The 57,671-nt window shown below is 39.1% G+C and carries 53 protein-coding genes (2 of these 53 cut by a window edge); 23 read left to right on the top strand and 30 right to left on the bottom strand.

Features of this window, described 5'->3' with window-relative positions; genetic code table 11:
- Window positions 1–1,373 carry the 3' portion of an alkaline phosphatase family protein gene (locus tag ACRD69_RS14445; RefSeq protein WP_430815811.1) on the top strand. The gene continues 241 nt to the left of window position 1, outside the view, so only the last 1,373 of its 1,614 coding nucleotides appear in the window; its start codon lies off the left edge, out of view; the stop codon is at window positions 1,371–1,373.
- Between the two features lie 13 nt (window positions 1,374–1,386).
- Here ACRD69_RS14445 and ACRD69_RS14440 read toward each other — a convergent pair whose 3' ends face one another.
- The 6 genes from ACRD69_RS14440 to mutY form a co-directional block, all read right to left on the bottom strand.
- A complete protein-coding gene (locus ACRD69_RS14440; protein WP_430815810.1) occupies window positions 1,387–2,124 on the bottom strand; it encodes a phosphoglycerol geranylgeranyltransferase in 738 nt (245 codons plus the stop codon).
- Between the two features lie 11 nt (window positions 2,125–2,135).
- The gene (locus ACRD69_RS14435; RefSeq protein ID WP_430815809.1) at window positions 2,136–2,735 is read right to left on the bottom strand and encodes a 4'-phosphopantetheinyl transferase superfamily protein; all 600 of its coding nucleotides are present in this window, start codon (window positions 2,733–2,735) and stop codon (window positions 2,136–2,138) included.
- A 29-nt stretch (window positions 2,736–2,764) separates the two neighbouring features.
- The gene (gldD, locus tag ACRD69_RS14430) at window positions 2,765–3,343 is read right to left on the bottom strand and encodes a gliding motility lipoprotein GldD (RefSeq protein WP_430815808.1); all 579 of its coding nucleotides are present in this window, start codon (window positions 3,341–3,343) and stop codon (window positions 2,765–2,767) included.
- Between the two features lie 3 nt (window positions 3,344–3,346).
- Window positions 3,347–4,624 carry a gliding motility-associated protein GldE gene (gene gldE, locus ACRD69_RS14425; RefSeq protein ID WP_489685670.1) on the bottom strand — a complete coding sequence of 426 codons (1,278 nt, stop codon included), beginning with the start codon at window positions 4,622–4,624 and terminating at the stop codon, window positions 3,347–3,349.
- 68 nt (window positions 4,625–4,692) lie between these two features.
- Complete coding sequence (locus ACRD69_RS14420; protein WP_430815807.1) at window positions 4,693–5,166, bottom strand: single-stranded DNA-binding protein; 474 nt, start codon at window positions 5,164–5,166, stop codon at window positions 4,693–4,695.
- Window positions 5,167–5,231: 65 nt separating this feature from the next.
- The gene (gene mutY / locus ACRD69_RS14415) at window positions 5,232–6,266 is read right to left on the bottom strand and encodes an A/G-specific adenine glycosylase (protein ID WP_430815806.1); all 1,035 of its coding nucleotides are present in this window, start codon (window positions 6,264–6,266) and stop codon (window positions 5,232–5,234) included.
- A 122-nt stretch (window positions 6,267–6,388) separates the two neighbouring features.
- Between mutY and ACRD69_RS14410 the strand changes: the two genes are divergently transcribed.
- From ACRD69_RS14410 to ACRD69_RS14380, 7 genes are all read left to right on the top strand, one after another.
- Complete coding sequence (locus tag ACRD69_RS14410) at window positions 6,389–6,673, top strand: HU family DNA-binding protein (protein WP_200465400.1); 285 nt, start codon at window positions 6,389–6,391, stop codon at window positions 6,671–6,673.
- A 222-nt stretch (window positions 6,674–6,895) separates the two neighbouring features.
- Window positions 6,896–8,446, top strand: a complete 1,551-nt coding sequence (locus ACRD69_RS14405) for an Rne/Rng family ribonuclease (RefSeq protein WP_430815805.1) — start codon at window positions 6,896–6,898, stop codon at window positions 8,444–8,446.
- A gap of 409 nt (window positions 8,447–8,855) precedes the next feature.
- Window positions 8,856–10,799 (top strand): protein-disulfide reductase DsbD family protein, encoded by a 1,944-nt coding sequence (locus ACRD69_RS14400; protein WP_430815804.1) that lies wholly within the window; start codon window positions 8,856–8,858, stop codon window positions 10,797–10,799.
- 181 nt (window positions 10,800–10,980) lie between these two features.
- The gene (locus ACRD69_RS14395; RefSeq protein WP_430815803.1) at window positions 10,981–12,306 is read left to right on the top strand and encodes an OmpA family protein; all 1,326 of its coding nucleotides are present in this window, start codon (window positions 10,981–10,983) and stop codon (window positions 12,304–12,306) included.
- A 39-nt stretch (window positions 12,307–12,345) separates the two neighbouring features.
- The gene (locus tag ACRD69_RS14390; RefSeq protein ID WP_430815802.1) at window positions 12,346–13,629 is read left to right on the top strand and encodes an OmpA family protein; all 1,284 of its coding nucleotides are present in this window, start codon (window positions 12,346–12,348) and stop codon (window positions 13,627–13,629) included.
- Window positions 13,630–13,781: 152 nt separating this feature from the next.
- The gene (locus ACRD69_RS14385) at window positions 13,782–13,964 is read left to right on the top strand and encodes a hypothetical protein (protein ID WP_430815801.1); all 183 of its coding nucleotides are present in this window, start codon (window positions 13,782–13,784) and stop codon (window positions 13,962–13,964) included.
- Between the two features lie 15 nt (window positions 13,965–13,979).
- Window positions 13,980–14,336: a DCC1-like thiol-disulfide oxidoreductase family protein gene (locus tag ACRD69_RS14380; RefSeq protein WP_430815800.1), complete on the top strand. Its 357-nt coding sequence runs from the start codon at window positions 13,980–13,982 to the stop codon at window positions 14,334–14,336.
- Here the strand turns inward: ACRD69_RS14380 and ACRD69_RS14375 are convergent.
- From ACRD69_RS14375 to yihA, 6 genes are all read right to left on the bottom strand, one after another.
- Window positions 14,333–14,875, bottom strand: coding sequence for a DUF4924 family protein (locus tag ACRD69_RS14375; protein WP_430815799.1), 543 nt, complete (start codon window positions 14,873–14,875; stop codon window positions 14,333–14,335). The genes ACRD69_RS14380 and ACRD69_RS14375 overlap by 4 nt on opposite strands.
- 10 nt (window positions 14,876–14,885) lie before the next feature.
- Window positions 14,886–15,278, bottom strand: coding sequence for an RNA-binding S4 domain-containing protein (locus tag ACRD69_RS14370; RefSeq protein ID WP_430815798.1), 393 nt, complete (start codon window positions 15,276–15,278; stop codon window positions 14,886–14,888).
- A 6-nt stretch (window positions 15,279–15,284) separates the two neighbouring features.
- Entirely contained in the window at window positions 15,285–15,848 is a 564-nt protein-coding gene (gene pth / locus ACRD69_RS14365; protein ID WP_430815797.1) for an aminoacyl-tRNA hydrolase, read from the bottom strand.
- A gap of 147 nt (window positions 15,849–15,995) precedes the next feature.
- A complete protein-coding gene (locus ACRD69_RS14360; protein ID WP_430815796.1) occupies window positions 15,996–16,571 on the bottom strand; it encodes a 50S ribosomal protein L25/general stress protein Ctc in 576 nt (191 codons plus the stop codon).
- 93 nt (window positions 16,572–16,664) lie between these two features.
- Window positions 16,665–17,603, bottom strand: a complete 939-nt coding sequence (locus tag ACRD69_RS14355; RefSeq protein ID WP_430815795.1) for a ribose-phosphate pyrophosphokinase — start codon at window positions 17,601–17,603, stop codon at window positions 16,665–16,667.
- A 140-nt stretch (window positions 17,604–17,743) separates the two neighbouring features.
- Entirely contained in the window at window positions 17,744–18,340 is a 597-nt protein-coding gene (gene yihA / locus ACRD69_RS14350; protein WP_430815794.1) for a ribosome biogenesis GTP-binding protein YihA/YsxC, read from the bottom strand.
- 282 nt (window positions 18,341–18,622) lie between these two features.
- On the opposite strand from yihA, the gene ACRD69_RS14345 reads away from it, so the two are divergent.
- Together ACRD69_RS14345 and lysA are read left to right on the top strand one after the other, a co-directional pair.
- The gene (locus tag ACRD69_RS14345; protein ID WP_430815793.1) at window positions 18,623–19,936 is read left to right on the top strand and encodes an aspartate kinase; all 1,314 of its coding nucleotides are present in this window, start codon (window positions 18,623–18,625) and stop codon (window positions 19,934–19,936) included.
- A gap of 7 nt (window positions 19,937–19,943) precedes the next feature.
- A complete protein-coding gene (lysA, locus tag ACRD69_RS14340) occupies window positions 19,944–21,098 on the top strand; it encodes a diaminopimelate decarboxylase (RefSeq protein WP_430815792.1) in 1,155 nt (384 codons plus the stop codon).
- Window positions 21,099–21,204: 106 nt separating this feature from the next.
- Here the strand turns inward: lysA and ACRD69_RS14335 are convergent, their stop codons facing one another.
- Genes ACRD69_RS14335 through ACRD69_RS14325 form a run of 3 tightly spaced genes read right to left on the bottom strand, consistent with a single transcriptional unit; the run spans window position 21,205 to window position 23,333 of the window.
- Window positions 21,205–22,170 (bottom strand): isoaspartyl peptidase/L-asparaginase family protein, encoded by a 966-nt coding sequence (locus tag ACRD69_RS14335; protein ID WP_430815791.1) that lies wholly within the window; start codon window positions 22,168–22,170, stop codon window positions 21,205–21,207.
- Between the two features lie 28 nt (window positions 22,171–22,198).
- Complete coding sequence (locus tag ACRD69_RS14330) at window positions 22,199–22,417, bottom strand: helix-turn-helix domain-containing protein (protein WP_430815790.1); 219 nt, start codon at window positions 22,415–22,417, stop codon at window positions 22,199–22,201.
- 1 nt (window position 22,418) lies between these two features.
- Window positions 22,419–23,333: a DUF2975 domain-containing protein gene (locus ACRD69_RS14325; protein ID WP_430815789.1), complete on the bottom strand. Its 915-nt coding sequence runs from the start codon at window positions 23,331–23,333 to the stop codon at window positions 22,419–22,421.
- Window positions 23,334–23,448: 115 nt separating this feature from the next.
- On the opposite strand from ACRD69_RS14325, the gene ACRD69_RS14320 reads away from it, so the two are divergent.
- The 3 genes from ACRD69_RS14320 to ACRD69_RS14310 are packed head-to-tail and all read left to right on the top strand — an operon-like array spanning window position 23,449 to window position 26,839.
- Window positions 23,449–24,189, top strand: a complete 741-nt coding sequence (locus ACRD69_RS14320) for a TylF/MycF/NovP-related O-methyltransferase (protein WP_430815788.1) — start codon at window positions 23,449–23,451, stop codon at window positions 24,187–24,189.
- 5 nt (window positions 24,190–24,194) lie between these two features.
- Window positions 24,195–26,474, top strand: coding sequence for a patatin-like phospholipase family protein (locus tag ACRD69_RS14315; protein WP_430815787.1), 2,280 nt, complete (start codon window positions 24,195–24,197; stop codon window positions 26,472–26,474).
- A gap of 23 nt (window positions 26,475–26,497) precedes the next feature.
- Window positions 26,498–26,839 carry a TfoX/Sxy family protein gene (locus ACRD69_RS14310; RefSeq protein ID WP_430815786.1) on the top strand — a complete coding sequence of 114 codons (342 nt, stop codon included), beginning with the start codon at window positions 26,498–26,500 and terminating at the stop codon, window positions 26,837–26,839.
- A gap of 71 nt (window positions 26,840–26,910) precedes the next feature.
- On the opposite strand, the gene ACRD69_RS14305 is transcribed toward ACRD69_RS14310, so the two are convergent.
- The 4 genes from ACRD69_RS14305 to ACRD69_RS14290 all read right to left on the bottom strand — a co-directional run bounded on the left by ACRD69_RS14305 (window position 26,911) and on the right by ACRD69_RS14290 (window position 30,074).
- Window positions 26,911–27,666 (bottom strand): trypsin-like peptidase domain-containing protein, encoded by a 756-nt coding sequence (locus ACRD69_RS14305; protein WP_430815785.1) that lies wholly within the window; start codon window positions 27,664–27,666, stop codon window positions 26,911–26,913.
- A 120-nt stretch (window positions 27,667–27,786) separates the two neighbouring features.
- The gene (locus tag ACRD69_RS14300) at window positions 27,787–28,773 is read right to left on the bottom strand and encodes an NAD(P)-dependent alcohol dehydrogenase (RefSeq protein WP_430815784.1); all 987 of its coding nucleotides are present in this window, start codon (window positions 28,771–28,773) and stop codon (window positions 27,787–27,789) included.
- A 131-nt stretch (window positions 28,774–28,904) separates the two neighbouring features.
- Window positions 28,905–29,648, bottom strand: coding sequence for a CPBP family intramembrane glutamic endopeptidase (locus ACRD69_RS14295; RefSeq protein WP_430815783.1), 744 nt, complete (start codon window positions 29,646–29,648; stop codon window positions 28,905–28,907).
- A gap of 66 nt (window positions 29,649–29,714) precedes the next feature.
- Complete coding sequence (locus tag ACRD69_RS14290) at window positions 29,715–30,074, bottom strand: cupin domain-containing protein (protein WP_430815782.1); 360 nt, start codon at window positions 30,072–30,074, stop codon at window positions 29,715–29,717.
- Between the two features lie 256 nt (window positions 30,075–30,330).
- Between ACRD69_RS14290 and ACRD69_RS14285 the strand changes: the two genes are divergently transcribed.
- A complete protein-coding gene (locus tag ACRD69_RS14285; protein ID WP_430815781.1) occupies window positions 30,331–31,122 on the top strand; it encodes an SDR family oxidoreductase in 792 nt (263 codons plus the stop codon).
- Window positions 31,123–31,211: 89 nt separating this feature from the next.
- Here the strand turns inward: ACRD69_RS14285 and cls are convergent, their stop codons facing one another.
- Both cls and ribD read right to left on the bottom strand, forming a co-directional pair.
- Window positions 31,212–32,675, bottom strand: coding sequence for a cardiolipin synthase (gene cls, locus ACRD69_RS14280; RefSeq protein ID WP_430815780.1), 1,464 nt, complete (start codon window positions 32,673–32,675; stop codon window positions 31,212–31,214).
- A gap of 146 nt (window positions 32,676–32,821) precedes the next feature.
- On the bottom strand, window positions 32,822–33,880 hold the full coding sequence (ribD, locus tag ACRD69_RS14275) for a bifunctional diaminohydroxyphosphoribosylaminopyrimidine deaminase/5-amino-6-(5-phosphoribosylamino)uracil reductase RibD (protein ID WP_430815779.1): 1,059 nt from the start codon (window positions 33,878–33,880) through the stop codon (window positions 32,822–32,824).
- Between the two features lie 36 nt (window positions 33,881–33,916).
- On the opposite strand from ribD, the gene prmC reads away from it, so the two are divergent.
- Window positions 33,917–34,768, top strand: a complete 852-nt coding sequence (gene prmC, locus ACRD69_RS14270; protein WP_430815778.1) for a peptide chain release factor N(5)-glutamine methyltransferase — start codon at window positions 33,917–33,919, stop codon at window positions 34,766–34,768.
- A 78-nt stretch (window positions 34,769–34,846) separates the two neighbouring features.
- Here the strand turns inward: prmC and ACRD69_RS14265 are convergent, their stop codons facing one another.
- A complete protein-coding gene (locus ACRD69_RS14265) occupies window positions 34,847–35,437 on the bottom strand; it encodes an acyl carrier protein phosphodiesterase (protein ID WP_430815777.1) in 591 nt (196 codons plus the stop codon).
- 166 nt (window positions 35,438–35,603) lie between these two features.
- On the opposite strand from ACRD69_RS14265, the gene ACRD69_RS14260 reads away from it, so the two are divergent.
- Window positions 35,604–36,950 (top strand): cyclic 2,3-diphosphoglycerate synthase, encoded by a 1,347-nt coding sequence (locus tag ACRD69_RS14260; protein ID WP_430815776.1) that lies wholly within the window; start codon window positions 35,604–35,606, stop codon window positions 36,948–36,950.
- Window positions 36,951–37,027: 77 nt separating this feature from the next.
- Here ACRD69_RS14260 and ACRD69_RS14255 read toward each other — a convergent pair whose 3' ends face one another.
- Window positions 37,028–38,164 (bottom strand): 4-phosphoerythronate dehydrogenase, encoded by a 1,137-nt coding sequence (locus ACRD69_RS14255; protein ID WP_430815775.1) that lies wholly within the window; start codon window positions 38,162–38,164, stop codon window positions 37,028–37,030.
- Window positions 38,165–38,542: 378 nt separating this feature from the next.
- Between ACRD69_RS14255 and ACRD69_RS14250 the strand changes: the two genes are divergently transcribed.
- Window positions 38,543–40,567 carry a transketolase family protein gene (locus ACRD69_RS14250; RefSeq protein WP_430815774.1) on the top strand — a complete coding sequence of 675 codons (2,025 nt, stop codon included), beginning with the start codon at window positions 38,543–38,545 and terminating at the stop codon, window positions 40,565–40,567.
- Between the two features lie 84 nt (window positions 40,568–40,651).
- Here the strand turns inward: ACRD69_RS14250 and ACRD69_RS14245 are convergent, their stop codons facing one another.
- On the bottom strand, window positions 40,652–41,782 hold the full coding sequence (locus tag ACRD69_RS14245) for a DUF6051 family protein (protein WP_430815773.1): 1,131 nt from the start codon (window positions 41,780–41,782) through the stop codon (window positions 40,652–40,654).
- 242 nt (window positions 41,783–42,024) lie between these two features.
- On the opposite strand from ACRD69_RS14245, the gene ACRD69_RS14240 reads away from it, so the two are divergent.
- The 4 genes from ACRD69_RS14240 to ACRD69_RS14225 all read left to right on the top strand — a co-directional run bounded on the left by ACRD69_RS14240 (window position 42,025) and on the right by ACRD69_RS14225 (window position 45,400).
- Window positions 42,025–42,873 carry a LytR/AlgR family response regulator transcription factor gene (locus ACRD69_RS14240; RefSeq protein WP_430815772.1) on the top strand — a complete coding sequence of 283 codons (849 nt, stop codon included), beginning with the start codon at window positions 42,025–42,027 and terminating at the stop codon, window positions 42,871–42,873.
- A gap of 112 nt (window positions 42,874–42,985) precedes the next feature.
- Window positions 42,986–43,855 carry a metal ABC transporter solute-binding protein, Zn/Mn family gene (locus ACRD69_RS14235; RefSeq protein WP_430815771.1) on the top strand — a complete coding sequence of 290 codons (870 nt, stop codon included), beginning with the start codon at window positions 42,986–42,988 and terminating at the stop codon, window positions 43,853–43,855.
- A 5-nt stretch (window positions 43,856–43,860) separates the two neighbouring features.
- On the top strand, window positions 43,861–44,601 hold the full coding sequence (locus ACRD69_RS14230; protein WP_430815770.1) for a metal ABC transporter ATP-binding protein: 741 nt from the start codon (window positions 43,861–43,863) through the stop codon (window positions 44,599–44,601).
- On the top strand, window positions 44,594–45,400 hold the full coding sequence (locus ACRD69_RS14225; protein ID WP_430815769.1) for a metal ABC transporter permease: 807 nt from the start codon (window positions 44,594–44,596) through the stop codon (window positions 45,398–45,400). The genes ACRD69_RS14230 and ACRD69_RS14225 overlap by 8 nt, the downstream gene beginning before the upstream one ends.
- Here the strand turns inward: ACRD69_RS14225 and ACRD69_RS14220 are convergent.
- Window positions 45,397–46,068, bottom strand: coding sequence for a hypothetical protein (locus ACRD69_RS14220; protein ID WP_430815768.1), 672 nt, complete (start codon window positions 46,066–46,068; stop codon window positions 45,397–45,399). The genes ACRD69_RS14225 and ACRD69_RS14220 overlap by 4 nt on opposite strands.
- A 160-nt stretch (window positions 46,069–46,228) precedes the next feature.
- Between ACRD69_RS14220 and ACRD69_RS14215 the strand changes: the two genes are divergently transcribed.
- The gene (locus ACRD69_RS14215; protein ID WP_430815767.1) at window positions 46,229–47,041 is read left to right on the top strand and encodes an SPFH domain-containing protein; all 813 of its coding nucleotides are present in this window, start codon (window positions 46,229–46,231) and stop codon (window positions 47,039–47,041) included.
- Window positions 47,042–47,044: 3 nt separating this feature from the next.
- Window positions 47,045–47,227 (top strand): type II toxin-antitoxin system antitoxin, encoded by a 183-nt coding sequence (locus ACRD69_RS14210; protein WP_430815766.1) that lies wholly within the window; start codon window positions 47,045–47,047, stop codon window positions 47,225–47,227.
- Window positions 47,228–47,939: 712 nt separating this feature from the next.
- Here the strand turns inward: ACRD69_RS14210 and ACRD69_RS14205 are convergent.
- The 5 genes from ACRD69_RS14205 to ACRD69_RS14185 form a co-directional block, all read right to left on the bottom strand.
- Window positions 47,940–50,861 carry a GH92 family glycosyl hydrolase gene (locus tag ACRD69_RS14205; protein ID WP_430815765.1) on the bottom strand — a complete coding sequence of 974 codons (2,922 nt, stop codon included), beginning with the start codon at window positions 50,859–50,861 and terminating at the stop codon, window positions 47,940–47,942.
- A 91-nt stretch (window positions 50,862–50,952) separates the two neighbouring features.
- Complete coding sequence (locus ACRD69_RS14200) at window positions 50,953–52,509, bottom strand: basic secretory protein-like protein (RefSeq protein ID WP_430815764.1); 1,557 nt, start codon at window positions 52,507–52,509, stop codon at window positions 50,953–50,955.
- Window positions 52,510–52,532: 23 nt separating this feature from the next.
- The gene (locus ACRD69_RS14195; RefSeq protein ID WP_430815763.1) at window positions 52,533–53,981 is read right to left on the bottom strand and encodes a basic secretory protein-like protein; all 1,449 of its coding nucleotides are present in this window, start codon (window positions 53,979–53,981) and stop codon (window positions 52,533–52,535) included.
- A 91-nt stretch (window positions 53,982–54,072) separates the two neighbouring features.
- Entirely contained in the window at window positions 54,073–56,400 is a 2,328-nt protein-coding gene (locus ACRD69_RS14190) for a GH92 family glycosyl hydrolase (protein ID WP_430815762.1), read from the bottom strand.
- Between the two features lie 11 nt (window positions 56,401–56,411).
- A protein-coding gene (locus ACRD69_RS14185) for a GH92 family glycosyl hydrolase (RefSeq protein ID WP_430815761.1) crosses the window boundary here: on the bottom strand, window positions 56,412–57,671 show its 3' portion. The gene runs 1,005 nt beyond the window's last position; 1,260 of the gene's 2,265 nt are visible here — the last part of the coding sequence; its start codon lies off the right edge, out of view; it ends in the stop codon at window positions 56,412–56,414.

Raw genomic sequence — 57,671 nt, 5'->3', positions numbered from 1 at the left:
CCAATCTGACATCCCTGGTGACCGGAACTTACCCTTCAACTCACGGAATAGTTTCTGACTGGTGGTATGATAGAGTAAGAAACAAGGAAGTGCATGCCCTTTACGGGGATCTTATCTTGAACAATGATGAATATGAAAAGCATCCTAGCGCAGACAGAGTACTAAGTTCATCATTTACTGACGAGCTAAAGTGGACAAATAATGGCCGGTCAAAGGTGTCAGCCATTGGCCGCAATGAGCAACATAGCATTTGGTGTGGAGGGCATACACCTGATGCGATATACAAAATTGACGACAACACCGGGCAATTTATCGCGATCAATCATAACGATAGCACAGACTCCTTACCCGAATGGGTGAATCAATTCAATAAGAAAGACTTTCTTGAGACATACAGTACACGTGGCTGGGGCCCTTTAAACGATTTAAGCCAATATTATCAGATGAGATTTTTTAGCGAACAACGGGAAGCATCCACCGACTTCATGTATTCGCTCGTACTGCAGGAGGGAGCAGGAGCCTACATTCCTGTTATCCACTCACCTTACGGCAATAAAATTATCCGTGACTTTGCCATGGCAAAAATCATCCATGAAGAATACGGTAAAGATGACGAACCTGATGTACTCACCATAAACTTTTCCACAAGACCAGTTCACGGAGGGGCACATGGAGCTTTTAATGCCGAGATAGAAGATATGATCCTGAGACTTGACCTGGAGATCGCTGATTTGCTAAAAACAATAGATAAAGAAGTAGGACTGGAAAACACATTGATAGCCTTAACATCAGTCTCCACTCCCCATCGTCCTATTGAAGAGAATACCAGACATGGAATTCCAACAGGCGTTTTCAGTGGCCAGAAAGCCTCATCTTTAACCAATTTATTCCTTATGGCCAAATATGGACAGGGCAAATGGATCATGGCCTATCACGATGGACATATGTATCTTAATCATGAATTAATAAATGAAAGAGGCGTAGACCTGGAGAAAATAAAAGAAGAAGCCGCGAGTTTTATTAGTGACATGGAAGGCGTTGCCTTTGCCATGCCGATCTCAGAGATAAAAATTGCGACCTCAAACCTGGCATCAGTGCGAAATATGCAATACAACTACCACCCTCATCGCTCAGGAGATATTGTGGTTAAGATAAGTCCGGGGTGGACTGAAGAGTTTGGTGATGGCCGAAAAGTAAACAGAAACTGGAATTCAACACACCTGCCTTTAATTTTTTATGGCTGGAAAGTAAATCCTAAGAATGTATATCAGAACGTTTCAATGATTCATTTTGCCCCTACCATCTCTTCTTTTCTGGAAATACCATTTCCAAACGGATGTGAAGGTGAACCATTGCATGGAATTACTTATTAAATCCATATGACCATTATTGATCAAAAGATTTAACAGCCTTATAAAAGTCGGTTAATAATGATATATCCTGCTCAAGTACATTGCCTACAACTACTATATCAGCACCGGCTTTACAGGCTTTTTTAACAGCCTCAACACTTCTTATTCCACCACCAATCATCAAAGGGACATCTAAAGATGACTTTACAGCCTGTATCATTTCTGCTGAAACGGGAATTTTTGCACCACTTCCAGCATCCATGTATATCAGTTTCATTCCCAAATATTGTCCGGCTAATGCTGTTGCTACAGCAATATCGCATTTATCAGAAGGCACAGGAATGGTTTGACTGATATATTGAACAGAGGTATTAGAACCACCATCGACTAATATATAGCCTGTTGAGATTGCCTCAATATTATTGGCCTTTATCTGAGGAGCTGCTACCACATGGTGGCTGATAAGAAACTCTGGATTACGACCTGAAATCAATGATAGAAATAGTACTGCATCAATTTCATTGCACAACTGAATTGATGAGCCTGGATAAAGTACAACCGGCATATTAACAACAGCCTTCAATTCCCTTACAAAATCAGATGTATCAATACTAACAAGGCTACCTCCAACAAGAAGCAAATCAGGTGTCGTCTGCATTAAAATAGCCTTTAACCGCTCCATATTACCCAGATCAAATTTATCCGGATCAATTAAAAAAGCCAGCTGTTTTTCGTTTTTATGATATCGTGAAAGAATCTGATTATATATCATTTTTGCTCCTTTTAACAGTAAACCAATGTAAAATCCTCATTGATCAAAAAGTTTAATGCCAACTTCTGAATTATACCTTCATTTATAAATTCACTTTGCAACCTTCCTTCATTTTTTAAATCAAAAGGCATCACTATAAACTGCTCCTTAAATTCAACTCCGAAAACATCAAAGTGCTTATACATGGCTTCCTTGGCACACCACAATACAGTACAATATTGCGATTGTTCATCTTTGTCAATATACTCCCACTCCGAATTATGTACGAACCTGTCAGCGACCTTTTCAACCCTTTCTGAGCAAATTTCAATATCCAGAGCAGTCGGTTTATCCGAAACACTAATAGCCGCGTAACTTGCAGTATGACTAATGCTAATGTAGCTGCTTTCACAGGCCAATTGGGGTTTGCCATTACCTCCGTAAAGAATCTCCGGATATTTTCCCAGCATTTTCTGCAATAGCAAACGCGCTGCAAGCCATTCTTTTTTACGACGTTCAAGTTTAAAAGTGCCTAATCGCAGTTTATCGGATTCTGAAATATCAAGTACAGATAGGAGCTCATCACTTGACTCATCAATCTTCCAGATGGCAACCTTATGTGAGTCTGACACTTGTATAATTTGACGCAGCGGCATATCTGTTATTTCCAACGAAGTGTTTCCATCAGTTGAATAACATCCTGATGTACGAAGTTTATAACGGGTGCTAAACTATCCTGATTGGGGATAGCATTAAAGTACAATGAGCCCCGAATAAAATGATTCAGGCTATCGGTGGCAAAAAATTGCATTGGAGAAGCCGCATCGCCCTTTATCTCGTACAACACACCTGTAACTCCATTGATCTCATCGTAAAACATTCTCTCATTAATAGCATCAGCTTTAATGGTATGTTTATATGCGAGTTTTCTACTGTCCTCCATCAATTGATTGAAATTATCCTCAATCTTTTTATAGCTTATATGAATCTGTCCGTTTAATTCCTTAAAGTGTATGTTCACCCAGAATGTTTCTGCATTGACACTCGTATCGGGTACCACTTTTGCATATTTAGGATATTCGAATTGATAAGGATGTGATCCATCAAACAATACATATTCTTTTTCAGGAAAACTAATCCTGAAATATCCACGTGGTTTTGGCGTGTGATGTTGCTTACATGACTCAAATCCCAATAAAACAAAAGCCAATAAAACTAAACCTATTAACCGTTTTGTCATACCCTACTTTTTAAATTCAAACTTCACCTTTTTAATACGTCTGTTATCAGCTGCCACTATGGTAAATTTACACTTTCCATACTCAACAACATCGTTTTTTTGCGGAATCTGCCCTTCGAGCTCCAGTATCAAACCAGCCAATGTTTCAGCCTCCCCTCGCACATCATTGAATATTTCTTCTTCAGTATCTGTAATTTTATGAAAATCGTTTAATAATATTTTTGCCTCAAACACAATCGTTCCATCTGGCATTTTTGAGAAGAACTCTTCTTCATCGTCAAGTTCATCGCTAATATCACCAACTATCTCTTCTAAAACATCTTCAAGAGTAACAATTCCCATTGTACCACCATACTCATCAACGACAATAGCCATGTGTATTTTTTCAGCCTGAAACTCTTCCAGGAGATCATTGATCATCTTTGTTTCAGGCACATAGTATGCTTTTCTAATGAGAGACTGCCACTCAAATCCAGCCTCCTCGTTAAGATGTGCAAGCAGGTCTTTAACATATAAAATACCTTTCACATTGTCCGGGGTTTCTTCAAATACAGGAATACGAGAAAAACCGGAATCTATAATTACCTGAAGTACTTTATTGTAGTTACTTTTTATCTCCACATCAATCACGTCAACACGAGCGGTCATGATCTCTGAAACATCTATATTTCCAAACTTAACAATGCCTTCCAGAATATCTTTTTCTTCTGAAATATCACTACCGGTCAATTCCAAAGCGTGCGAGATATCATCCATCGATAGGTTTCTTACCTTTTTAGCAATCCGCCGGTTGACAACATTGGTTGACTTTGTTAAGATTAAGCTCAGCGGCTTAAGTACTTTTGTGAATACCAATAATGGATAAGCCATAAAACCCGCGAACTTCCGTGGCGACTGAGAAGCGTATACCTTTGGCAGAATCTCTCCAAAAAACAGGATAATACCAGTAATAAAAATAATTTCAAAGAGAAATTTAAGAGTTCCGGCTTCTCCAAAATCAACGATGGCAGCAGTAATAAAAGAGGTTAAAATTACGATTGCAACATTAACAAAGTTGTTACTGATCAAAATAGTAGCTAACAACAACTCTTTATCCTCAAGATGCCTCAACACCAACCTATTACGCTTAGTCTCATTATCTCTTAGGTATTGCATATCTTTCGGCTCAAACGAAAAATATGCCACTTCGGAACCGGAAATAAGCGCTGATAACAACAACAGGCACACATTAATTAAAATGGTTATTAAAGTTCCAAGTGTGAAAGGTAAAAAATCCAGCACTTGCCAACCGGAAGAAAATAAAGAGCTAATACTATCAGTTTCCAAGTAAATTCGTTTAATTTAAAACATTAAAACGGCAGATCATCCGTTTCATCATTACCTAGGAAGGTGTCTTCCTGAGCGGGACTATTTGTTGGTGTATTTTGAACAGGCTGTTGCTGGGGTGAAGTCATACCTCCCGGGGATTCAGAAGATGCCGGATTGTCAGATCTACGGCCTAGCAACTGAAGGTTATCCGCATAAACTTCGGTTATATATCGCTTATTACCATCTTTATCATCGTATGAGCGCGTTCTGATTTTACCTTCGATAAACAGCTGAGTTCCTTTCTTTACGTAATTCTCTACAACTTTTGCCAAGCCACGCCAGGCAACTATATTGTGCCATTCGGTTCGATCGGGTACAGTTTGTCCATCACGTGATGTATACCCGCGCTCGGTTGTTGCTATAGAGAAATTTGCAACCGCAACATCATTATCCAAATACCTCACTTCCGGGTCTTTACCGACATTACCAACTAAAATTACTTTGTTCACCGACATGGTTATTTTGTTTATTGTTTAACGAATTTAAAAATACAAAACTTTAAATTTAAAACAAATGTAGTTTAATCCTCCTGAACCTTCATTTTTTCACGAAGAAAATTCGCCACCAGTTGCGAAAACGGATAATCAGGCAAGTCGTTGGTTTCTGCAACAATCAGGGGCTCTTGAAAGTGACTTGCCAATGATTTATCAGCCAGATAAAAAGACGCATATATAACCTGATGGCTCAAAATATGTTTTCGCTGATTTATCATTGAAAATTTCCCTTTGTAATCTTTCTTAAAGCCATTTGAAAGCCCTTTCTCTCCAGTTTCCAGCAAAGGTAATTGATAAAGATTCTTCCATATATCATTTCCCGAACGTTGTTCAAGATAAATTTTAGTTTCATCCTGAATAAGAAAGTAGTGAAAAAAGCGCGGGCGCTGTTTAATTTTTTTGGATTTAACAGGTAAAGAGTCGATTTCTCTTTTTATATAGGCATAGCAATCGCTTGTAAAAATGCAGCTCTCACATGCAGGCGCGGCAGGTCTGCAAACCAAGGCGCCATACTCCATCATTGCCTGATTGTGATCACCTGGATTTTTTACATCGAGCAATTCATCTGCTAAAAGAGCAAATTCCTTTTTCCCTGCGGTTGTATCAATGGGCGTAGCAACTCCTTTTATTCGCGATATAAACCTATATACATTGCCATCAACAACGGCTTTTGGTTCATTGAAACAAATTGAGCTAATTGCGGCAGCAGTATAAGGCCCAACACCTTTTAACTTTAATATATCCACAAAGGTATTTGGAAACCTTCCACCGTATTCCAATACAATTGATTTAGCGGCCGCATGTAAATTACGCGCTCTTGAATAATAACCAAGCCCTTGCCAAAGCTTTAAGACCTGTTGTTCCGTAGCCTTAGCAAGATCATTCACAGTTGGAAAATTTTCGACAAACTTAAGGTAATACGCTTCACCCTGAACCACTTGTGTCTGCTGCATGATTATCTCAGACAGCCATACTTTATATGGATCTTTAGAGGCTCTCCAGGGAAGCATTCTTTTATTAGTATTATACCACTCCTGTAATTTTATGGCGAAATCAGTCATTATTAAAATTTTATGCAAAAATAAACCATTTGTTTTTTTTTATTGAGATTTCATTTATCTTTGCAATCTGATTTTTAGAAAAAGACTGTAAATAATTGATAATTAAATAATTTTAAGAAAAAATGACAAAGGCTGATATCGTAAACGAAATTTCAAAAAATACTGGAATTGAAAAAGTTACAGTTCAGAAGACTGTTGAGGCTTTTATGGATACTATCAAAGGTTCTTTGGTTAAAGGTAAGAATGTGTATTTAAGAGGTTTTGGTTCTTTCGTAGTTAAAGAACGTGCAGAGAAAACTGCTCGTAACATCTCTAAAAACACAACTATCATTATTCCTGCTCACTACATTCCTTCGTTCAAGCCTTCTAAGAGCTTTGTAACAAAAGTTAAGAATAACGTAAAATAATTATAACCATTTAAAACGTTGAGCCATGCCAAGTGGAAAAAAGAGGAAAAGACATAAGATGGCTACGCACAAGCGTAAGAAAAGATTAAGAAAAAATCGTCATAAGAAGAAGAAGTAATCTTCTTTAGGTCTTAAAAAATTTACAAACAGAAAGTACTATACTTTCTGTTTGTTGTTTGTATTTATATACAACGTTCTTTGAAATAAAATTGCGATCATATAGTGAATGCAGAACTGTTTGTAGATGTCACTCCTGATCATCTTTCATTAGCACTAATGGAAGATAAGCGCTTAGTTGAACTCCGAAAGGAAACCAGTAATGTTCAATTTGCTGTTGGCGATATTTACCTCGGAAGAGTTAAAAAAATAATGCCAGGATTAAATGCAGCATTTATTGATGTAGGATACGAGAAAGATGCTTTTTTACATTATCTAGATCTTGGACCCCAATTTCGTTCCCTGCAAAAATTCCTGAACATTGCACAAGCTAAGAAAGGAGTTGTGTCTTTGCACAAGCTTAAACCGGAACCCGACATTAATAAAAACGGGACTATTCCGGAAGTTCTTACAGCTGGTCAACATGTATTGGTTCAGGTAGCTAAAGAACCAATTTCTACAAAAGGCCCCCGTTTAACATCAGAACTTTCAATAGCAGGACGAAACATTGTCCTATTGCCATTCTCTGATAAAGTATCTGTAAGTCAAAAACTTTCTTCAGGAGAAGAAAGAGCCAGGCTTAAGCGTCTTTTGACGAGTATCAAACCGAAAAATTACGGTGTAATAATCAGAACCGTAGCCGAAGGCAAACAAGCAGCCGAATTAGATAAAGAATTACGGATGCTTGTAAAACGCTGGGAAGAGCACACATCACGCATTAAAGAGGTGAAAGCTCCAGGTTTAGTAATGGGCGAGATAGGACGAACGACTGCTTTATTAAGAGACATACTTAATCCAACATTTAACTCAATTTATGTAAATGATGAAGAAGTATGTAAGGAGATTAAAGAGTACGTGGGATTAATTGCCCCCGACCGACAAAAGATTGTAAAACACTACAAAGGTGCAGCCGGTATTTTTGACCAGTTTTTGGTAAACCGTCAGATCAAAGCTCTTTTTGGTAAAACCGTATCATTTAAAAGCGGTGCTTACCTGATCATTGAGCATACCGAAGCCCTTCATGTTATTGATGTTAACAGTGGTAATCGTTCTAAGTCAGCTTCTAATCAAGAAAACAATGCTTTAGAAGTCAATCTGGCAGCTGCCGACGAAATAGCCAGACAATTACGATTACGCGACATGGGAGGAATCATTGTTGTTGATTTTATCGACATGCAAAACAACGAAAACCGACAAAAGGTATTCGAGAAAATGAAACAGGCCATGGCCTCAGATCGAACTAAGCACAATATTTTACCACTAAGTAAATTTGGCTTAATGCAGATCACACGCCAACGAGTAAGACCTGAAATGCATATCAAAACAACAGAAGGATGTCCAACCTGCAACGGAACAGGCACAATTGTTCCATCTTTATTTTGGCCAGAAAAAATTGAGGCTGCTGTAAAGAAAGCTGTGCAAGACTTGAAAATGAAAAAATTGACCCTGAATGTACACCCAATGGTACATGCCTATTTAAAGAAAGGATTCCCATCAACAATTTTAAAATGGAAATTCAAATTTACACATGGGCTGAAAGTAGTACATTCCGACTCACTAGGAATACTAGAATTCAAGATATTAGATAATGATAAACAAGAGGTTGACCTGTCTTAGGTCAACCTTTTTTTGTTAGTAGTGACGTAAGTCATACTAAAAGCTCCCTCCTTAATGTCACCCATATTCTTTATTAAAGTGTCTTTATCATACAAATTCAAACTACACACCTACATTTGATAACGATTAAGTGAAGTGCGTAAAATCATATAATCAGAGGCCATATTAACGTTGTGATAACAGCTTTTGATGACTTTTGAACAAACTAAATGTTGTAACTTTGTACACATATACAGATTTAGATATGTTATTAACTAACCTGATATATTTTGGCACAAAAAATGTTTAACTAACGCACGGTATAGAAGGTTATAGTTTGAAAATAAAGACAAGTTAAACTCTCATTATAAAGCCTAGTTATTTTTTACGATGAGAGTTAAATACGGCAACTGAAAACAAATTAAAACGTATGAAAAGGACATTAGCAGCATTGGTACTTATGTTAGCGGTATTTGCAGGCACTTTTGCCCAAATGGAGCAGCATATTACCTGGAAGTTTTCAACTAAGAATATTGACAATGGAAAAGTTGAAATTATTTGTGAAGCAACTATAGATGAAGGATGGCATGTATACTCTTCTGAATTACCAGAGAACACGGCAGTTCCTACTAATATAGAAGTTGAAGAAAATGAAGCTTACAGTATTTTAGATGGTATAATTGAAGAACCGGAAGCAACTGCTCATTTTGATGAAACTTTTAATGCAGAACTAAAATGGTTTGAGAACAAAGCTACTTTTAAAAAGGTAGTTCAGATTAAGCAAGAAGGCGATGTTATCTTAAAAGGATATATCGAATCCATGATATGCAATGATGAAACTTGTATGCCGCCAGAGATGGTTGATTTTGAGCTTACAGTTAACACATCAGCCCCTGCTACAGAAGAAGTTTCTGCTTCAGAAACGGCGGAGGAAGAAGAAGAGTCATACTGGGGTATTTTTCTATTGGCATTTGGTGGTGGTTTAGCAGCCTTACTTACTCCATGCGTATTCCCAATGATTCCAATGACAGTTAGCTTCTTTACTAAAACCAGTGCAACTAAAGCTGCCGGAATTCGCAATGGTATTCAATATGGTATCTCAATCATTGTAATTTACTTAATACTTGGCGTTGCCGTTTCAGCAATTTTTGGAGCCAGCGCACTGAATGAACTATCAACCAATGTTTGGTTCAACTTATTTTTCTTCCTTTTATTAGTTGTATTTGCAGCATCTTTCTTTGGTGCATTTGAAATAGTAATGCCTAGTTCATGGGTGAATTTTGCTACAAAAGGAGAAGAAAAAGGTGGATTTATTGGTACTTTCTTTATGGCATTTACCTTAGCATTGGTTTCCTTTAGCTGTACAGGCCCAATTGTAGGTGCTTTGCTTGTAAAAGCTGCAACAGGTGGTTACATGGGACCAATTATCGGAATGCTTGGTTTCTCTTCGGCATTAGCATTACCTTTTGCCTTTTTTGCTGCATTCCCGGGGTATCTTAATTCATTACCAAAGTCTGGTGGCTGGTTAAATTCCGTAAAAGTTATCTTAGGATTCCTTGAATTGGCATTTGCATTTAAGTTCTTATCAATTGCCGATATGACAATGGGATGGCATATCCTTGAAAGGGAAGTATTTATTGCTATCTGGATTGCAATATTCGGTGCTATGGGCTTCTACCTGCTTGGTAAACTTCGTTTACCACATGATTCTCCAATGGAATACATCCCTGTTTCACGGTTTTTAATGGGACTGCTTGTAATCAGTTTTACCATATATATGGTTCCTGGCTTGTGGGGTGCGCCTGTGAATTTAATCAGTGGTTTCCCTCCTCCAAAGAATTATGCAGAATCACCATTTGGCGTGGGTGACCAAACACCGGTTCAAGGAATTATAGCAAGCGGTGATAACCATGGAGGAATGCCGGAGGGTATGCACTATGGACCACAAGGTATTCCGGCCTTTAAAGACTATGACCTTGCATTGGCTTATTCGAAAGAAGTTAACAAACCACTTTTACTTGATTTTACCGGCCTTGGCTGCACCAATTGCCGAAAAATGGAAGATAAAGTCTGGTCCAATGAAACAATTAAAGGCATGTTAGCCAATGATTACATACTGGTTTCACTTTATGTTGACGACAGAAAGAAACTTGATGAACCTTATGTATCTGAAATAACAGGTAAGAAAATCAGAACTGTTGGTCAAAAATGGGCTGAGTTTCAATTCGAACGCTACCAGCAACAAGGACAACCATACTATGTTATCATTGACGAAAATGAAACAACTTTGAATACCCCAGTTGCATATGACCCCGATATTAAAAGATATCAGAATTGGTTACAAGACGGCTTGGACAAATACAAAAGCAGATAACCAATAAATCACAATACTTACTAAAGCCCTTCTAAGTCAAGAAGGGCTTTTTCTTTTAGCAGCTTTAAGCTAACGTTAGTGGATAAATTTATAAGATTAGTAAAAATCTTAATCGCATCATTTTTTACAAATACGTAAATACTTTAGATTTAAGCATTTATTGCTAATTAGTTTAATAGGTATGATGCGCTTCATTTATATAGCTTTATTTCTTCTCCTAACTTCGGCAGGTATTTTGGCACAATCAAATGCCGGTCAACTTTCTGAAGAACAAATTTATCGCAGGGGCAATAAGTACAACACTTGGTCGGTTACCGTTGGTGGTGGACCTATTATCTACTATGTAGATGTTATTGATTACACTACATTACCGAGTGGCGATTGGAAATTTGCTCCTACAATAATGATCAGTAAACAATTTAATCGCCCATGGGGTATTGACCTCCAATGGTTAATGGCAGATATGTACGGGGAGAAAAATGGCAGGTATTTTGAAGGTGATTTATATGACATTACCTTAAATGGCACATTAAATGTCAATCAGTTAGCTATTTTCGGCCCAATCAGTGACCGGTGGAACATATATGCAAAATTAGGAATCGGATTAACATATTTCAGAAGTCGACAGTTTGACCTTGAAACTAATCAGGTTCTTCAGGTTCAGGATGTTTATGAAACCATTGACGGCTACCCATCACCGCATGGCTGGCTACCAACTGATTACCTTGCATTGGGTTATGAAAGACGTTTTCCTGAAGGCGAACCATATCAGGAAATCAAAACCTCACGTCGCAATGAAGTGATCATTCCTTTTGGCATTGGTGTGAAATATAGAATAAGCAAAAGCTTTGATATGGGATTGGAAGTTTTAATGCGTCAAATGAATGCCGATAACCTGGATGTTAATCTTACAGGGGCAGATAATGACAGCTACATGCTTTCTTCATTAAATCTCACATACAAAATTGGTAAGAAGAACAAGCGCCACTCAGCCTGGACATACAAAGATTTTAACATCAACTATAAGCGACAGCGTGAAGATGACCCATTGGCGCATCAGCTGGACTCATTAAAGAAACAAATTGAATACATGGCAATGCTTGACTCAATGCAGGTTGATACAACAACAATAGTTACCGAATCGGTTGAGTACAAAGAAAGTTTATCCGCATCAGTCTTTTTTGACTTTGACAAATCTGAAATCACTCAGGATGCACACATGACCTTAGCCAAGGCAGCTTACGTCATGTCAAAAGATAAATCTTTGAGAGTTAAGATCGTTGGCTATTGTGACGAAAGAGGTTCTTATGATTACAATGTTAAACTTAGTCAACGCCGTTGCAATGCAGTATTAAAAGTGCTCGTGGATGAATATGATATAGACCGAAATCGGTTTGAAGTAGACCATAAAGGCGAGGCAGAATTATTGTCTGACACTCAAAAACTTGCTCCTCGTGGTCTTCACCTCGTTAACAGACGTGTTGATTTATTTGTAATTGTTGAATAATAAAACGATTCCTCTAACCTGATATTAATTGAGATGTATATGAATAAGCGCCTTTCTAAAGCCCTGTTATTTTTTACACTATCCTGCTATGCTTCAATTATTCAGGCGCAATTTTCTACTGACCACCGTCAGCTGGAGGAACACATGCGATATTCAAAAGAAAAGGATTTCAACACATGGTCAGTCGCTTTTGGTTACGGTCCTATGATTATGCAAAACGACCTCACATCATATGCGGTTCTTCCTGACAAACACTGGAAATTCGGCCCGATGGCAAAGGTATCCAAACAGATTCACCCTGCATGGGCTGTTGATTTTCAAATATTAACAGGGGATTTTCATGTGGGTAACGAAACGTATTACAATACAGGTAATCTCATCGATTATTCAACAGGTATTATCACCTATATAAACCAGTGGTTTACTTATCCCGGACCAATGAAAGATAAATGGAATCTGTTCTTAAAAATTGGTGTAGGATTAAGTTCATTTCGTACCCGGGTGCATTATACCGAAACAGGTGAAGTAGTAATGAACAGAGCAGGGACAAGTTACCTCGTTCTTGGCTATTCACAAGATGATCCTTATGAGAAAATTGCGCGAGCCAATGAAATAGTCTTACCATTAAGCCTTGGTCTGCAGCGTCGCATCAATCGCAGTTTTGACATTGGCCTGGAAACATCGATGAGATGGTCTATTGAAGATAAACTGGACAATATTTTACTGGGCTCTAATAATGACAGGTATTGGTATACAAACATTCACCTGGCCTATAAAATAGGCAAGAAAGATAAACGTCACTCCCGTTGGACACACAGAGGATATGGCTTTAATGTTTTTGACAAACCCAAAAAGGATCCTTTGGCTGCAGAAGTTGCTGAATTACAGGAACAACTGAGGCAGTATGAGTCCAAACGGGTCATTAAAGTTGATTCTGTTAAAATCAAACACCATGCAAGTCGGATTTACGGCAGTAATAATATGGTATCCATTTACTTTGATTCTTATGAAAGTATTCTGGACACCAAAGACCAGGTGGATTTAGCTACAATTGGATTGTATATGACAAAGAATCCGAGCTCAACAGTTGATATTTATGGCTACAACGACAGCAGAGAAACAGCAGAGGAAAACCTTGCCATAAGCAAGAAGAGGTGCGAATCAATTCTTTCCTATTTTGTTGATGACCTTGGCATTGACAAAGCGCGCTTCACGCTCATTCCTAAAGGTGAGGATGATTTACTTCTACCGAAAAACAAAGCTAAAAGCAGTGCGATTAAACTGATAAACAGGCGGGCTGATGTAGTTATATTTAAGCCATAAATGAACATTACAACTTCATCGGCGTTTTCCTTTTAACCACATCGTTGCTTTCTTTAATACCATTTTTTAATACGAAAGTAATATCTGCTTAACCATCTTTTTTGTGTTTCGGAGTAATTTACGATAGTTGGTTTAACACCTAATATTTAGCTATGAAGAAACACTTGAAAATACATAATAAAGAAGTTAGTGACAGAGATTTTATATTCGATATATTCTCCAGTAAAGGATTCGCCATTAATGCAACAAACTACCTGAAGAACGACCAGAGCAATGATTTAAACACGAATGATTGTGAAGATGCTGAAACTGAAAAGTCATCAGAACCTGAATAGAAATCCATTTACCAAATGGCAACTGACAATTACATAGAAAAACCAATTGTTTATTATGATGGACAATGTAGTTTTTGTCATTCTTTTGTCAGGCTTTTATCCAGGGCATCAAAAGCCGAGCACAAGCTTAACCTACTACCATATCAACTTGTTACAAACACAGTACCCGTGGAGTTAATGCTTGTTAGTAACAACTCCATTACTGAGGCAGGCATGGCTGCATTAAAAGTTTTACACATTTCCGGAGGCGTCTTTAAGATAGCAGCGTTACTTTTAAAGCTATTACCCGCTAAAACACTTAATAATTTATACTATGCTTTTGCGAGAAACAGGTATCGCTTGTTTGGCCAAACAAGCTGTCCCATTACTTAAAGTTCCAAATTGCCCTCTTGCTCCTCTTTATATTTTTTAGCTAAATTACTTAGTAACTTACTAAATAACTTAATAGCATCCTCCGTTTGCCCAGAAACAGCTTGATTGTTAAGCTTCATCAGGAACGAGCTATAAATCGCAGTTAAGCAGATAGCAATATCATTTTCAAGTACATTTCCCGACTTATTATCAAATTCCTGAATAGTAGCGGCCATACTATTGTACAAATGCTGGTATGCCACTTCATTGGGAGCTTTTAGTAGTTGATTATGCAAACGGTTCACATCATTAACCGTATTGATATTAATCTGGAGGTGCCCTTTTTTCATCTTGTTCTCCAGTCGCATCATCTCTGCGAGGTTAGCCCACCAATCACGTATTTCAAGCAATACGTCTTCACTTTGCTTATATCCCGAGATAATATGTTTATCAATTAATGACATGTCCAACTGATTAGCCCTGATCAGATCTTCAACCTGCCACATGTATAATATATACTCGATAATGTTTTCTTTCTTCTTTTGCTGCGCAATAATCATAACTTATGATTTAAAAATCCCAATCTCCTTCTTGTAATCTCTCCAGATCGCGCCTGTCCTTTTTTGTAGGGCGCCCCATTCCACGGTCACGATTTGCACTACTTGCTAGTCGTGCCAATTCAAGCAATTCAATTTGATCGGGAGGTGTGATATCTTTTACAAAATCAGGTGTCAACTTAGCTCCCATCCTTTTTTCGGCAATATCCAAAACCTTAAAACGTCTTGTAATAGGAGGAATACGAATATCAATTTCATCACCTACCTTAATTGTTCTCGATGACTTAACTGACATTCCATTCATAGACACTTTACCTTTTTTACAGGCTTCTGCTGCAATGCTCCTTGTTTTAAATAAGCGAACTGCCCATAAATATTTATCAATCCTTACACCAGACTCTGCCATACTTCTTTATTTGTTATTAAACTGACTCATGGTTCGTCCTGCACCAACAGTTGCAAAAGCCTTAACTATATCTTCGGCAACCTTTGTCCGTTCCATTAGCTCTACCCATTCTTCGTCTGTCCATTTACCCAGAACAAAATCAACCTGTTTACCTCTTGAAAATTCATTCCCTATTCCAAATCTTAAACGCGAATAAGAAGCAGTACCAAGAGTGCTTTGAATGCTCTTTAAACCGTTATGCCCGGCATCCCCCCCTTTAGTTTTCAATCGTAATGTACCAAATGGCAGTGCCAGATCATCCACAATAACCAATAGGTTAGTTAAAGGAATCTTTTCCTTCTGCATCCAATAGTTAATAGCTCTTCCACTTAAATTAACATAGGTATTTGGCTTTAGCATGATAAAGCTTCTCGACTTAAATTTATAGCGGGCAACGGCTCCATAACGTTCCTCTTCAAACTTAACCTCATTACGTTTGGCAATCGTATCAAGGACTTCAAAACCTACGTTGTGACGTGTTTGATCATATTCATCACCTACATTTCCTAAACCAACAATCAGATATTTCATCTCAGATGGGGTTTTATCTTTTTCCTTTTTAGAGAATATTTTAAATAACCTCAGCATGCATAAGTAAATATTAACAAATAATGAATGACTAAAATACAAAAAACCTCCACACATAAGCGTGGAGGTTTCTTATATAGAGTTTTATAATTACTCTGCAGCTTCCTGCGCAGCAGCACGAGCAGCACGTGTTAAACGTACAGCAACAACTACAGCATTCTTTGCATTTAACAACTCAAGGTTATCAAATGATAATTGACCAACCTGGATTGTTTTTCCAAGACCAAGATTGTCAATGTTGATATCTAATGTATCAGGTAAATCTTTAGCTAAAGCTTTTACTTTAAGCTTACGTTTCTCTAATTGTAATTTACCACCAGCTCTAACACCTTCTGCAAAACCATCCAATTTAACTGGAATCTCAATTGCAACAGGCTTGTCTTCTTTTACCAAAAGGAAATCAGCATGCAGTAATTGCTCTTTTACAGAGTGGAATTGTGTATCCTGAAGGATAGTAGGGTAAACAGTACCATCAACGTTTACATTGATAATGTATACGTTAGGTGTATAAATAATCTTACGGAACTCAGCTTCAGAAGCTGTAAAGTGAACGTTTCCTTCTCCACCGTAAATAACACAAGGTACCTGACCTGAAGCACGTAATGCCTTAGTCGATTTCTTACCTACCTCGGTACGCACAGTACCTTTAATTTCAATTGTTTGCATAATTCTTTTTTTAAGTGCTACTCAAAATTATAACCATGTGAGGTTTAATTTCCCATCACACGCTTGCCATAAAGCGGCTGCAAAGATAATACTTTATAATATGAATTGGTTACTTATTGACTGATAATTATATACTTTTTCAATTGTATCCGCAAAAAGTTGTGCTACAGACAATACTTTGATCTTATCACTTTGCTGTTTCAATGGAATCGAATCAGTAACATAAAGCTCTGAAAGACCAGAATTTTCAATACGTTCGTATGCAGGTCCTGATAATACTGCATGGGTACAGAAAGCTCTGACACTTTTTGCACCGGCATCAAGCATCATATCAGCGGCTTTTGTTAATGTTCCAGCTGTATCAACCATATCATCGACCATGATAACATTTTTACCTTTTACATCTCCAATAACACGCATTTCATCAACGACATTTGCTTTTGAACGGTGCTTATGACCAATAACCATTGGTGTTTCAAGAAACTTAGCGTAGGTATTTGCACGTTTTGTACCACCCACATCAGGTGATGCAATAACCAGGTCTTCAAGATTCATGTGCTTGATGTGTGGAACGAAAATGGAAGACGCATACAAATGATCTACAGGAATATCAAAGAATCCCTGAATCTGGTCAGCATGCAGGTCCATCGTAATTACACGGTCAACACCAGCTGCTTGTAACATATCGGCTACTAATTTAGCACCAATTGCTACACGAGGCTGATCTTTACGATCCTGACGAGCAAAACCAAAATATGGCATTACAGCTACTATTTTGTAGGCAGATGCTCTTTTGGCGGCATCGATCATCATCAATAACTCCATCAGGTTATCTGAAGGAGGAAATGTTGACTGACATAAGAATAAATGAGAACCTCGAATTGTTTCTTCGTAGGCTGTTGTAAATTCACCATCGCTGAATCGTAAGCAATTAACACTTCCTAGTTCTCGGCCCGAGCAAAGACTAATTTTTTCAGCTAGATATTTGGTACTTGTACCCGCAAATATCTTAATTGGAGCTTTCGGTGGCATTTAAATTGATGTTTATCAGATTATTTCAATGTTGCTTTGTGGGTGCAAAGGTAAGCAATTCATATTTTCTTAACATGAACAAATCTCATAAAAAAGTATAATTGTTACAACACCACCATAAACACCTGTTATATTGAACCTTACCACTTATCATTTAGCTCTTCAATAAATTCCAGTAAGGCTTCACTTCCATCTCCACTCCTTGCAGACGTATAAAATACAGGAGGCAATTCTTCCCAATATTCAAGCAACTTCTCTTCATAATGCTTCATATTGGTAGCATATTGTGTTTTATTCAATTTATCCGTTTTCGTAAATACGATGGATATGGGTACACCATTTTCAATCATCGAGTTCATAAATAACAGATCAATTTCCTGCATAGGTATGCGCGAATCTATCAATACGAACAAACACATCAGATTCTTACGACTGGAAATATAATCGGTTATCAAGGCACCAAACGTCGCTCTTATGGTTTTGGATACCTTAGCGTAGCCAAAACCAGGTAAATCAACCAAAAACCACTTGCCATCAATATCAAAGTGGTTTATCAACTGGGTTTTCCCGGGAGTCGATGATGTCTTTGCCAGAGCCTTGCGTTTACAAAGCTTATTTATTAACGATGATTTCCCTACGTTAGAGCGTCCTATAAATGCATATTCAGGTCGGTCCTCTTTTGGACATTGACTAGCCTTGGCACTACTTTTATGAAACTGAGCTGAAAGAATTTCCATTGAGTTCTCGTATTTTCAGCAAAGGTAGGCCCATTTTAGTTAAAGTAAAAACACACATATTGTTTAAAACTTTAAATAATACACGAATATCATGAAAATAATATTTGTTGTTATATTTTTAACTCTTTGTTATTTTTAGTTGTTTTTATCGCTAGCGCACGTAATTTGTTAATAATCAAAATTCAGAGATAAACATTTCTTTCAATTTGAGAGTAATCATGCATAATATTCTTATAATTTTGCCAAATAAGTTATTGTGAACAATCATTATTGAGATTTGAAATGAGAGTACTAAAGTTTGGTGGAACATCAGTTGGCTCAGCTCAACGCATGAAAGAAGTAGCTGATATTATAGATAACGGTCATCAAAAAATTGTTGTTTTGTCGGCCATGTCAGGCACAACCAACAGCCTGGTTGAAATTGCCAATTATCTTTACAAGAAGAACCATGATGGTGCTAATGAAATAATTACCAACCTTGAGCAAAAATACGAACAAGAAGTTGAGCAATTATATAAAAGTGAGGAGTATATCAATAAGGGTAAGGAACTGATCAAATCTCACTTCAACTTCATTCGTTCGTTCACCATTGACATGTTCACGGTATTCGAAGAAAAGGCGATCCTTGCACAGGGAGAATTAATTTCGACTGCACTGTTTCATTATTATCTTCAGGAAAACGGAAAGAGCTCTGCGCTATTACCCGCGTTAGATTACATGCGAATAGACAAGAACAATGAGCCTGATGCTAATTATATTAAAGATCATATTCAAACTGCAATATCAGAACAAGGTGATCATACAATATACATCACACAAGGGTACATATGTAGAAATGCCTTTGGTGAAATAGATAATTTGCAACGCGGTGGCAGCGATTATTCTGCATCCTTAATTGGTGCTGCGATCAACGCTGATGAAATTCAGATCTGGACTGACATTGATGGCATGCATAATAACGACCCTCGTTATGTGGAAAATACGCAAAGCATAAAAGAACTGTCGTTTGATGAAGCTGCTGAGTTGGCCTATTTTGGTGCTAAAATACTTCACCCAACCAGCGTATTACCAGCTAAACTGGCTAACATTCCTGTTCGACTGCTGAATACCATGGAGCCACAGGCTGAAGGAACACTTATCTCATCAAAGCAGAATAAGGAGCGAATGGCAGCAGTTGCTGCAAAAGATGGCATTACTGCAATTAAGATAAAGTCAGGACGCATGTTACTTGCTTATGGTTTCTTGCGTAAAGTATTTGAGATATTTGAAAGTTACAAAACACCTATTGATATGATTACAACCTCGGAGGTTGGTGTTTCTGTAACAATAGATGACAACAAGCATCTGAACGAAATTGTAAGTGATCTGAAAAAGTATGGAACTGTTGAAGTGGATCATGATAAAGTGATTGTTTGTGTGGTCGGTGATTTAATAGCGGAGAACAGAGGATATGCCAATAAAATATTTGATGCTATAAAAAATATACCAATTCGTATGATATCATACGGGGGTAGCAATTTTAATTTATCTTTGCTGATCAATGCACAGGACAAAAAGGAGGCTTTAAACCTATTGAGTGATAAACTATTTAATTAGCAAACGAATGAATTTTAATTTTCCGGTTGATGCCTTGAATCAACTTCAAACACCGTTTTACTTTTACGATATTGACTTACTGCATGCAACACTGGATGCTGTTAAAAAGGAAGCAGGCGAATACGGTTTTAAAGTACATTATGCTGTAAAAGCAAACGCCAACGATCGTATCCTTAACTCAATTAAAGAGGCGGGTTTTGGTGCCGATTGCGTAAGTGGTTATGAAGTTCAAAAGGCTTTAGAAGTCGGTTTTAATGCCGAAGGAGTTGTATTTGCAGGAGTTGGAAAAGCCGATTGGGAAATAAACCTTGGTTTAGACAACGATATAGCATGTTTCAATGTTGAATCTATTCCCGAATTGGAGATCATTAACGAGCTGGCTGAAAAGAAAAGAAAAGTTGCTAAAGTAGCTTTGCGCATTAACCCTAATGTGAATGCTAATACCCACCACTATATAACAACTGGTTTAGAAGAAAATAAGTTTGGAATTAACCAGTGGGATTTGGAAAATGTGATTGAAGTCCTTAAGAACCTCAATCATGTTGAACTGGAAGGCATTCATTTCCACATTGGATCACAGATAACTGATCTGATGTCATTTAAAGATCTTTGCATACGGGTTAATGAACTACAGGAGTGGTTTATCAGTCACCAGATATTACCTAAAGTGGTTAATGTTGGTGGCGGATTAGGCATTAACTACGAACAACCAGACACTGAGTCCATTCCTGACTTCAAAAGCTTCTTTAAAATATTTGATGAGTTTTTAGAACTGAAGCCAGGCCAGGAATTACATTTTGAACTGGGGCGTTCAATAGTTGCACAATGTGGTGCTTTATTAACTAAAGTACTGTATGTTAAAAATGGTGTTAACACCAAGTTTGCAATTGTAGATGCGGGTATGAGTGACTTAATTCGTCCTGCCCTGTATCAGGCCTATCACAAGATTGAGAATTTAAGCTCTGACAAAGCCATTGAGAAATATGACGTGGTAGGACCAATATGCGAATCAAGCGACTGTTTTGGTAAAGCAGTGGATCTACCAGAGACTAACAGGGGCGACCTCATCACTATTCGATCAGCTGGTGCATATGGCGAAATAATGGCTAACCGCTATAATCTGCGCGCATTGCCATCGGCCTACTACTCTGATGAAATATAGAGAGAAGCCGGTAAGTAATTACGACATAAAAACAATGAATAAAAGACATAGGAACCGCTTATTAACGGAACTTATGTCTTTTTTGTTCATCGTAGCTAACATCCAACTACTTAAATATTGCAACACCCTCATCTCCCGTTGAATTGGCCCAGCCCCTGAACATACCTGTCGAATTCATCTCAAGAGTAATATTTCCGTTTTTATCAACAGCGATAATGCCACCATTTCCAGCCTCATTGCTTAGTTTACCATTCACAACATTCCGTGCAGCCTCGTTTAAGCTCAATCCTTTATATTCTATTAAGGCAGAAATATCGTGGGCCACGGTATAACGAATATAGTACTCACCATGTCCGGTTGCTGATACTGCACAGGTATTATTATTGGCATAGGTGCCGGCTCCGATGATTGGTACATCACCAACACGACCGTAACGTTTATTATTCATTCCTCCAGTTGATGTGGCAGCAGCCAGATTGCCATTTTTATCCAGAGCTACACACCCAACAGTACCATTCTTGCCAGCCTTTTGCAAAGAGCGTTGCAGCAGTTGCCACCTTTTTTCAGTATAGAAATACGAACTATCTACCAGTTCAATGCCATTTTGGGATGCGTATAATGAGGCTCCTTTACCAATCAATAAAACGTGAGGTGATTTTTCCATCACCAGTCGGGCAGCACTAACAGGATTTCGAATATCACCTACCCCGGCTACGGCTCCGGCATTTAAGTTACTGCCATCCATAATGGCAGCATCCAGTTCATTACGACCATCATTGGTAAAAACAGAACCTTTGCCGGCATTGAACAAGGGATTATCTTCAAGTTTTCGAACAACTAACTCTACTACATCAATCGCAGATTGCCCTTCAGTCAAAGCCTTTTTTCCCAGCTCCAAAGCATCCTGTAAGGCCACTTCATAGTTTTTAATATCAGCTTCAGAAAACTTTGCCTTATCCATATTACCGGCTCCGCCATGCAAGGCGATCGCCCACTCCTGCTTTGGACTGTCAGGTGTTTGACAGGCGGTAATAGTGATCAATAGAAGTAAAAGGAATTTAATAGATTTCATGGTAGTCATATATTAAAAAAAAATAAGTTTAGAATTTACCGGCTTCATCAACATACTCAAGAATATCACCAGGTTGACATTTAAGCACTTCACAGATGCCTTCAAGAGTTGAAAAGCGAATCGCTCTTGCTTTACCTGTTTTTAGTATCGACAGATTGGCAGTAGTAATGCCAACCAAAGCAGCTAATTCTGCACTTTTCATATTACGTTTTTGCAGCATTCTATCCAGTTTAATAACTATTGGCATATCAAATGGTTAAATTGTTTTCCAATTCAATAAAATTTCCTCTTTTAAGTAATGCACTCAAACCCCACAAAGATAATCCAACAATGAATAATGTGAATTCAAAATCAATTCTTGCGCGGATATCTATATTCATTGGTAATATATTAGGTATTCCATTTGTATATGATTCAAATCTGATGTACCAACCAAATAATGCCATAGCTACTGAAATAACAAGTTTTAGCAATACGTAGAAAATAAGCAAATAACTGATCTTATTCACTTCTCTGTATATCTCTCCATTAAAAGACAATTGTTTACTCAGAATAGCAAACAAACCTGCAAGATGATAAAAAACCAGAACAAGCAGAATAAGATGAATATAAGTATAAATAATCAACATGGCCTTCACCATCCAGTTGTCCGAATTGGCAACAATATAACCATCTAATCGACTAAATGATCTACATATAAGAGTTACATCATTATCTTCTTTTAAAACAAAACGTTGTTTCAAACGATTATATGTCGATGAAGTAAGAGCACTTCCATAGTCGACAAGGGCCTGCCGCCTTAAGCTATCAGCAAATTCCTGATTGCTACCATAATGATAAGAAACAGTGCTAGAATGATTAGCTCTATTATATACAAAAACAGAATCTGGGTAATTAATATTAACCTTAACCGGAAGAGAATATCCTTTCGAATGGTGAGTACCCATGGATATTGATCCTATTGAACCATCTTTGGAAAATATTTCAAAGACAACAGCCAATATCAGGAATAAGAAACAAAGCCAAAATCCCCAATTTGAAACTTGCTTTAAAACCGAAAAAACAATCTTTCTATTCATCATACCTTTGCAATTATCGTTTAACGATAACAATGTTACTAATAAATTATCGATAAACAATAATAATCGCATTCTGTTCTCCATTCTCCGGTGACTTAAAAAGCACACTTAACAAGCTGTTTTTATCACTTTATGCATATTTAAAATTGTTAATTTATATTTGACTTATCTTTGTTTCAACCTATGATGCTTAAATAATATGACACTTATTCAATTTCTCAACCTGGTTTTAATCAACCTGGTAGCTTTAATGGCATTGAGCTATTTCTGGAGTTTTTATACACATAAATTGTTTAAACCCTTTTTGTGGCTCGACGAACAAAAGAAAAACAAGCACAGCAAGGACTTATTAAAGCTTGAACGAAAGTTTAAGGATAAAATGCGTTTTTACTCAATATGGCTCCAGCTCAAACGTATTAAAGAGCAATCAATTAAAGGAGCAATTGCAGAACTTGGCGTTTATAAAGGCGAAACAGCAAAATTGATCCATCACTATATCCCCGAGAAAGATTTTTACCTGTTTGACAGCTTCAGCGGCCTACCCAAACAAGTGATAAAAGAAGATTGCGACGGCACTGTGCGCCCGCAAACTGTACAATTTGACAATACCTCCCCCGATGAAGTTCTTAAATATATTGATGGTGATAACTCTAAGCTTTTGATTAAAGAAGGTGTTTTTCCGGCAACAACTGAAGGCATAAATGAAGAGTTATTTGCCCTTGTTCATATCGATGCAGACCTCTACCAGTCAACACTCGATGCGCTGGAATATTTTTATCCTAAACTGAGCCTTTCAGGTGCTATTATCATTCATGATTATAACCACAACTGGGATGGCGTTAAAAAAGCTGTTAATGAGTTTGAACAACATATACCTGAAGTATTTGTTGAATTACCAGACATGTATGGTTCTGTCATATTAATTAAAAACAGCCGCTAGTAACCATGATACGAAACCTGACTCTCTTTTGCCTTATAGTAGGCTTTATCGCTCAAATTGAAGCACAAGATTCGACCAAAACCAACACACGCCCCAAAATCGGATTGGTATTGAGTGGCGGTGGAGCAAAAGGTCTGGCTCACATTGGTGTCATTAAAGTACTTGAAGAAGCTGGTATTCGACCCGACTATATAACCGGTACAAGTATGGGAAGTATCATCGGAGGGCTTTATGCTTCAGGTTATTCGGCCGATCAATTAGATTCCATTGTCAACAATGTTGACTGGGCAGTAGTACTTAGTGATCAGATTCCTTTAAGAGACGTTACTCCTGAAGAAAAAGCAGATTATAATAGATTTCAACTTGAATTTGAGCTCAATAAGAAAGGTTTAACACTGCCAGCCGGAATGGTGCGTGGCCAAAGGATATCTGAAATGCTTTCTGACCTTACATGGCATGTCTCCAACAGTCAAAGTTTCGATGAATTACCAATTCCCTTCAGATGTGTAGCTGTTGACTTAGTGGAAGGAAAGCCATATGTATTTAAAGATGGTGACTTATCTGAAGCCATGCGGGCAAGTATGGCCATCCCATCTGTTTTTACACCCGTTGAAAAAGACAGCATGTACCTGGTTGATGGTGGAGTTTTAGATAATTTCCCGGTGCTTACCTGTAAAGAAATGGGAGCCGATATTATTATTGGTGTAAATGTAGGTTCTTCTGACAAACCCAGGATTGATGAACTGAGAAGCATTACTGAAATCCTGATGACTTCGGCCATGATAGGCAGCAACATTGCTTTTGATAAAGCTGTTGAAGAAACCGACTATATTATCACTCCGGAACTTCACCCATATACATCGGCCAGTTTCTTTGACGGTAAGAGTATTGTTGAGCGTGGTGAGCAAGCTGCGCGCCTGCAGTTTGATACCTTTAAAAACCTGGCTGACTCACTGCAGCAATTTGCCATATCTTCAGAAGTAAAACACGAGCCAACACCTGAAAATGTGGTTGTTTCTGATATAATTATTAATAATCGCAAACACGTCTCCAAAAACTTCTTCTTAACAAAACTTGGAATTCATGAAGGAGATACCGTTAACAATGAACAGATCAATGCCGGAGTTCGCCGCCTGATCGGAACACGTTTCTACAACCATATTACATACGACCTCCATTACAATGATTCCATTTATACACTGGTGTTTAATACGGAAGAAGCCAAACTGGGACAGGCTAAATTTTCTATCCACTATGATAATGAGCTAAAAGCCGGTATTATTACCAACCTGACCTTTCGAAACATCCTGGTTAAGAACAGTCGCCTTTCAGTTACAGCTGATATTTCTGAGAAGCCTCGTATTCATGGGGATCTTATTGCTTACCTGGGAGAACATCAAAAAACCGGATTTGTGGGTGATGGCTATTTTGAACGAACGCCCTTACCCATCTACCAGGAAAACCTGAAAACTGCAGGAACACTGAATTATTATCGCATGCAGGGAGGCGCAGGTCTCTTCCTGACCTATAAAACCCGAACAATAATCAAAGCTAAAATTGACTGGGAAGAAGTTCGGGTAAGCCAGGAGACCGGCCTGTCTGAGATCTTTGACCAGGGTGTAGATCGCTTTGGTAATGGATTTGTTTATGGCACACTATTAATAGACAGAAATACCCTCAACAAACGATTCTTTGCAACCAAGGGACATCACCTGCACCTTGCCGGAAAAGTAAACTTTAATGCCTATGATTACTATGACGGTCTCGAAAGTGCTAAAGCCATTATAAAGCCCTATATAAATGCGCCAAATGATCATTACCTGGCTGGCTCAGTGCGTTACACCAAGTGCTTTAGCGTATCTAAAAACGCCTATTTTGAAACAGGCATCTCATTGGCTGCTTTCTCTGCCGATGCACCTTTCTTTGACATGCATTACATCGGAGGAACAGCCTATAACATCAGTACAGGCGATGCTGCATTCGTTGGACTTAATTACCGTGAGAAGGTAGCCGAGAATTATGGCTTAGCAAATGTCAAACTTAACTTTAACCTGACACAGACCATTTATGCGCACGCTGTTGTCAATGGGATATTCGGTCCTAACTTTGGTAACGACGACTTTGATGGGCAGAACTTTTATCTGGGCCGTAAAGAATCTATAATCGGATTTGGAGGTGGAATAGCCATCAATAGTATTATAGGACCTATTACCTTTGGCGTTGGTACTAATCTTGACGACTGGAGAGCCAGGGCCTACTTTAGTATCGGCTATCCTTTCATGTAATCAAACCATAAAACACGAATTCCATGGCATACGACGAACATCTGGCAGACAGAATAAGGCAAGCACTTAATGACAAAAAGGCTAACTACGAAGAAAAGAAAATGATGGGCGGTCTTTGTTTTATGGTCGATGACAAAATGTGTGTTGGCGTTGTAAAGAACGATATGATGACCCGCATTTCGCCTGATGACTATGATACTTTACTAACTGAACCAGGTGCCAAACCAATGGATTTTACCGGCAGGGTAATGAAAGGCTTTGTGATGGTGGAACCTGCAGGCATTGATATGGATGATGACCTGTATAAGTGGGTACAGCGCTGCCTCGACTTTAATCCACAGGCAAAATCGAGTAAAAAGAAATAGACGACTACAATTACTATTGAATATCCTTTAAACACCAATACATTGTTTAAAATCCCTCAACATATTCAGAACTAAAGCTCATACCTGACACCGTACTTATCAAATACCCTTTTCAAATAATTAACACCTCCTATAACAGCCAAATTTCCTTCCTGACCTGAAACAATGCCAACTAAGTAACCGTTCCGGTCAATCACGGGCGAACCACTTCGTCCCTGTGGATGGGTACCATTATTCAATGTACTGGTATAAAAACAATTACCTGTATTGCTAAAGCATTGTAACTGTATTACGGCCGGTTGACTGTTATCTGTTTGATTCATCCCCCAACCAACGGCATATACCGTCTCATTCTTCTTTACAGGCGTATACCTTATCTTTAGCGGATACAACTCATTGGCAACATCCTGCAATTCAAACACGATCCAGTCGTGTTCTTTAAGCGTGTTAAACCCACCAATCTGCTCATTGGGGTTTCTGTTTATTAAGCTTTTAACAGCAACTGATCGCTTCTTATAATTCTTTGGATACATCTTCCAATGAATGAAGCTATTCCCCAGGTCAATGGTGTTGAGTCCAAGTTGATCTTCAAAAACCATAAACAGGTGTTTACATGACACTCCAACTGTATCATGTCCTGTATCTACTAAAAACGAATTAGCCAGATCATAAAAAGTGGTGTCCTGAAATCTTATCTCATTGGTTAGCGCAAAATAAGGCCATGATGAAACGGCTTGTTCGATCCAGTCTTCCTGAGTCTTCACGGGTGTATTACGGCATGCAACCAACAGCATGGCGCTGATACTGATCAGAGTAATAGTTTTCATTTCAATAAGCGGATACGGGTTTTTTAGCTTTGTTTGTGTAAATGTAAATAATGTGTTATTTCAACTTTATAGCCAGGGCTATGCTTTATCTCTCTGTAAGAAGAATACATGTTGAGTTGCTTAATCTACCGATATCACAATTTTACCATGATGTAATCCGTCACCTAAACGTTGCACTGCCCATGGTATTTTCTCAAATTCATAGGGACCATCAATAACACAATTTATCTTTTTGTCATCATAAAGCTGATTAATATATTCCATCTCTTTATTAGCTTTTAACATGAGCACATGCATACGTTTTTTGCTAAACAGCTTTAATAGCGGACTCATATAGAGCATTTGCATTAACTTGCCCGACTGACCGCCAATGGAAACATATTTTCCTTTGGGTTTAAGCACCCTTAAAAATTTATACAACGATCGATTTGTCTTGCAATCAAGAATCAAATCATATTGATGCCCTGACCTTGTAAAATCCTCCTTTTTATAGTCAATGACCCTATCAAAGCCCAAATCCTCCATAGCTTTTAATTTCTTACCCGTGTCCACTCCAGTTACATGGGCATTGAAAAGTTTGGCTATCTGAACGCCTAAAGCACCAACACCTCCACCACCACCATTAATCAATATACTTTGCCCTTCTCCTATCTCCCCAAGGTCACGCAAGCCCTGAACAGCAAGCATGGCAGCATGTGGAATACAGCTTGCATCTTCAAAGCTCATGCTATCCGGCTTGAGACAAAGTGCTTTCTCATCAATACATAAATATTGGGCAAAACTGCCAAAGCCATATTCGGAGATATCCCCATAAACGGCATCGCCTACTTTAAACTTTGTTGCAGCAGGACCCAGCTGCTCAACAATTCCAGCCAACTCCATCCCTGGTGTCCTAAATTTACCGGCAGGACTAAACAGTCCAAATAAAAAGCGATAGGACAAAGGTGTTCCGGTAGTCATACACCAATCATAATCATTAATCGATGTTGTAATTACTTTGATCTTAACCTCGGTATTTTGAGGTTCTTTTTCGACGATATCTACCAGACGTAAAACCTCGCCCGGCTTTCCATACTTGTAAGTATTATAAGCTTTCATTATGGCCATGTTCGTTAAGTTTGTATCATTCAGCTGTCTGCTCATTTATTGTCTTGAACATCATACAACTGTAAACAGATCAATTGACTAAAGGTGAGCAATACAATGCATATAGTCAAATTTTATAGTTTGTATCAACACTATATCAGATAAAAGATGCAATAGATCATACCCAGGTTAAATCCTGCATGACAGAGAACTGCACCCCATATGGAATTTGTTAGTTGTTTCATCTTAATAAAGAGCAGACTTACCATAAACATTCCCGTTAACCAGATGATGGCTGGCAACAAATAAAAATCCCATGTGCCATTAACATACACCAAACCAAAGTGTGATAAATGTGTAAGGGCAAAAGCTGCAGCATCAATGACAGATGCTTTGGTATCTCCCAATGATTTTGCAAAACTGTGGTGCACGATACCACGAAAAAATAATTCCTCGCCAACAGGGCTAAATGTCATTCCGGTCACTGCCATTATTAAAAACATTACCTGTTTATCACCAGCGCTAATTCCCGCCGGAATATTGTATGACTTACCAATATATTCATACCAGTTCTGGCTGGTATTCTCATAAAGTCCAATACCAATCAGATGCAAGAGGTAGCTAATTAAAAGCCCGGCCAGAAAGGCATAAACCAAAAAAACAGGCTTGTTGCTCTTTCTGAGTCCTGTTTGCTTTAGCCCGCGTTTGTTGAGAAAAACAAAGGGAACCAAGGCCGAAATAAACATTACAAGTCCAATAAAACGATAGTCTGATGTTTCATTGGCATTGAGCACTAACGCGAATCGGGGAATACAAACGACGAGAACTAAGAATAATCCGAATTTCCAATTAAGACTGAAAAATCTGTTCCAAACAGATCGTAATTCATTTTGCATATTATATTACTTGCTTGATTTTAAGGCATCTTGTGTGTAAGATACAATGAAAACATCTGTCCATTTTTAGATCTTCTCAAGATCATTCCTCGTCAGTTTATTCCTTTTCTCACCTGTGTTTAGTGTTGCGGCAGGTTCAAAAAGCATAACGCAAACCTCGTTATCTGCTACAGGCCGGTGTTCAACGCCTTTGGGAACGATCAAAAATTCATTTTCATATACAGATACCACCTTGTCTCTGAATTCAATTTTCAGATGACCTTCAACAACAAAAAACAATTCGTCTTCATTGTCATGTTTATGCCAGACAAACTCTCCCTTAAACCTGGCAAGTTTAACGTATTGATTGTTTAATTCGCCTACAATCCTGGGATTCCAGTAATCTGTAAAGTGAGAAAGCTTTTGCTTTAAATTAACCTTATCCATTGTCCATTATTTAGATCAACCTTATTCCGCGTAAATAACAAATCGATTACACAACATTAAAGGTGCACAATGTCAGTAACATAGGCAAATGAAGAACTATTTATAAGCGGTCTGATGTCGAACTCAGGTATATAAGAATGTTTTAGCCCTGTCCTGTATCATTTAGTAGTTCATAATGAAGATGACTTACTATTAAAAAGCTTGCCTTTTATCGGAAGTTATAGTCAAAACCTTTTCGACTTTCAATTGTAATTAAATGGAAACTTTTTTAGCCATGAATTTAAATATTAAAAACCACACCTTTATTGTTTGCGGGGCCACTGCGGGTTTTGGACGTGCCACTGCCATTGCACTGATCAACGACGGGGCCAAAGTCATTGGAATAGCTCGCCAGCAAGAGGGACTCGATAAGTTACAGACTGAGTATAAACACAATTTTATAGCGATCAAAGGGGATATTACTACACCCGACTGCATTAACAAGGTGGCTAGTCTTGCCCACGAATACCAGATAGATGGCATATTTATAAATGCAGGGGGCCCACCTGCCAAACTCTTTGAAGAGACACGTTTATCTGACTGGGACGATGCCTACAGAAATATCTTGCGCTGGAAAGTTGAACTGACCCGTAAACTGATCCCTCATTTTAAAAGTAAAAAATATGGCCGTATTGTTTACCTGGAAAGCTCTTCGGTAAAACAGCCCATTGAAAACCTTGTGCTAAGCACCTCTTTACGACTGGCTGTTGTGGGCATGATGAAAACAGTGTCGCAGGAAGTAGCCGGTCTAAATATCAATTTTAATATGATTGCACCAGGTTCGCATAACACAGCTGCCATCAATCGTTTGATCGATAAGAAGGCACAATTGTCAGGTCAGGATTTTGAGACAACAAAAGAAGCATTCATTGAGGCCATACCAGCAAAGCAATTTGGACGTGCGGGTTACCTGGGCAATCTGGCAGCCTGGCTACTGTCGCCAATGGCTGAGTTTGTAACTGGTCAGGTTTATGCAATAGAAGGAGGAGCGGTGAAGTCAACATTGTAATCTGCTTCAATTTTATAGTTTCGCCCTAAGAGTATCGTATCAACCAATGTTCAATTCAACAATTGATAGGATTACCAGATCTATGAACATTACAAAGCCGGACTAAACAAACGGGCAAAAGATTCTTTGGCTTTTTGCCAGTAAGGGCGCTTGCGCCATTCTGTTAAATCAATCAAATAGGACTCATTCAGGTCGCTCATAAAGTAGCCCTTAACTTCTTTTGCCTTTTGTTCATCATAAATAAAGGCATTGACTTCATAGTTTTGCTCAAAGCTGCGGAAATCCATATTTGTGGTTCCGATGGTACAAACCTCATCATCAACCACCATCATTTTGCTGTGTAAAAAGCCAGGCTTATAAAAGTAGAACTTAACACCAGCTATCAGCATCTCTTTAACGTACGACTTGGTGCATAAAGCGGTAAAATAAGCATCACTTTTTTCAGGAATAATAATGCGTACATCAACACCTCCCATGGCCGATGCCTTGAGGGCCATTAAAACACTTTCACCAGGCATAAAATAAGGCGTTGTAATATATACATACTTTTTGGCATTGGATATAGCCTGGTAGTAGCCCATCATAATACCCGGCCAGTCTGAATCGGGACCACTTGCCACGATCTGCACCAGCTTATCTCCTGCAGGCTTTTTATGTGGAAAGTATTTTGTGTCGGCAATATCTTTTTGGCTTACAAAATACCAGTCGACAAAAAAGACCGATTGCAAGGCATTAACTGCATCACCACCAATGCGCAAATGCATGTCGCGCCACGTGCCATAGGACGGATTACCTTTTATGTATCTGTCGGCAACATTGAGGCCTCCAAGAAAACCGATCTCCCCATCAACAATAACCAGTTTTCTGTGATTACGGTAATTTACTTTCGAAGTCAGAGTAGGGAAACGTACGGTTAAAAAACTATATGCTTCAATGCCATAGCTATTCATCTCCTTGAAAAAAGAACGCTTCAGCTCCCAGCTTCCTACATCGTCCACGATCATCCTTATCTCAATACCCTGGCTCGCTTTCTCTTTCAGAATATCCAGAACCTGATTGCCAATTTCATCCAGGTCAAAAATGTAATATTGTAAATGAATACTATGCCGTGCCCTCCTGAGCGCATCAATAATGGCACTAAAGGTCGCTTCACCATTATTCAGTACATCAACTTCATTTCCAATGGTCAGTATGGATGATGAATTATTCAGAAATAACTGGATCAGCTTTTTGTTATTTTCCATACGCGGCATGTCGTCCATGCTGCCTTCTGCCAATTTGTAGCTTTGTGAATGCGCTATTTCTCTTATTAAATCGTGGTTTTTCAATCCTTTTCGCCTGATAATCTTCTCTTTTCGCAAATTCTGACCAAAAAACACAAAGAAAACAACGCCTAAAACCGGTACAAACAGCAAAACAAGCATCCAGGGAATCGCTTTAAGAGGGCTGCGGTTTTCAAGCATCACAATAAACACAATAGCCAGCATTGCAAATACATAGGCCACCTTTACTATATTAACGACAAGAGGAGGAATACTATCAATAAAGTCCATAAACTGCGGTCACATTTCTTATGGGTAATTTACAAATTATACCAATTGTATGACAAGATGATGAAAAATATTTTGCCGATTACTTTATCTAAACAAGATAAGCATCAATTCGTCCCTAATAGGGAACATGCCGATGGTAAAGCTGATCAGCCTTTGGCACGATTACGATACACCTTCAGTTTACTTGATCCGAAACTCTTCTTATCAACAAGTAATCCTTTAAATTTCGGGGCTTTAACACCGGCATAAAAATTAACATCCCCAACATACTGATAGGCTTCATCCCAAATGTCAGCATCAATAAAATGCTGCAGGGTCGCTTGTCCGCCTTCTATAATTAAAGACTGAATATTACGCTTCCATAAATCATTCAGTAATTGTTTGGCAAACTCACGCTCTGAAAGCCTGACATATTCCCTTAAGCCGGACCTCTCAGTCTTTTCCAGGTTATAAATGACAGTGGGATGTTGATTATCCAACAACTTATAATCCTTCGTTAAGCGGCAGTGTTTATCGATCACACATCGCAATGGCTGAGAACCCTTCCAGTCACGAACTGTTAAGGATGGATTATCTTTAACGGCTGTTTGAGTACCAACCAGGATCGCCTGCTCTCCAGCCCGTTGTTTATGAACAGCACGGCGTGCCCATTCATTGGTTATCCATGTGGGCTGACCGTAATTTTCCTCATTCCTCTCAATATCTATATAACCATCCTGCGTTTCAGCCCACTTAAGTATAATATATGGTCGTTTCATATTATGGAAAGTAAAAAAACGACGATTAAACTCCAGGCTTTCGTACTCCAGCACCCCCACCTTTACCTTAACTCCGGCTTTTTCCATCATCTCAATACCTTTTCCTGCCACTTCAGAAAAGGAATCAACGCACCCAATAACCACATTGGGTATCTTATTATCAATGATCAACTTTGAACACGGTGGCGTTTTCCCGTAATGGGCGCAAGGCTCCAGGTTGACGTATAAAGTTGATGTCTTCAACAACGATTTATCTTTGACAGAATGAACCGCATTAACTTCAGCATGTGGTTCTCCGGCCTTACAGTGATAACCTTCACCAATAATGGTTCCCTCGTGCACTATAACACTTCCAACCATTGGATTAGGATAAGTATTCCCTTCTGCCTGCTGTGCCAGTTGCAGGCATCGCTGCATGTATTTTTCCTCTTGCGATAAATGATTCATCGGAGTTTAGTAATTTTGCCGTTCAAGATACGAAAAATGAGCGGCACTACGATTCATCAATTTACTTCAAAGCTACAGTCTGCGTTAAAAGGCTATTACCCTGAAATGGAAATCAGGCCTATGGCAAAGTTACTTTTACAACATGTGTTAAAGGCTGACAACACCCGGTTATTACTGATGGGCAATGAGCTGCTTAACACTGTTCAGCTGGCGCAACTTGAAGAATATACAGAACAACTGAAACAACATATACCTATTCAGTATATTATTGGCTCTACCGAATTTTATGGACTGGAGTTTATGGTGAATCCGGCTGTTTTAATCCCCCGCCCTGAAACAGAGGAACTGATGCACTGGATCATTAACGATAACAACAATGGTAAGCGTTTGCTTGATATCGGAACCGGCAGTGGCTGTATAGCTATCTCTTTAAAAGCAAATATGCCCCGGGCAGACGTAAGCGCATGGGATATTTCAGAAGCTGCCCTGCAGACCGCCCAAAACAACGCGATTAAACTAGAGCAGGACGTTAAGTTTAAACTGACAGATATTTTAAACCATGATCCGGGCGATGAAAAATTCGATGTTATTGTCAGCAACCCTCCATATGTTCGAGAGTTGGAAAAGAAAATGATGGAAGCCAACGTATTGGAGCATGAGCCGGAAACAGCACTGTTTGTATCCGATAATGACCCGCTCATTTTTTACCGCGCCATTGCCCAACTGGGGCAGAAGATGCTTAATAACAATGGCCTGCTGTATTTTGAGATCAATGAATATCTGGCTGCGGAAATGACGTCAATGCTTATTCAACAGGGCTTTATAAACATTGAGTGCAGAAAAGATTTGAATGGCAAAGATCGAATGATGAAAGCCCAAAAGAGTTAAGTGACTGGTCTGGAACTTAGAAAAGCCCTGGCACTCAAATGCAGCCCATGATCTCCGAACCAGTTGCAGCCTAAACTATCATTTCTCAAACACCCTCAGCTCTTCATCGGCCATTATTCGAACCTCTTTAAAGAAAGCCATGAATTCATCATTAAAATCCTGATATTGTTCCTTCATCTGGCGCATACCCCATGACACATGATCGGGTAAAGATGAATAATTGGTCATGATCCTCAGGCTACGGTCAATTCCCTCAACAGTGGCATAGGTTTCCAAACGACGGCTCTTCACCATAAAAGGTAAAAAGCGTTTAACATCAGCCGGTAGCTTAAAGTAGTTTCTCAATAACACTTTATGCACCTTATTTACATACTTATTAAGCGGAATATCGCTCAACTCATTCCAGTTAATGCCCAGAAAATGGTCGTAAAACACATCGGTTACAATGCCTGAATAACGACCAAAACGTTCACTCAGTCTCTTTGAGCTCTGCTTGACAATTGGATGAGTATCGGTGAAATGATCAATCTTGCGGTGAAGCAAAATACCTTGCTTAATGCTTGGCTCATACTTTTCGTAGTCGCGCCCTTTCACATGATCTCCTATAAAATTACCTACCTGTATGCCCGGATTATCACCCGATAAATATAAATGAGCCAGAAAATTCATTAGACAAACATATAAAAATACTTTATAAACATCTTAATGTCAATAATAACATCCTGTTTCTTAACATGTTCAATTAATTAGTCTTTTAGAATTCCATCAGGTATTTTTATAGAAACCTCAATTGAGGACCCAACACCTATTATTTACTAACCAAATCAACAGAATTATGCAAAAAGCTATTATTATCGGTGCAGCCGGTAGAGACTTTCACAATTTCAACACCTTTTTCAGAGATAACCAGGATTACAAAGTAGTCGCATTTACGGCTGCCCAGATTCCTGATATAGACGGGCGAAAATACCCTGCAGAACTAGCGGGTTCACTTTACCCGGAAGGCATTCCGATCTTTGCCGAAGATGATCTGGAAAAACTGATTATTGAGAAAGAAGCTGATGTTTGTGTATTCTCATACAGTGATGTACCATATAATCGTGTTATGAACTTATCGGCCCGTGTAAACGCGGCAGGTGCTTCATTTATGCTACTTGGACCTAACGATACGCAAATAAAGAGCAATAAACCAGTTATTGCCGTTTGTGCCACTCGCACAGGCTGTGGAAAAAGTCAAACATCACGTCGTGTCATTGAATTATTAATGGAGCAGGGACTGAAGGTAGTTGCCATTCGTCATCCAATGCCTTATGGTGATCTGGTTAAGCAAAAAGTTCAGCGATTTGCCAGTGTTGATGATTTGGCATTTCACAAATGTACCATTGAAGAGATGGAAGAATACGAGCCACATGTCGTTCGTGGAAACGTGATTTACGCTGGAGTTGATTATCAAGCCATTATTGATGCTGCAGAGAATGATCCGGATGGTTGTGATGTAATATTATGGGACGGCGGAAACAACGACTTTTCTTTTTACAAACCTGATTTATTAATAACAGTAGCCGATCCACACCGTGTTAACCATGAGTTGAGCTATTATCCAGGTGAAGTAAACCTCCGCATGGCCGATATCATCGTCATTAACAAAATGGATAGTGCGGCACCTGAAGACATTAACCAGTTAAGAGCCAATATTGCTGCTGCTAATCCGGGCGCTACTGTTATCGATGGTGCTTCACCAATAAAGGTCGATGATATATCAGCCATTAAAGGTAAAAGGGTATTGGTTATAGAAGATGGTCCAACACTGACACATGGTGAGATGAAGATTGGTGCCGGAACTGTGGCTGCCAATAAATTCGGCGCCAAAGAGATAATTGACCCACGCGACTATGCAGTTGGGAAGTTAGCTGAAACCTATCGCATTTATCCAAACATTGGTACTTTATTACCTGCAATGGGTTATGGCGATGAACAGGTTAAAGATCTGCAGGCAACCATTGACAATGTACCTTGTGATTCTGTTATAATTGGTACTCCTATTGATTTAAACAGAGTGGTTGAAATAAATAAACCAAACACACGTGTTTATTACGACCTTCAGGAAATTGGTCAGCCAACAATGACAGAGGCCATAAAAGAGTTTGTCAATGTTCACAATTTAAAGCTAAGTAAGGTTTAAAATTACCCAATCAATATCTGGATTTTGTCAGGCGACCGGGAATCATTGCCCGGTCGCTTTGTATATTTGCGAATCTCCTATACAGTGTCCACCCTTGAGAATCCTATCTTTAGCAAGGTATCTTTTAATCCGGCATTTCCCTTAAGTAACCTGACAGCATAAGCCTGAAATTCCCTGCGGACAGGATAAGCACCGCGTAAATATTCAAATCGCCCCAGATCAGAGCGTAAATCCGCATCATCGCTTTTTAATGGGTAAGAATGTAATATTGCCTTTGCCAGTACCTCTTCCTTCGTGCACCCCCCGGCATCAATGGTAATTGTCGGTTCTTTTGCTTGCGGTATTCCCGTCGCCTCCCAATCATCGATACCCAGCTTGAAAAATCGACTGATGGCCTGCACACTCATTTGAGTTCCATTGGCTTTACCGTCCTGCGAATAACCCGCTATATGTGGTGTGCCAATCCATACCATTTCCAGCAGTTCACTGTCGATTGAAGGCTCATGTTCCCATACATCCAGAACGGCTCCTCCTATTAAATCTTTTTGTAAGGCCTGTTTTAATGACTTGCCGTCAACTACCTCTCCCCGTGATGAGTTAATAATGATGGTGTTCTTTTTCATATTAGAAAGTAAAGCCTGATCGCATAAGTGGAAAGTTTTATCTTCACCTGTCCTGGTCAGGGGAGTATGAAATGTAATAATATCAGCCTTATCTACCACCTCATCAAGCGTATAAAACCTTTTGTTTTTCTCAACTATGGCGCGTGGCGGATCCACTTCATAAACGGTCATACCAATGGCTCTGGCCATTTCTGACACTTTACTTCCTACATTACCAACACCCACTACCGCAATAGATTTACCAGCCAATCGCCATCCTTTCTCGTCAACCAGTAAAGCCAGTACAGCTCCAACATATTGCTTTACAGATTCTGAGTTACATCCCGGAGCATTTGTCCAGCTAATATTATTTTGTTCACACCACTCTGTATCAATATGGTCGAAGCCAATGGTAGCCGAGGTAATTATTTTAACCTTTGTGTCAGCTAAGGATGACGCATTACATTTTGTACGGGTGCGGGTAACAAGTGCATCTGCATCTTTCAATACTTCATTGTTAATTTCAGCTCCGGGCAAATAATGAACCTGGGCATAAGGCTCAAGAGCACCTTTAAGAAACGGTATTTTATTATCGGCTACAATTTTCAACATATCATTATGATCTAATTAAACACAAAGCTAATAATAAGCCGGCGGTATTTCACTCCCAGCATGACATATATGAAAACCAGCCTGTGCCATGTTGTTGTTTAAATACAATCGCGTTTAAGTACAAAACATTTTTCCTCAACATAATTCATAATAGATAGCAAATCAGGAAAAAACAATAAAAGTCATGTCCATTAAAATTTATCTGCTATAGAAAAAAGTGTATTTTTGCGCACAGTTTGAAGACTGTTCTACTGTTGTGTATTTACCGGGTAAATTAACAACAATAGAAACCTGTTTATTAGCCTGGTTCATTCCGGGCTAATAAGCGAGTTCCATACAGCATGAACTGTATGAAATTTTAAAAATTTTAAAAACGTAATGGACAAGAACATTTCAAAGTTGGCAGCCGACAACATTAGGATTTTATCAGCCGCAATGGTTGAAAAAGCAAAATCAGGTCACCCGGGTGGTGCTATGGGTGGAGCAGATTTTATGCATGTATTGTTTTCGGAATACCTGAACTATGACCCTGCAGACCGTACCTGGTTTAACCGCGACCGTTTTTTCCTTGACCCAGGCCACATGTCTCCAATGTTGTATGCCGGATTAGCTTTAACCGGTACTTACAGTCTTGAAGATCTGGCTAACTTCCGCCAGTGGGGAAGCCCGACACCTGGTCACCCGGAAGTTGATTTTCCAAGAGGTGTGGAAAATACATCAGGTCCTCTTGGACAAGGTCATGTAATGGCTGTTGGAGCTGCTATTGCAGAGCGTTTCTTAGTTGCTCGCTTTGGTGAGTGGATGGCTCACAAAACGTATACCTTCATTTCTGATGGTGGTATTCAGGAAGAAATTTCACAGGGAGCAGGACGAATTGCTGGTCACCTAGGCTTAAGCAACCTTGTTATGTTCTATGATTCAAATGACATTCAGCTTTCAACTGTTACTGATGATGTAACGATTGAAGATACAGCGAAGAAATACGAAGCCTGGGGTTGGGCTACCATGACAATCGATGGTAACGACCATGATCAGATCCGCAAAGCTCTGGATGCTGCAAACGCGGAAACTGAAAAGCCATTCCTGATTATTGGTAAAACAATAATGGGTAAAGGCGCAGTAACTGATGCCGGTGATTCATTTGAAAAAATGGTATCAACACACGGTCAGCCATTGAGTGCTGCAGGTGCATCATTTGCAGACACGATCAAAAACCTTGGTGGAGATGCTGAGAATCCATTCCAGATCTTTGCTGAAGTTGCTGAACTATATGCCGAATGTCATAAGGCCAAAACTGCTTATGTGGCAGACAAAAAAGCTGAAGAAGTTGAATGGGCCAAAGCTAATCCTGAATTAGCTGTAAAACTTGCTAAATTTATCTCAGGCGAAACCAACATTGACTATTCAGCCATTGAGCAAAAAGCCGGTGCGGCTACCCGTGCTGCTTCTGCAACCGTATTAGGTACTTTAGCTGAGCAGGTTGAAAACATGATCGTCATGTCAGCCGATTTAGCTAATTCAGATAAAACAGATGGTTTCTTAAAGAAAACTACTGTATTCAAAAAAGGTGATTTCTCAGGTGCCTTCTTACAGATTGGCGTTGCTGAGTTAACCATGGGTGCTATTGCCAATGGTATGGCATTGCACGGTGGTGTCATTGCTGCCTGCGGTACTTTCTTTGTATTCTCTGATTACATGAAACCTGCTGCACGTATGGCTGCCTTAATGCAGTTGCCTGTTAAGTACGTGTGGACGCATGATGCATTCCGTGTTGGAGAAGACGGTCCTACTCACCAGCCAATTGAGCAGGAAGCGCAAATACGTTTACTTGAGAAATTAAAGAACCACCACGGCGACAACAGTATGTTAGTGCTTCGTCCTGCAGATGTGAACGAGGGTACTGTAGCATGGAAAATGGCAATGGAAAATACCAAAACTCCAACAGCCTTGATCTTATCGCGTCAGAATATCGCTAACCTGCCGGAAAGCTCATATGAAACGGCTCTTCAGGCTGAGAAAGGTGCATACATCGTTGAAAAGGATGCAGACACACCTGATGTAGTATTATTAGCTTCTGGTTCAGAAGTTTCTACACTGGTTGATGGTGCAAAATTGTTACGCGAACAGAAAGGATTAAAGGTTAATGTTGTATCTGTTATTTCTGAAGGTTTATTCCGCAATCAGGATGAGGCCTACCAGGCATCTGTGTTACCTGCTGAAACAGCTCGCTTTGGTATGACAGCCGGATTACCTGTTACCTTAGAAGGCTTGGTTGGAGCTAACGGTAAGGTTTGGGGCTTGGATCACTTCGGTTATTCTGCACCTTATACTGTTCTTGATAAGGAATTTGGTTTTACAGGTGAAAATGTTCTGAACCAGGTATCTGAAATGCTAGGGAAATAAGCAATCGCTTAATATACATTCTAAAAAAAGGGTGATGGTTACGTTTAACCAATCACCCTTTTTTTTCAGGCCAATCCCATTCTCTTAAGTTGTAAAAAGCAAAGATGCCCGAAGCATCAATTTATCAAAAGCATCATTGACCTGGGTAACCAATTTATTAGAAAGCAATGGGAACGGCATGATGTGCGAATAATTGTAATTCAAATCCCACTCATCTACACGCATCCCTTTTAATGTTTGTTTCACTTTACCGGCAATTGCCACAGTGTCATTTTTCAAAACCACTGTCGTAATGCGATCTTTTAGTGCAGAGTAATAAACTGCACCTCTTTTTTTCAAATTCTTTGTGGACAACATATCAACAAATGATTGTCCTAAAGCCGTATGATTAATAACATCGCTTACTTCGGTGTTATTAAAATCTGTTCTGTTATTATAGTATTCATGCAAGCGCTCAAATGCTCTGCTATCCATTATAAACTTTGATACTCCCTGCCAATGTTCAAAAACACTGCCTCCACAGAAAATAAACAAGCGGCTGTTTGCCAACTCCTTATCTCCATTGGCCATAAATAAAATCTGTGACAAAAAAGAGCCGATCGAGTACGCAAAAAAATCTACCTGAGCATCCTTTTGAATAAAACGATGCTCCCCCGCTTTTATTGATGCTACCAGGTCCAACAGATCATTGGCAGCCTGATAACCCGACAGGAGAAATCGCTCCGGATGCCTGGATAACCTCTCACTTAATGCGACATTGGCTACACTCAGGTTCCTGACTTCAGGAACTATCAGTTGCCGCTCTTTAACAAATGATGTCATCTGTCTTGGATCACACCACGATTTTGGTGAGCGGTTCATGTGATATGCAATTGGAAATAAAATGACAGTCTTACGCGTGTAATTAGCCAATTGATATCCCCAGGGTAAATATTTTTCCCAACTGCGCTCATTAAGTCCGTGCAGTAATATTATACATCCATCTGACTGTTTGTCTTTGACAGGATGAAAGATCGGGTAAGTGAAATTATTGTTTTCAGTACTATTTGTTAACTCAACGTCAAATGGTGACGTAATTCCACCGCTAAAAGGAGATTGAGACCTTGAATGAAACTCATGAGTATAAAAGCCAAAAGCACTTCCATCGGGAGAGTGTGTGGCAGCTCCCGATGAAAATTGTGCCTTCAGAGTTTGATATAGAAAAAAATAATTCATGGAGTTTCATAAATAAGCGATGATCTGTTGTTCATTGACATCTTCGAATGCAAACAAAACCAAGAATTGATAATTCTGCAATTTAATGTGATTTGCATGCCTCCATTGGGCCTAAAACCTATAATGTGGGGTGAAATTCTTCATTTGGGGGTGAAATTTCAGACGCTATAATTACCTCTTAACACAAAAACCATTTCAATTATATTATAATTTTAAAGTTTTTAGTGCATCTTTATGTTGTTATGGATTTAAGTAAAGCATTACCATCGTTTCTACTAAAAAAGAAAAACATTGTCAGCCTTATTCTTTTTACAGCTGCCTTTGCATTGGTATTTATTAATATTTACCATCCATTTAATGTTAGTAACTGGTTTTCTATTTCGAAAACAGAGTTACTCTTCTATTCAAGTTTGGTAATACTGACTGGTGTTCTTGTTGTTGTCATCAGTCGTGTTATTATGTACCATTCTGCCAAAAGAGGAAAACATATTTCCATTGGTAGTTATTTTATATGGATTGCCATTGAGATAGTGAGCATGTCGCTATTTTACACACTTTACGAGCTATTTATCTTACACGATAGCCGACCTTTTGAAGAAGCTTTTAAAGTTTCCATACAAAATACAGCTTTAGTTCTTTTAATACCATACACCGTTACCTGGCTTTATTTTGCATGGATTGACAACAAAGAAAAGCTTGAAGCCATGTCAGAAGGGGTTGGAGAAAAAACAGAACCAAGCGGCATGGTGCTCTTTAAAGATGAAAAAGGTACAATGCGTTTATCTATTAAACTGGATGACCTTCTGTATTTACAGGGTGCTGATAATTATGTCACCATCCATTATTCTGACCATCAAAAACATGAAAAGTTTCTTTTGCGCAATACACTCAAACAACTGGAATCCACACTTAAACCACTTGAAGTCATTCGATGTCATCGCTCCTATATGATTAATTTTCAGAAAGTAAAATTAATTGAACGCACCAGGGAAGGTTTACGTATCAAACTTAACTCCCAACCTGCCATAGAAATTCCTGTTTCCAAAACATATACCGAAACTATTTTCCAGTTATTTGGTCAGATCCATTAAAGACTAATATGTCTTAATTTTATTGCAACAATGTTGCATTATACTTGTTGAACATGTACTTTTGCAGCTCTGAAAAATTCAGAACGCTATATTTATTTTAAACTGAAAATACATGAAAAACATATATTTCTTCCTTATTATCGGATTTGTCCTGATTACATCCTGCACTACTGAAAAGAAGAGTACTTCAAAGCAGATTATTTCTGTCAGCATTGCACCACAAAAGTACTTTATCAAGCAATTGATGGGAGACACAATTGAGGTCAACGTAATGATCCCGCAAGGGTCGGATCATGCCAGTTATGCACCATCAGCAGCGCAGATAAAGAAACTATCGCAATCATTGGCCTACATAAAAATGGGACATCTTGGTTTTGAAGCAACGTGGAGCGACAGGATCACTGCTGCCAGTAAAGAAATGAAGTGGTTCGATCTATCCAAAGGTATTGATATGATCCAGGGCGAACACCATCATCATGACCATGACCATGTATGCACTGGCGGTATCGATCCACATACCTGGACTTCACCTAAAGAAGTGAAACTGATCATGCATAACCTGAAATCATACCTGACAGAATTATTTCCCGAGCATAAGGAAATGATAGGCACAAATTATGAGCAATTTATCAGTCAGGTAGATGAAATGGATGAACGGCTAACCCTTCTGCAATCAGAAAAGCCGGGATTAACATTTATGATCTTCCACCCCGCCTATACCTATTTGGCGAGAGCTTATAATTTTGAGCAGATTACAATTGAGTTTGAAGGTAAAACGCCTACTCCTGCCAAATTGAAATCGACCATAGAGCTAGCAAAACAAAAAGGCATTAAAACCATTTATATACAACAGGAGTTTGATCAATCAAATGCCGTGGTAATTGCCAATGAAATTGGAGCTGTCACTGCCCAGGTTAATCCCCTGTCGGACCAATGGAAAAGTGAGATGGACCGTTTTATCACACAACTTGAGAAGCAATAAAGCAAATGCAAGCACTCATTCAACTTAATAATATCACAGCTTCCTACGACAACAATGTCGTATTAAGCAATGTCAATTTAGAGGTATTTGACGGTGATTTTATTGGGGTGATCGGACCTAACGGCGGTGGAAAAACAACGCTGTTAAAAGTAATATTGAACCTGCTTAAGCCTGCTTCGGGTAAAGTTATAAAACATGAACATCTAAAAACCGGATATTTGCCACAGGTTAATACCATAGACAAGCAATTTCCAATAACAATAAAAGATGTTATTCTCTCTGGCACTTATGCTGCAAACAGCTGGTGGAAAAGACCGGACAAACAATTACTCAATAAAGTAAGTAAACTGCTGGAATTTATCGGCTTGGAAAATAGCCATAATGTGTCTATTGGAGAACTGTCAGGAGGACAAATGCAGCGGGTATTTTTATGTCGCGCATTGATCAGTGATCCTAATTTGCTAATATTGGACGAACCTAATACCTACGTTGATAAATCCTTTGAGGCCAATCTATACAACTTACTTGGCGAGCTAAACAAAGAAATGGCCATTCTATTGGTATCACATGATGTGGGAACAATTTCATCGATGGTAAAAACCATTGCTTGCGTCAATGGAGGCTTACATTATCATCCCTCCAATAAAATTACAAATGAGGTATTACAATCATATAACTGTCCGATTGAGCTCGTCAGTCACGGACATATTCCACACCGGGTATTAAAACATCATGATCATGAATGAGTTATATGAGCTGCTGAGTTTTAGCTTTTTCAGAAATGCATTATTCGCTTCCATCTTAACATCTGTTCTGGCGGGTATTGTAGGTAGTTATATTGTAGCACGACGAACTGTTTTTATTAGTGGAGGAATAACGCATGCCTCATTTGGTGGAATGGGGATAGCTTATTTTCTTGGCTTCCCTCCCTTTATTGGTGCAGCTGTTTTTGCTGTTTTATCTGCTGTTGGCATTGAATGGAGCAGTAATAAGGCGGGCCTTCGGGAAGACAGCTCCATTGCTATTCTTTGGTCACTGGGAATGGCTATAGGCATACTATTTGTGTTCCTGACCCCCGGCTACACTCCTAATCTGATGGGCTTCTTATTTGGAGATATCCTTACTGTCCAGGTTACAGATCTGATCTTGTTATCAGCTATTGCAATAACATGTTTAATCCTTGTCAAACTATTCTATCCACTGATCCTGTCAGTTGCTTTTGATAGCGAATTTGCAACAGTGTCAAAAATGCCGGTACAAACAATCAGGTATATCAGTTCTGTAATTGTAGCTATCTCAATTGTTCTTTCCATTAAAGTAATGGGAATTATCCTTGTATTATCATTGTTCACTATTCCCGCTGCTGCTGCAAATCTTTTTGCCAAAGATCTAAAAAAGATGATGTATATATCTGTACTTTTCAGTCTGATAGGAAGCATTAGCGGATTATTCATTGCCTATTTCCTCGATCTGCCGTCAGGGGCGACAATAATTTTCACGCTGACATTTATATATATGGCGCTGCGAATTGCCAAGCTATTTTAGATTTCAAGAATTACAGATTCATCTGTATTCTTTTTCCACTGCTCATATTCTATTAAAAGACTAAATACATCGAAGCGGTTGATATTATCAGGTTGACTTTGCAGAAATGTATCATGAACGCCATATAAGGCAAGAATATCCTTAATGGACCCATTGCTTTTATTCACTTCAAGCCTTGTTAATCCCTTTTCCGCATTACTTAAATAATAGTCATAACTATTGATGTGGTTGACACCACACCATCCTTCCATACCATGTATTTCATGATAAAACGGCACAAGCCGGCTCAGCAAAATAAGGTCTCCTTTATATAGAACCTGCAGAAATTGCGAACGCTCCCTTTCAGCTCTGACAATACTTTTATAGTGCACATTTTCACTTACAAAATGGAACATCGCCCCATTATTATTAAAACCAAAACCTTTGATATCCTCAGGATAATAAAACTGTTTCCCCGTCTCCTTAGTTGCAAACCTGACCGAATAATAAAAGTGAGACAAATCCATACCCTTAACTAAAATAGCTCTTGACTCCATATTGACATATGGGACATTAATTCGTCCGTTAAGCCTGCTGCCGTCATTCAAGGTTATATAACCGTCTACCCATTTTGCAAAAACCGTTACCGATAACATGAAAAGAGTAAGCGTCGTAAGAAATGTCTTCATATCTAATAATTGAAAATTAAAAATACGATAAACAAGAATAAATCCAATCAAAAAATAAAATGATAGTTGCATCGGATAAATATATTTACTATTATTGTGATACTATTTTAATATCACTATGAATAAAGAACAAATAACTAAACCGAGAAATGGATACCTAATGCTTCTGGTATTCTTTGTATTGTTGGCAGCAACTGTAACAACAATAGCGACCCAAGGGCTTTATCTCTTGATAATTGCCATTCCTTTTATTTTATTGATTCTTCCAGGTTTCTTTGTCGTTAATCCTAATGGATCTAAAGTTCTGGTTCTGTTTGGGGCTTATAAGGGAACCGTTAAGGAAAATGGCTTTTTCTGGGCCAACCCCTTTTATTCTAAACAAAGAATATCGTTAAGGGCACGTAACTTTGACAGTGAACGACTTAAGGTGAATGACCGTATTGGTAACCCGATCATGATCAATGTAATTTTGGTATGGAAAGTCAGCAACACCTACAAAGCAGCTTTTGAGGTGGATCACTATGAAGAATTCGTACGTGTGCAAACTGATGCTGCCGTTCGTAAACTGGCTGGCTCGTATCCCTATGATAATTTTGATGATGCACAAGCTGAAATTACATTACGCTCAGGAATGCATGAAGTAAATGAAGCATTAGAATCAGAAATAACTGAACGTTTAGCCATTGCGGGTATTGAAGTCATGGAAGCTCGCATTGGTTACCTGGCTTATGCCCCTGAAATTGCAAGCTCGATGCTAAAACGTCAGCAAGCTGTTGCAATTGTTGCAGCACGTAAGAAAATTGTTGAAGGCGCGGTAGGAATGGTTGAGGATGCTTTGACTCAACTAACAGAAGATAAAATTGTTGATTTTGATGAAGACAAAAAGGCTTCAATGGTAAGTAATTTAATGGTAGTTTTGTGTGGTGATAAAGAGGCCACACCTATCATTAATACGGGCACACTACACAATTAAAGTATGAGCAAAAAAAAATCATTTGTATTAAGAATTGACCCTGAAACATTTAAGCAGATAGAAAAGTGGGCTGATGATGAATTTCGAAGTGTCAATGGTCAGCTTGAATGGATGATTCATAAATGCCTTAAGGATGCCAGACGATTAAAACAGAATGGCAAAGAATCAAAAAAAGAAACTGAATAAGAATGAAAGAGCAATTTCGAAAGAAGTTGCTCTTTTGTGTTGAACCAATTATTTACATCGGTTTTATCAGATTTAACCCGGAATAACGATTAATGCGGTATCTGATCCCTAAAGGATTACTTTTTATAAATAATGCCCAGGCTATCGAAAAGCGAGACTGATCTATGGATCGGGAATAAGGAATTTATACCTTATTAACCGACTTTTTAATTCCTAAACAACGAAAAACATCGAAGACAAGCATATTCCTATACTTAACAATAATGTTTTCAGTGTTGCAAGAATTGAGAGAATCTTAGCGGTTAGATACGCAAAAGCGCCTAAAACGTGCTTCGGTAATCCTTCGGTAGTTCCTCGGTACTTCTTCGGTAATCCTTCGGAACCGCTTCGGATCAACCTCGCTGCCAGCGAGGTTGATCCGAAGAAGACCCGTAGATAGTACAAAGCGGGGCCTTTAATGGCAGGAAGCAAATGTGCGCAACGTTAAATATATTCTGTTAATACCATGCAGCTGTATTCTCAGTTATAAAACCTCCATTGAGACCGTTTTTTACCATATCCGACCAAATTGACCATTCGTAATTAGAAAATTGGTCCACACCAATCCTGAATATGGATTGGATAACACTGAGACACGATGGTCATCGACAGGTATACGATAAACTTTATAAGAGCCAAAAACTCCGGACTCTGACCCTTCAGGTTGGAATAGTCACCGGCGATGAAAAAAAACGTTTTCAGGCATGGTCTGACGATCAATTCCAGGCCCTTCCCATTCTGTCTTAAGCTCAATACCATCAGAGCATTGATAGAAACCAATCTCAAATGGATGATATCCCCTGCTGAGTTCTATACTGCACGCTTGAGCGAATGGAAGTGACTTTCTTCCATCACTTTCAAACTGCTCACGGCCATTAATTTTTAGCATACAACCATCATTAGCTGAAATATAAAAAGTATATGTGCCAGAACGAGGAATATAGATCAAACCATCATAAGTAAGGCCAATCCACTCGTTTCGTTCACAAATATCCAGTGTTGGTGCATTGACAATACCTGATTTAACAGGCTTGTCCTGCACGTAGTCATATATAGACCGATAGATCCCTTCGTAGTAATTAAAACGTAAGCCTTGCTTTAAACTCAGCGTATTAAGCGGTAATGGACTTTCTTTAATTATATGACGACTTACCACGTAACCATCTTCGCAACCAATTTTGTAAGAACGCATTTTAATTATCGTACTTTCATCAATAACAAAAGGAGAATTGAATTCAGCACTTCTTCTGTCAGGTTCACTTCCGTCAAGGGTATAATGAATAGTTGCTCCATCATCGCATCGCATATCAACAACAAACTCATTAATGAATACGTCGGATGGATTTGTCAGATAGCAATGTGGTGCAGCCCGATAGGTTTCAGTAACAGGCAGATGCTCCTGAAACCACTGTTGATCTGGCTGGTCATCCATATTAAAAGACAGATCGCCACCTTGCAATAATTCCTGGTGAGTAATAAAGCTTTTGCGATAATCTTCTCCATTATATTCTAAGGAACGTACATAGACATTTTCCTTACTATTGTTTATTGACAGCAACTTCGTGGTATTGCCATTATCCAAATGTATCTTTACCTCATCAAAGACAGGTGAACCAATTGAGTAATTGGGTGAACCTGGATTATCGGGGTACAATCCCATGGCACTCATCACATACCATGCTGACATTTGACCACAATCTTCGTTGCCACATAAACCAGATGGTGTATCGTCGTACTGACTGGCCATAATATAACGTGCCATCCTCTGCGCTTTCCATGGTGATCCCGCGTGATTATACAAATAGGCCATGTGATGACTCGGTTCATTGCCATGAGCATATTGTCCTACCAAACCGGTCACATCGGTTCCCTCCTCAAGTTGATAGGCCATTTCGGTTTCAAACAGACGATCAAGCCACTTTTCCAGTTCCTTTTGTCCTCCAAGCAAATTTATCAGCCCTGGCACATCATGAGGGACAAACAGGCTGTATTGATATGAATTACCTTCTGTATAATTATAGCCAACGGCCATTGGATCAAACTCCTCTACCCAGGTGTTATCGGCCAGCTTACCTCGCATAAATCCCGTTGATGCATCATAGATATTACGATAGTTTTTGGATCGATTCATAAAATAATGGTAATCCTTAAGCTTACCTAAAGTCCTGGCAACCTGAGCCACACACCAGTCATTATAGGCATATTCGAGGGTTTTTGAAACGCCCTGACTACTTCTATCGGATGGAACGTAACCCAAAGTGCGATAATCTTTTAACCCACGTTTATCAAGCATGGCAGTTTTATACATTTCCGCATAGGCTTTCTCCAGATCATAGTTGTTAAGGCCCTTTACAAGAGCATCGGCTATAAGTGATACAGCATGATAACCTATCATACAACGCGTATCATTTGAGGCCAGTTCCCACATTGGTAACTCCCCATACTCTTGACTTTTACGGACAAGGCATTTGACAAAATCATTACTCAATTCCGGTTCTATGATTGTCAGCAATGGGTGAAGGGTACGGAAAGTATCCCACAATGAGAAAACCGTATAATTGGTAAAACCTTCTGCCTGATGCACTTTACCATCCATACCCCGATAACGCCCATCAACATCCTGCGACAGGTTTGGTGTCAGTAATGAATGATACAACGCCGTATAGAAATTGCGTTTCTCCTTTAAACTACCACCTTTTGTCTCTATTTTACCTAAGCGCCTTTGCCATTCAGATCTGGCTAGTTCGCAGGCCTTATCAAAATTAAGACCCGCAGCTTCTTCCCGTAAATTTGCCAGTGCTCCATTGGCACTTACCATTGATAAAGCAACCTTTACTTCTATTTCCTCTCCCTCTTCAACCTGCCAATTGATCACCGATTGAAGGGCTCTTCCTTTCAGGAACTCTTTTGAGGCATGCATTTTTCCATCCTCATAGAAATTAACGGATTCAAATGGTTTAGAGAATTCCAGGGCAAAAAACAATCGTTGATCACCTGCCCAATATTTCGAGCGGCGTTCACCTTGAATAGTTCTGTTTCCAGTAATTTTAATTTCTGCACCGATAACCGGATCCCGATGAATCAAGTCAAGCATCAACATGGCTTCACCAGCATTATCGAAAGTATAGCGATGATACCCAACTCTTGGTCCTGCAGTTAACTCTGCCTTAACATTATAATCTTCAAGATAAACCGAATAATAACCAGGTTTGGCAACTTCGAAATCATGAGAAAAAACAGAGCGATAACCATTATGAGGATCTTCACTTGTCCCTGGCTCAAGCATTAGCTCACCTGTAATTGGCATTAACAAAATATCACCATAATCAGAGACACCTGTTCCTGACAAGTGAGTATGGCTAAAGCCGATAATAGAAGAATCGGAGTAATGATAACCTCCGCATCCGTCCCATGATTCATCATTTCGGGTGTCAGGACTTAACTGCACCATTCCAAAAGGTACCTGTGCACCCGGATAGGTATGACCATGCGCTCCCGTTCCAATAAACGGATCTACATACTGTGTATAATCTGTCTGGCGGTTGCATGCACCCAGCAAAAGTACCAGCACCATTAAAGGCCAAAATCTATTCATATCGTTTAATTTGAAATCCCGGCCCGGCACCGTTCAGATGCATTTCGAGCCGGGATATTATAATCCACCTACATTTAATACCTCTTATCTGTTATTCCGCTTTTCCCAAAAGCTCAAGTTCTCCTATCATAATACGTTTGTTATCACCTTCTTCAATATCCGCTGCAAGCGATATCTTATGGAACTTATAATAATCAGTATTCTCAAAAACAAACTCCTTTCGCTCTTCAAAACTCACAATACCGGTACTTTCCACCACAGTTATTTCAGACCAGTTCTCTCCGTCATTTGAACCGTACAATACAAATTCATCCGGCGTAAATACATAGTCAATGCCTAAGATATTGGCAGTGGCTGTTATGGCAACTTTATTAATCTTAAAGGAATTTGCTGTTTCAAAAGTATACCAGGTTGTATTATTCATATTAAAAAATGCAGTAGCCGGGTCATTGTCATATGCGAATTCAGGCAATCCCCAGTCAAAGAAATCGAACTCTTCCGACTGGTAGGTAACTGTTGGGTTCTGATCAGTGATATCTACCAATGATTCGGAAACATCATCACCTCCGAAATCAACATCTTCACCGGCACGCATGCGTCGTAACAGCTCATCAATTTCTTCAATTTTACCACTTTCAATATCCTGCTGGTATTCGTTCCATAAAACCTGCACTGACTGACCGGTAATTTTCTTTGTAGCAGCCTCCCATGACCATGGATTAATGGTCTTTGCAGAGTGATTTAATTCGTTTAAGAAATTCTGATTCTTTGTGTGTAGCCAATCGATAAAGAAACCTGATGTCTTATAACCATCATTCCAATGACCACCGGCATTTCTGTCACCTGTTGTCAGGTAACCGCTTACATAACGTACATAATCAGCCATACCTTCGATAAAACCGAAGAAATCATCACCCTGCTGATAATTACCGGCACCCTGAGGTGTAAACTGGTAACCATGCGTGATCTCATGATACAAAACTCCTTTTACCTCAGCTAATAGCTCTGCATCTGTCATCCCTTTCTCTTTACAGTTTTGCAAATAGGTAGCACTGAAAAAGATATTTATCCGGGGAGCTTGCCCTCCTTTGGCTGAAATACCATCATTGTCTTCAACTGTGTAGTCAATTGTATGAAGCTCATCCATCTCTCCCGGACAAACAAATAACCAGCGAGCCACATCAAAACAAGCTGTTTGAATCAATCTCACGGGATCCGGAACAATGTGCTCATAAAGGTTTTTATCAGCTGCTGTATTTTTGAAATTGACTGCTGGCAGGACCACATCTTTCCAGCATTCTTCTCCATAAACTGTTATAAATTCTTCCTTTACGATGATGTTTTGCTTAGCCCCATCTTTAACAGTTAAGGATACTTTGTAAGTACCTGCACTAGTATAGCTTACTATGGGATTTTCTTCAGAACTGGTTGATGGCTGTCCTCCTTCAAAACTCCACTCATACTTGTTGGCTCCAATTGAAGAACTGGTAAATTGTACTTCTTCACTTATAAAAACCCGACTTTTATCGACCGAAAATCTGGCTTGCAAAGGTGTTTGCAGATGTTCAATACTGAACTCTTCCTCTTTCTGACATGAAACCAGCAGTGCCATGACCGCCATGATTGAATACAATACTGTTTTTTTCATTTAACTTGTGATTTAAGATTTGATTAATTAGTTGATTCATTTTTCAGATAGGTCTGATATTCGTCCCATAAGTCCTTTACAGAAGCAGATAGAATATCCTGGCAAGCCGAATCCCATGACCATGGAACAATAGTTATAGCGCTCTGATTTAGTTTATAGGCAAAGTCCTTATCCTTTGTATGTAACCAGTCAATAAAAAAAGCGGTGGTTTTGTAACCATCGTTCCAATGGCCCCCCGGCTTTCTGTAATCGTAACTTGAATAGCCTGCATTTAAGCGCACATAATCTGCAATACCTTCTATTAAACCGAAATAGTCAGCTCCCCTGGCATATCCACCAGCTCCTCTGGGCGAGTATTGATAACCATGCGCCAGTTCGTGGTACAAGACTCCAACAATTTCAGCAATTAGTTCTTCATCACTTAAAATGCCTTTCTTTTTCTTTAGGTAACTGGAACTGAAAAAGATATTAATATGAGGTGGATTACCTCCTTTGGCAGAGATGGTTTCGATGTCTTCGATGGAATAGTCAAGAACCTCAAGCACATCAACCTCATCAACGCTCCTGTATAAGATGTGGCAAACATCCAGGCTTACCTGCTTTATCAAATCAATAGGTTCTGGTACCAGTTCTTTGTATAAATCCCCGTTACCTCCAAGGGTTTTGTTTACAAAGTTGATTTGCGGATACTGAAAATGGTCCCAGCCTCCTTTCCGCTTAACAATTACAAAGTCATTAATAAGTATAGTGTCTGAATAGCCATTGTTACTAGCGATCAGCTTAACCGGATACTTGCCATGGGACTTGTATTCAATAAGAGGATCGTCTTCAGTACTGCTTGAAGGATAGCCCCCTTCAAAGTACCATAAGTAATCAGCTGCTTGTTCAGATTCATTTTTAAATTGTACAGCTCCCTGATCAAAAAAAGAGGCATTACCAGCAGTAAACTTCGCTATTGGTCGCTCGTCATTAGCATCCCATAGGCCGTTTAACTCAATTTCGGATAATTGAAGAATATCATGACCGTCCGTTGAAAAAGAAAATCGATAAAAGGCGTAATCCTCATGCACCGCAACATCAAATAGGCGGGTCATATTCCGTTCTTCAAACACCTGCTTGCTTCTCGAATCCAGAAGTATCCATTCTTTCCCATCCAAACTCCCCTCCAGTGTCCAGGTTTGGGGGTCACGACCGGGTTCATCGTTACCCGACACCAATGAATAAGCAGTAAGACGCGAACGTTTAACAGGCTGAATGGTAATGGTCGCCGTACGGCTGAACGTCAGGAATTTTGAATAAACATCACCATCTACAAGCTTAGTAACATCTTCACCTACCGGTGAATTATCTTGTTTAGATTCTATTGAGCACGTATATGCTGTTAGCTTATACTCTTTCTGAATTTTCTTTGAACAAGACGCAAGAAGGGCTGTGCAGACCAATAAACGGCCTGCATATTTAAATAATTTCATTGTTTAAAAAATTAATCTCAGTATTTAAATATCACGACATAAGGCGGATTTATACATCCTTTAACTGATAACTAAAAGGTCATTTTTCGTTTTAATTATTAGAATAAGGTACGGAAGCGGCATCAACACCCCATGATTTTGAGGGACGACTACCCATTTTAAAAATCAGTTCACCTCCGTTTACGATATCATTGTGCCTGATATAACTCTTATCCCAGGGTTTCCCATTGAGGGTAACCGACTGAACGTAGATGTTCTTCTTGGAAGCATTTTTAGCTTTAATGATAAACTGCTTTCCGTCTTCAAGATCAATAATTGCCTTATGAAGTGAAGGAGAACCAATCACGTATTCTCCCGAGCCCGGACAAACCGGATAAAAACCCATGGATGAGAAGATATACCAGGCCGACATCTGACCACAGTCATCATTGCCACATAAACCGTCTGGTTTGTTCAGATACTTGGTGTTAATGATCTCATGCACGCGCTCTGCCGTTCTCCATGGTTTACCAGCCCAGTTATACATATAAGCCACGTGATGACTTGGCTCATTACCATGCACATAACCACCCATAATTCCTTCGCGGGTAATATCCTCAGTATGTTCAAAATACTCATCAGGAATATGCATGGTGAACAAGGAATCCAGATGTTCTGAGAAACGATCCTTTCCTCCCATTTCACTTATCAAACCTCCGACATTCTGAGGCACATACAGGGAGTAGTTCCATGAGTTTCCTTCTATAAAACCGGCGCCATGTGTATCAAGTGGATCAAAGTTATCAAGAAAATCTCCTGTCTTTGTTTTGGGACGAATGTAGCCTGTTTGAGGATCAAATAAGTTACGCCAATACTCTGAACGCTTTATATACGCGCTGGCCACATCATTTTTACCAATAGCTTTGGCCAGTTGAGCGATGGCATAATCATCATAGGCATACTCCAAAGTGATGGAGGCACCATAATGACTGGTTTCATATGGAACATATCCATACTTTTTATACTCCCCAATACCTTCATAACGGTCGTAATTGGCACTTGAAATACAAGCCTCCAGTGCTTTTTCAGCATCAAAACCTTTGATCCCGTTTACATAGGCATCTGCAATAACAGGTACCGCATGATAACCAATCATACACCAGTTTTCATTACCAAAGTGGCTCCATACCGGCAGGATGTTATGCACGCTTTGTTCATAATGAGCCAGCATTGAGTTAATCATGTCTGAAGAACGCCCCGGTTGAATCAAGTTCAGTAAAGGATGCTGAGCCCGGTATGTATCCCATAACGAGAACACTGTATAATTAGTAAAACCAATGGCCTGATGTATATTATGATCCAAACCCCGATACTGTCCATCTACATCCATATACTCACTTGGGTGGATAAAGGAATGATACATCGATGAATAGAAAGCTATCTTCTTCTCTTCCGACGCATCAATTTTAATCCGACTCAGCTCTTTCTGCCACATGGCCTTAACCTCTGATCGTGTCTTATCAAAATCGAAGTGAGGCACTTCAGCATTAAGATTCTTTAAAGCTCCTTCGGTACTAACTGCTGATAAAGCAAATTTTATTTTGATCTGCTCACCTTCTTCTGTAGCAAAATCGAAATTTGCTGTTAATGCTTTACCAGCCATTTCAGGGAAATTATCGGTCTGATCAAACTTACGCCAGAATCCGTTGTATTTTACCTCTTCATCATTAGAACAACCATAAGTTTTAAATGCTTTTGAAAAACTCATGGCAAAATACTGATAGTTTGTGCGCGCCCAGCCACGTGTAATGCGATAACCGGTTACCAGTGTGTCATTCTCCACTCTGATAGCAGACCATAACACTTTACCTTCATAATTATAAATACCATGTGTTAGATCCAGAATGATATGCGACTCATCTGACTGAGGAAAAGTATATTGATGAAAGCCCACACGTTGAGTTGCTGTTAACTCAGCTTTAATGTTGTAATCATCCAACTCTACCGTGTAATACCCAGGCTCTGCCTTTTCTGTTTCCTTTCGAAACATTGATCGATAACCCAATGAGGTATCATGGATGGTACCTGGATTATGCTGTACATTACCAACAGTTGGCATTACCAGAAAGTCTCCCAGGTCAGAATGACCGGTGCCACTAAAATGGGTGTGGGCAAATCCAACAATCGATTGATCAGTATATTGATAACCTGCACAATAGCGGTACACTTCTTTATTATATTTTCCATTGTTAAAGAATTGAACACTATCGGTATCAGGACTTAATTGCACAATACCAAAAGGTGCACATGCACCCGGAAACACGTGTCCCATTTCCTGCGTGCCTATGAACGGATCAACATACCGGGTCAGATCCTCATTCTGAGCCTTTACAATCACTGTCTGAAACACTAAGAGAACAATTACTACTACTTTATTCATGATCATAGCTTTTAAATACCTGTCAGGGATGGAGGATAACTTTTAACAGGGGCTGCCCAATCTTTATTCGGCACACTTCCCAATATAAAATGTATTGTTGCTCCATCTTTTATATCATTAAATGTGAACCAACTCTTCTCCCAATTTACACCATTTATATTAACTGACTGGATATAAATATTCTCATCGGAGAAGTTTTCTGTCTTAATTTGTAATTCTTTTCCATTACTCAGGGTCATGGTTACCGAAGGCACTGCAGGTGAAGTGATAATGTATTCATCACTACCCGGGCAAACAGGATAAAAGCCCATCGCATTGAAAATATACCAGGCACTCATTTGCCCGCAATCGTCATTACCACACAATGAGCCCGGCGCATTACCATACTGTGTATCAATAATATGACGCGTTAACTGTTGTGTTTTCCAGGGTTGACCAACCCAGGCGTATAAGTGTGTTACGTGATGACTTGGCTCATTACCATGCCAGTATTCACCTATTCGACCATGAATATCATCCACGCCTTTATAGTCTTTCCCACTACTGTAGTTAAACACCGAATCAAGCTGTGAAGCCATGGCTTCTTTGCTTCCGTATAGTTCCACCAAACCATTTACATCGTGAGGAACGGTCCATGTGTATTGCCATGTGGTTCCTTCGGTAAAGGCGCCTAAATGTTCAAAGTGATGTGTATCAAAATCAGGAATCCATTGTCCTTTGCTATCTTTAGGTCTCATCCAGCCAATTTCTTTATCAAACAGATTCTTATAAGCCATTGCTCTTTTCGAAAAGCGCTTATGATCTGCATCTTTCCCTAAAGCTTTTGCAAAACGCGCAATACAATAATCATCGTATGCATACTCAAGGGTTTTCGATACTGATTCGTTTTCAATATCATAAGGCACGTAACCCAACACCTCATATTCTTTTGTAGCATCGTATTCAGGATGTGTGGCAGAACTAACACATGCTTCGTAAGCCAAATTCCAATCAACCCCCTTAACACCTTTAAAATACGCATCTACTATAACAGGCACAGCATGATAACCAATCATACACCAGGTTTCGTTATTCCAGAATGACCAGATGGGTAACAGTTTATCCGGACTTTGCTGATAATGGGCCAGCATGGAGTTGATCATATCTGCATTTCGCCCGGCCTGAGTTAAGCAAAACAAGGGATGTGTTGCCCGGTATGTATCCCACAATGAGAACACAGTATAATTATCAAAACCACTTGCAGTGTGGATGTTTTGATCCAATCCACGATA

The organism is Carboxylicivirga agarovorans, from assembly GCF_050589845.1.
In the GTDB taxonomy this organism is placed as follows: Bacteria; Bacteroidota; Bacteroidia; order Bacteroidales; family Marinilabiliaceae; genus Carboxylicivirga; species Carboxylicivirga agarovorans.
The sequence above is the reverse complement of the archived record's forward strand: the minus strand, read 5'-3'. Positions and strand labels throughout refer to the sequence as shown.

Bases quoted from the DNA above. Each gene is read 5' to 3' on its own strand.
- ACRD69_RS14195 (WP_430815763.1), bottom strand. From the start codon at position 53,981: ATGAAATTATTTAAATATGCAGGCCGTTTATTGGTCTGCACAGCCCTT.
- ACRD69_RS14230 (WP_430815770.1), top strand. From the start codon at position 43,861: ATGCAAGCACTCATTCAACTTAATAATATCACAGCTTCCTACGACAAC.
- ACRD69_RS14320 (WP_430815788.1), top strand. From the start codon at position 23,449: ATGACACTTATTCAATTTCTCAACCTGGTTTTAATCAACCTGGTAGCT.
- ACRD69_RS14400 (WP_430815804.1), top strand. From the start codon at position 8,856: ATGAAAAGGACATTAGCAGCATTGGTACTTATGTTAGCGGTATTTGCA.
- ACRD69_RS14440 (WP_430815810.1), bottom strand. From the start codon at position 2,124: ATGATATATAATCAGATTCTTTCACGATATCATAAAAACGAAAAACAG.
- ACRD69_RS14390 (WP_430815802.1), top strand. From the start codon at position 12,346: ATGAATAAGCGCCTTTCTAAAGCCCTGTTATTTTTTACACTATCCTGC.
- ACRD69_RS14255 (WP_430815775.1), bottom strand. From the start codon at position 38,164: ATGTTGAAAATTGTAGCCGATAATAAAATACCGTTTCTTAAAGGTGCT.
- ACRD69_RS14300 (WP_430815784.1), bottom strand. From the start codon at position 28,773: ATGGCCATAATGAAAGCTTATAATACTTACAAGTATGGAAAGCCGGGC.
- ACRD69_RS14325 (WP_430815789.1), bottom strand. From the start codon at position 23,333: ATGGAGAACAGAATGCGATTATTATTGTTTATCGATAATTTATTAGTA.
- prmC (WP_430815778.1), top strand. From the start codon at position 33,917: ATGAGCGGCACTACGATTCATCAATTTACTTCAAAGCTACAGTCTGCG.
- ACRD69_RS14310 (WP_430815786.1), top strand. From the start codon at position 26,498: ATGGCATACGACGAACATCTGGCAGACAGAATAAGGCAAGCACTTAAT.
- lysA (WP_430815792.1), top strand. From the start codon at position 19,944: ATGAATTTTAATTTTCCGGTTGATGCCTTGAATCAACTTCAAACACCG.
- ACRD69_RS14190 (WP_430815762.1), bottom strand. From the start codon at position 56,400: ATGAATAAAGTAGTAGTAATTGTTCTCTTAGTGTTTCAGACAGTGATT.
- ACRD69_RS14290 (WP_430815782.1), bottom strand. From the start codon at position 30,074: ATGGATAAGGTTAATTTAAAGCAAAAGCTTTCTCACTTTACAGATTAC.
- ACRD69_RS14385 (WP_430815801.1), top strand. From the start codon at position 13,782: ATGAAGAAACACTTGAAAATACATAATAAAGAAGTTAGTGACAGAGAT.
- ACRD69_RS14225 (WP_430815769.1), top strand. From the start codon at position 44,594: ATGAATGAGTTATATGAGCTGCTGAGTTTTAGCTTTTTCAGAAATGCA.
- ACRD69_RS14295 (WP_430815783.1), bottom strand. From the start codon at position 29,648: ATGCAAAATGAATTACGATCTGTTTGGAACAGATTTTTCAGTCTTAAT.
- ACRD69_RS14240 (WP_430815772.1), top strand. From the start codon at position 42,025: ATGGATTTAAGTAAAGCATTACCATCGTTTCTACTAAAAAAGAAAAAC.
- cls (WP_430815780.1), bottom strand. From the start codon at position 32,675: ATGGACTTTATTGATAGTATTCCTCCTCTTGTCGTTAATATAGTAAAG.
- ACRD69_RS14305 (WP_430815785.1), bottom strand. From the start codon at position 27,666: ATGAAAACTATTACTCTGATCAGTATCAGCGCCATGCTGTTGGTTGCA.
- ACRD69_RS14210 (WP_430815766.1), top strand. From the start codon at position 47,045: ATGAGCAAAAAAAAATCATTTGTATTAAGAATTGACCCTGAAACATTT.
- yihA (WP_430815794.1), bottom strand. From the start codon at position 18,340: ATGGAAATTCTTTCAGCTCAGTTTCATAAAAGTAGTGCCAAGGCTAGT.
- ACRD69_RS14215 (WP_430815767.1), top strand. From the start codon at position 46,229: ATGCTTCTGGTATTCTTTGTATTGTTGGCAGCAACTGTAACAACAATA.
- ACRD69_RS14355 (WP_430815795.1), bottom strand. From the start codon at position 17,603: ATGCCACCGAAAGCTCCAATTAAGATATTTGCGGGTACAAGTACCAAA.
- pth (WP_430815797.1), bottom strand. From the start codon at position 15,848: ATGAAATATCTGATTGTTGGTTTAGGAAATGTAGGTGATGAATATGAT.
- gldD (WP_430815808.1), bottom strand. From the start codon at position 3,343: ATGACAAAACGGTTAATAGGTTTAGTTTTATTGGCTTTTGTTTTATTG.
- ACRD69_RS14315 (WP_430815787.1), top strand. From the start codon at position 24,195: ATGATACGAAACCTGACTCTCTTTTGCCTTATAGTAGGCTTTATCGCT.
- ACRD69_RS14345 (WP_430815793.1), top strand. From the start codon at position 18,623: ATGAGAGTACTAAAGTTTGGTGGAACATCAGTTGGCTCAGCTCAACGC.
- ACRD69_RS14250 (WP_430815774.1), top strand. From the start codon at position 38,543: ATGGACAAGAACATTTCAAAGTTGGCAGCCGACAACATTAGGATTTTA.
- ACRD69_RS14205 (WP_430815765.1), bottom strand. From the start codon at position 50,861: ATGAATAGATTTTGGCCTTTAATGGTGCTGGTACTTTTGCTGGGTGCA.
- ACRD69_RS14200 (WP_430815764.1), bottom strand. From the start codon at position 52,509: ATGAAAAAAACAGTATTGTATTCAATCATGGCGGTCATGGCACTGCTG.
- ACRD69_RS14360 (WP_430815796.1), bottom strand. From the start codon at position 16,571: ATGCAAACAATTGAAATTAAAGGTACTGTGCGTACCGAGGTAGGTAAG.
- ACRD69_RS14235 (WP_430815771.1), top strand. From the start codon at position 42,986: ATGAAAAACATATATTTCTTCCTTATTATCGGATTTGTCCTGATTACA.
- ACRD69_RS14245 (WP_430815773.1), bottom strand. From the start codon at position 41,782: ATGAATTATTTTTTTCTATATCAAACTCTGAAGGCACAATTTTCATCG.
- ACRD69_RS14380 (WP_430815800.1), top strand. From the start codon at position 13,980: ATGGCAACTGACAATTACATAGAAAAACCAATTGTTTATTATGATGGA.
- ACRD69_RS14420 (WP_430815807.1), bottom strand. From the start codon at position 5,166: ATGTCGGTGAACAAAGTAATTTTAGTTGGTAATGTCGGTAAAGACCCG.
- ACRD69_RS14265 (WP_430815777.1), bottom strand. From the start codon at position 35,437: ATGAATTTTCTGGCTCATTTATATTTATCGGGTGATAATCCGGGCATA.
- ACRD69_RS14260 (WP_430815776.1), top strand. From the start codon at position 35,604: ATGCAAAAAGCTATTATTATCGGTGCAGCCGGTAGAGACTTTCACAAT.
- ribD (WP_430815779.1), bottom strand. From the start codon at position 33,880: ATGAATCATTTATCGCAAGAGGAAAAATACATGCAGCGATGCCTGCAA.
- ACRD69_RS14410 (WP_200465400.1), top strand. From the start codon at position 6,389: ATGACAAAGGCTGATATCGTAAACGAAATTTCAAAAAATACTGGAATT.
- ACRD69_RS14395 (WP_430815803.1), top strand. From the start codon at position 10,981: ATGATGCGCTTCATTTATATAGCTTTATTTCTTCTCCTAACTTCGGCA.
- ACRD69_RS14335 (WP_430815791.1), bottom strand. From the start codon at position 22,170: ATGAAATCTATTAAATTCCTTTTACTTCTATTGATCACTATTACCGCC.
- ACRD69_RS14220 (WP_430815768.1), bottom strand. From the start codon at position 46,068: ATGAAGACATTTCTTACGACGCTTACTCTTTTCATGTTATCGGTAACG.
- ACRD69_RS14285 (WP_430815781.1), top strand. From the start codon at position 30,331: ATGGAAACTTTTTTAGCCATGAATTTAAATATTAAAAACCACACCTTT.
- ACRD69_RS14330 (WP_430815790.1), bottom strand. From the start codon at position 22,417: ATGCCAATAGTTATTAAACTGGATAGAATGCTGCAAAAACGTAATATG.
- ACRD69_RS14375 (WP_430815799.1), bottom strand. From the start codon at position 14,875: ATGATTATTGCGCAGCAAAAGAAGAAAGAAAACATTATCGAGTATATA.
- ACRD69_RS14370 (WP_430815798.1), bottom strand. From the start codon at position 15,278: ATGGCAGAGTCTGGTGTAAGGATTGATAAATATTTATGGGCAGTTCGC.
- mutY (WP_430815806.1), bottom strand. From the start codon at position 6,266: ATGACTGATTTCGCCATAAAATTACAGGAGTGGTATAATACTAATAAA.